The organism is Curtobacterium sp. AC272 (assembly GCF_979258155.1).
Genome location: NZ_OZ409838.1, coordinates 3,791,947 through 3,846,651, shown reverse-complemented (window position 1 = coordinate 3,846,651; position 54,705 = coordinate 3,791,947). Strand labels below are relative to the sequence as shown.

Below are 54,705 nucleotides of genomic sequence, written 5' to 3'. Positions count from 1 at the left end.
AGACGCGACCGGAACCGAAGGCCGCACGGAGACCGCCCTTGGCGTGCCCGTCTCCCCGCTCTTCGCGGCGCTCTCGGCAGCGAGCGTCGTCTCGAGCCAGACCTTCTCGTCCTCGTCGAGCCACTTCGCCTGCGACGGCTTGTCCTTGAGCACGAAGAGGCACAGGACGCCGACGATGATCGCCGGGATCGAGACGCACAGGAACATGAAGCGCCAGCCGGCCAGGCCGCCGAGCATGCCCTCGTGGGTCATCAGCCAGCCGGCGAGCGGGGAGCCGATGACGCTCGTCAGGGGCTGGGCCAGGTAGAACAGCGCGAGCATCTTGCCGCGGTGCCGGGCGGGCACCCACGTCGACAGGAACAGGATCGCGCCGGGGAAGAATCCGGCCTCCGCGATGCCGAGCAGGAAGCGCAGCCCGACGAGCTGCGGGTAGTTCTGCACCCACGTGAAGAGCAGCGAGACGATGCCCCACGTGATCATGATGCGCGCGAGCCAGATGCGCGCGCCGAACTTGTGCAGCGCCAGGTTGGAGGGCACCTCGAGCACGAGGTAGCCGATGAAGAACACGCCGGAGGCGAACCCGAACTGGGCGGCGGTCAGACCGAGGTCCGCCTCCATGCCGTTCGGGGCCGCGAAGGAGATCGCGGTGCGGTCGAGGAAGTTGATGAAGAACATCAGTGCCACGAACGGCACGATGCGGATCGCGATCTTGCGGATGGCCGTCTTCTCGACGACCGAGGTGGGGATGCCTCGCGTGGCGGGGATGTCCACGATGACTCCTGCTCGGTGGGGTGGTACGACTCCGACCCGTGCTGCTGCGCTCGGACGGAGCGGGCGCATCGGTGCGCCTGGTCCAGTGTGCGGATTCGAGGCCGACTTGTCAACCGGTTGACCAGACCATCCCGAGCACCTCGAAGCCCAACCGGTTGACCGAACGGTACGCTCACTGCATGCCCGCGTTCAGCCCGGACGATCCCCTCAACATCCGACTCGAACTCGAGTCCGTGCCCTCGGGGTCGCCCGCCTCCGAGGTCGCCCGACAGCTCGTGTCCCTGCTCACCGCGGGTGAGCTGGCCCCCGGTTCGCGACTGCCCTCCGAGCGGATCCTGGCCGAACGGCTCGGTGTCGGCCGCTCCGCCGTGCGCGAGGCGCTGGCGGCCCTCGAGATCCTGGGGATCGTGCAGATCCGGCCCGGCTCGGGCACGTACCTGCAGGGCGGCACCTCGGACCTGCTGCCGACGACGCTGTCGTGGGGCCTCATGCTCGCCTCGAACCGCACCCGCGAACTGCTCGAGGTCCGCTCGTCGCTCGAGCGCACGGTCGCGATCCTCGCCGCGCAGCGCGCCACGCCCGAGCAGGTCGCGGAGCTCGGCGAGTACCTCGTCCGGCAAGAGGCGACCCTCGACGACCCCGAGGCCTTCATCGACGCCGACGTCCGCTTCCACGTCCTGCTCGCCCGGGCCGCGGGGAACGACGTGCTCGGCGACCTGCTGCAGAGCCTGCGCTCGATGCTCAGCGTGTGGGTCGGCCGCCGCGTGCAGACCCGCCAGGCCACCGAGGCCGCCTACGACGAACACCGCGCGATCTACGAGGCGCTCCGGGCCGGCGACGTGCCCGCCGTGCAGCGGGCGATGGACGAGCACATGGCCACGGCGAGCGCCCGCATCGAGAACGCGGAGCCCATCCCTCCCGCCGAGTAGCGGGGCGCGGCGTGCGCGGGCGCGCCCGGCGCGTGCGCTTCGAGCAGAAATGGTCGGGTCCGTGACAGCGACCCGACATCTTCTGCTCACCATCGGGCGGCCGGGAGGCGCGGTGCGGGCCCGGCTCGCACCGTGCGATGTTGCCGGGGCGGCAACAGGGCTTGGGTCGGGCCCGGCAGGGGCGCTGGAGTGGGCAGATGCATGCACACGAGACCACCACCGACGGCGTCCGCTCTGCGCGCGACTGGTGGGAGCAGCGGTACGCCGAGCGGGACGGGATCTGGTCGGGCCGGGTGAACGCGGTGCTGGCCGACGTCGCCGGGGCGCTGCCGGTGGGGCGCGCGCTCGACCTCGGCTGCGGTGAGGGCGGCGACGTCGTCTGGCTCGCCGAGCAGGGTTGGGACGCACTCGGGGTCGACCTGTCGGTGACGGCGGTCGAGCGCGGTTCGCGGGCGTCCGTGTCGGCCGGGGTCGAGGAACGGACCGCGTTCGTCGCCGCCGACCTCGCCACGTGGGAGACGGCTGCGCGGTTCGACCTGGTGACGGCGTCGTTCCTGCAGTCGTGGCCGGTGGAGATCCCCCGCGCAGAGATCCTGCGGCGGGCGACCGGGTTCGTCGGCGTCGGCGGGCACCTGCTCGTGACCGCGCACGCTGCCCCACCGCACGACGACCTGCCGGCAGAGCTGCGGGAGTACCGGTTCCCGACGCCCGACGAGGACCTGGCGGCCCTGCAGCTCGACGGCTCGTGGGACGTCGTCGCCGCCGAACTCCGGCCGCGCACCGCGACGACGCCCGACGGCGACCCGCACGAGGTCCTCGACAGCGTGGTGCTGGTCCGCCGCGCACGCTGACGCCGATCTCAGCGCGGAGCGGCACCGCGGTGTCGAACGCCTGCACGACACGCGCCACCACCTGGGCGGGCGGGGTGTCCCAGATCGCCTGGTTGAAGAGCTCGACCTCGACGTCACCGGCGTAGCCGGCAGCGACCACCGCGTCCGTCACCGGCCCGAAGTCGACGTGGCCGTCCCCCGGGTAGCCCCGGGACAGCAGCGGGTCCGCCGCGATCGGGGTGGTCCAGTCGCACACCTGGTACGACGCGATCCGCCCGGCAGCCCCGGCGCGGGCGATCGACGCCCCGAGCGCCGGGTCCCACCACACGTGGAACGTGTCGACCACGACCCCCACGGCAGCCGCCGGGAACGGCGCCGCCAGGTCGATCGCCTGCGCGAGCGTCGACACCACGGCACGGTCCGCGGCGTACATCGGGTGCAGCGGCTCGACGGCGAGCTGGACACCGGCGTCGAGGGCGTGCGGCACCAGGTCGGCGAGCGCATCGGCCACCCGGCCCCGGGCGTCGGCCAGGTCGCGCGACCCTCGGGCAGTCCCCCGGCGACGAGCACGAGCACGGGCGCCGAACCGGGTGCTCCGGCCGCGGCGAGGGCGGCGGTCTCGTCGATCGCGCGGCGGTTGTCGTCGAGCGCCCGCTGCCGCGCGGTTCCTGGCGGGAGGGTGAAGAAGCCTCCGCGGCAGTGCGACGACACCCGGAGCCCGGAGTCCGCGACCATCCGGACGGCCTCGGCGAGACCGACCTCGGCCACGGGCTCCCGCCAGGTGCCGATGGCTCCGACGCCGGCCCCCGCCACGGTGTCGAGCGCCTGCCGGAGCGGCGCGTACTTGATCGTCGCCTGGTTGACCGACAGCCGCGGATGCGGCGCAGCGCCGGCGGACCGGACCGGCGTGACGGCGTCCGCCGCGGTCGTCACGCGACCACCTCGGCGACGGTGCGGTCGACGGTGGGTGATCCGGGCCTCCCGGTCGGCCGTGTCTCCACGCCGGCCACCGTGAGCAGCGCGTGCCAGCGCGAGGCGGCGAGGTCCGGGTGTTCGAGGGCGCCGCAGGCGTTCGCGAGCCGGACGGTCTCGGACAGGTGCGGCAGGGAGCGGCCGGCGTGCTGGCCGCCGACCATCTGGAAGGCGGGCTGGTGGCCGTTCAGCCAGGCGAGGAACGCGATGCCGGTCTTGTAGTGCCAGGTGGGGGCGCTGAAGACGTGGCGGGAGAGCGCCTCGGTGGGGGCGAGGAGGGTGCGGTAGGCGGTCTCGTCGGGCAGGGCCTGGACGGCGGCGGAGGCGATGGGGGCGATGCCGGCGAAGGCTCCGAGGAGGGCGTCGGAGTGGGCTCGGCCGTCTCCCGCTCGGTCTCCGGCTCGGTCTCCGGCGATCAGGTCCACGTAGTGGAAGTCGTCGCCGGTGAACATCCGGGCGGTCGCGGGCAACTGGGAGCGGAGGGCGACCTCGGCGCGGGCGTTCAGCAGGCTCATCTTGATGCCGGACACCTTCGGCCCGGCGTCGCGCATGATGTCGAGCACGGTGTCGGGGCCTTGCTGCCCGCCGAAGTAGCCGGCGAGGGCGGGGTCGAAGGCCTCCCCCAGCCAGTGCAGGACGACGGGGGCGCTCGCGCGCTCGATGACCCGGCCGTAGACGCGGCGGTAGGTGGCTGGATCGTGCTGCGCGAGTCGGGCCAGGTGGCGGCTCGCCATGAGGACGATGCCGGCGCCGGCGTCCTCGGCGTGGTGGAGCTGGGCGACGTAGGCGTCGACGACCTGCTGCTCGGACACCGGCTCGTCCGGCAGGTCGTCGGTGTTCACGCCGACGACGATGCGGCCGCCGACGGAGTGCGCCTCGCGGGCGCTGCGGGTGATCAGCTCACGCGTCGCGGCCGGGTCGAGGCCCGTGTTCCGCTGCGCGGTGTCCATCGCGTCGGCGACGCCGAGCCCCCACGACCACAGGTGGTGGCGGAACGCGAGGGTGGCGTCCCAGTCGAGGTCGGCCGGGGCGCCGGGGGTGTTGTCGGCGGCGGCGCGCGGGACGACGTGGGCGGCCGCGTAGACGAGGCGCTCGGTCAGGGGCGCGGTCGGCTTGGCGGCGGCCGTGACCGCCGGCTCGTGCAGGGCCGTCCGACTGGTCGTGCCGTCGGGGGCGAGGAGGGTGAGGTCGGTCATGCGCGTGCGCCGACCGTTTCGGTGTGCTGGGCGACCTCCGGTGTCTCGACCTGGAGGCGCGGCTCGGCCCCCGTGGGCAGGCAGAGCTCCGGCAGGTCCACGCGTCGACCCTCGGTGCTGGACCGCAGGCCGGCCTCCGCCAGCGCCACGCCGCGGGCACCGGAGAGCAGGTCGTAGGGGTGCGGGCGGCCGGCGACCAGGTCCTGCAGGAAGTCCTCCCACTGGGCGCGGAACCCGTTGCCGAACGCCTCGTTGTCGGGGACCTCGAGCCACTGCGCCTTGTAGTCGCGGTCGTCCTTCAGGTCGGGGTTCCACACCGGCTTCGGCGTCGCCGTCCGGGGCTGGATGCGGCAGCCGAACAGCCCCGCGACGGCGCTGCCGTGGGTGCCGTCGACCTGGAACTCGACGAGCTCGTCACGGTCGACCCGGACCGCCCAGCTCGAGTTGATCTGCGCCGTGATGCCGCCGGCCAGGTCGAAGACCCCGTAGGCGGCGTCGTCCGCGGTCGCCGGGTACTCGTGGCCCTGCTCGTCGGTGCGCTGCTCGATGTGGGTGACGGCGCGGGCGTACACGGACTCGACGCGGCCGAACAGCTGCTCGAGCACGTAGTTCCAGTGCGGGAACATGTCGACGACGATCCCGCCGCCGTCCTGCTGCCGGTAGTTCCAGCTCGGGCGCTGGGCACTCTGCCAGTCCCCTCGAACACCCAGTAGCCGAACTCGCCGCGGACGCTGAGGACCTTCCCGAAGAACCCGGAGTCGATCAGGCGGCGGAGCTTCCGGAGGCCGGGCAGGTAGAGCTTGTCGTGCACGACGCCGTTCGGGACCCCGGCCTCGTCGGCCAGCCGGGCGAGTTCGAGCGCTTCCGAGGAGGTCTCGGCAGTCGGCTTCTCGGTGTAGATCGCCTTGCCGGCGGCGATCGCCGTGCGCAGCGCATCGGCGCGGGCGCTCGTGACGGCGAAGTCGGCGAAGACGTCCCAGCGCGGGTCGGCGAGGGCGGCGTCGAGGTCGGTCGTCCAGTGCTCGAGGCCGTGGCGGGTGGCGATCTCCTCGAGCTTCGCGGCGTTGCGGCCGACCAGGATCGGTTCGAGCTGCACGCGGGAGCCGTCCGGCAGCCGGAGTCCGCCGTCCTCGCGGATGGCCAGGATCGACCGGACGAGGTGCTGGCGGTAGCCCATGCGTCCGGTGACGCCGTTCATGATGATGCCGATGGTGCGCGTGGTGGTCAACGCGTGCTCCCTTGCTCGCTGTGGCCTGCTCTCCGCGTGGTGGAAAGCGCTTGCCCGGAACCGTACACCACGGTCGGCGCGCCGCAGTAGTACCCGAACACGAACGCACACGCGCGGCCGGGGTCCGACTGCGGGTGCGGCTGCGGCTCCGGCTCCGGCTCCGGCGGCCCGCGCCCGAGGTTCCGAAATCTTGGAGTCTCGCGGCGCTGAGCGGCATTCCCTGGAACCTCGGCGTCGAACCCGCGGCATGTTGTGGAACCTCGAGGTCCGGGCGTCGGCGTGTCGTGCGACGCTCCGCATGCGCCGCTGGCCGATGGGGACCGCTGGGACGCTCCCGACCGCGCCATCCGAGGTTCCGAGATCTCGGAACCTCGGCGCGCCAGAGGGCACGCTGCGGAACCTCGGCGCCGAACCCCCGGCATGTTGTGGAACCTCGAGGTCCGGGCGTCGGCATGTCGCGCGCCCTCGAGCCCGACCGGCCGCCGGCGCCGCACTCCGTGAGCAGAAAAGGTCGGGTAGCGGGGCCGGACCCGACCTTTTCTGCTCACCAAACCCGAGCGCCCGCCCGCCCGAGCGCCCGCCCGCCCGCGCCGCGCTACCGCGCCGTGCTCGCCCGCAGCACGACCTCGCCGTCGATGGCGCCGTCGGCCTCGAGCCCCAGTGCCCGCCGCACCGCCCGCTCCCCGATCTCCTCGAGCGGGAGCCGCACCGTGCTGAGCGCCGGCACGACGTCGGCGAGCATCTGCACGTCGTCGAACCCCGCGACGCCGACGTCCACCCCGGGGACGAGCCCGCGCTCCCGGATCGCCGCGACCGCCCCCACTGCCATCAGGTCGGTGACCGCGAACACGCACCGCGGCAACGCCCACGAGCCTCCCGCCGCCCGGTCGAGCAGGGTCACCATCGCCTGGTACCCGCCGTCGCGCGTGAATGCCGACGGCACCACTGAGTCATCGGGCACCCGGATGCCGTGCGCGGCGAGCCCGGCGACGAAGCCCTCGACCCGCGCGTGCGCCGTCGCCAGGTCCGGGTCGCCGGACAGGACGGCGAAGGAGTCGTGGCCCTGCTCGACGAGCGCTCCTGCCAGGGCCGCCGCACCACTGAGGTTCCGGATGACGACCCCGTGCACGCCGGGGACCCCGGCCGCGGCGCCGTCGAGGTCGGACACGAGCGCGGACACCCCGGCACCGGCGGCGACGAGTGCGCCGACGGCAGCTGCGGAGTCCGACGCTCCTGACGTCTGCGCGGCACCGAGTCGACGACTCACGGCGAGCACCACGGCCCGCGGCCGGAGTCCGGCGACGACGCCGAGCACCGCGGCCTCGCGCGCAGGGTCCCCGCCAGTCGAGGTGATCGTCACCACGAGCCCGGCGTCGTCGGCAGCCCGGATCGCCCCCGCGGCGATCGCGGCGAAGTAGGGGTCGGCGATGTCGCCGACGACGAGCGCCAGGGTCGTAGTGGTCCCGCGAGCGACGGCCTGCGCCTGCACGTTGGCGGTGTACCGGAGCTCGTGGGCGGCGGCCTGCACCCGGTCCACCGACTCCGGTCGGACCTTCCGCGTGCTGCCGTTCAGCGCCCGCGAGGCGGTCGCGAGCGACACGCCTGCGAGCTCGGCCACGTCGGCCAGGGTGACGGTGCCTCGCTCGGGCATGTCGTGCCTCCAGTCCGGTCCGCGCCGTGCGCGGTCTGTGGTGAGGATAGCGATTTCCCGGGAGGCCCGACCAGCGTCCGCGCCGTCGGCGCGACCTTCCGAGACGGCTGGTCACATTGTCAGAACATCGCGCAGGAAAGCGCTTGCCATGAGCGCTCACGTCGTGTAGACCTGGGGTCCTCGGCCGAGACACCCCGAACGCTCGCCCACGGCAGACGCCAGTGGTCCCGAACGAAAGCAGTGACGATGAAGTCATCCAAGAGAATGCTCGCGCTCGTCGGCGGCATCGCCGCACTGGCCCTGTTGAGCGGCTGTGCCTCCGGCAGCTCCGGCGACGGCGGCAAGGTGGATCAGCTGACCTTGTGGCTCTCCACCTCCACCGCGCAGGAGAAGGGTTACCAGGACCTGGCCACCGCGTACGAGGAGAAGACCGGCGTCGCGGTCAAGATCGTGAACCTGCCCTACGACGGGCTGCAGACCAAGCTCCGCGAGTCCGCCCAGGCGAACTCGCTGCCCGACGTGGTGCGCGCCGCCGGCATCGACCCGCTCTGGACCGGCAAGACCGTCGACCTGGCCTCGATCGTCGACGACGACGCCAACAAGATCGATCAGGACATCATCGCGAAGGACGACGACGGCAAGGTCACCTCGATCCCGTCCGACGTCACCGCTGCCGGCCTGTTCGTGAACAAGTCGCTGTTCGAGAAGGCCGGCATCGACTACCCGACCGACCCCGCGAAGGCGTGGACCTGGGACGAGTTCCTGAAAGCCGCCGACCAGGTGAGGGCGAAGACCGGCGCGAAGTACGACCTGGTGTTCGACTCGTCGCCGTCGCGTCTGCGCGCCTACATGTTCACCAAGGGCACCGACTTCATGCAGCAGGAGAAGGACGGCTCCTTCCCCACCGACGCGAAGACGGTCGACGCGCTGCAGGACTTCGCCGACATGAACGACGACTCGGTCATGCCGAAGTCGGTGTGGACGAGCAGCCAGGACCCGAACGCCCTGTTCAAGAGCGGCCAGGTCGTCGCGTACTTCTCCGGTGTGTGGCAGTCGTCGGACTTCGCGTCGAACATCACCGACTTCGACTGGGCGAGCGCCGCCACCCCGGCCGACCCGACCCACGCCACCGAGATCAACTACGGCGGGAACATCGTCGGCTTCGAGAACTCGGACGCCCGCGGTGCCGCCGCGAAGAAGTTCATCGACTACATGTACGACCCGACGAACTACGCGAAGCTCGTGACGACGAACGGCTTCCTGCCGGTCGAGACCGGTCTGGACATCCAGTACCCGTTCGAGTCCCAGGCGGCCAAGGACTCCTTCGCGCTGTACCAGAAGGAGATCGACGCAGCCGACCCGATCTCGAGTTCCTACGCCAAGGAGAGCGCGAAGTGGGCGGTCGAGGGCAAGGAGCTCGGCACCGATCCCACCACCGCCGAGGTCGGCAAGCTCATCAACGGGCAGCAGTCAGCGAAGAAGACCCTCGAGACGATCACGAAGTACTACGAGGAGCACGTCGGCTGACGGAACCGGGCCGGGCGCACGCGCCCGGCCCGGTCCGGCGTCCCGCGCCTTGTCCGCTCCCCCGCAAGCGACGAACGAAGAGGATCATCGTGAGCATCCCCACCGCAGCCGGTGACGTGCAGACCGCCGTCCCCACCCCGGTGCCGCCCCGCCGGCCCGGAGCCGCGAAGACGACGAAGCGCCGCCGCTCCGGCGTCAGCAAGCCCGTCCTCGCCCCGATCCTGTTCGTGAGCGTCAACGCCGTCCTGTTCGTCGTGTTCTTCGTGTGGCCCGCCGTCATCGGCCTCGGCTACTCGTTCACCGACTACAACGGCGTCGTCGACCCGAAGTTCATCGGCCTGGCGAACTACTTCGAGCTGTTCGCCGACGACACCTTCTACGCAGCGCTCGGGCGCACCTTCCTCTACGCGATCGTCGCCGTCCCGCTCGGTTTCGTGCTCGCACTGTCGATGGCGTTGATGCTGACGAGCCCGGCGGCGAAGGGCCGGAGCGTCGCCCGCATCGTGTTCTTCGTGCCGTGGCTCATCTCCCCGATCGTCACCGGCGTCATCTGGCGGTGGATGTTCGGCGAGAACTTCGGCCTGGCGAACTTCGTCATCGAGTCCCTCGGTGGCAAGGCCGTGCCGTGGCAGTCGAACGCCGACCTGTCGCTGCTCGTGGTGGTGTTCGCCACCGCGTGGGCCGGAGCCGCCTTCAACATGCTGCTGTTCGTCGCCGCGATCCGGAACGTGCCGCAGTCGTACTACGAGGCAGCGTCCCTCGACGGGGCCGGCGCCTGGCACCAGTTCCGGTACATCACGCTGCCGAGCATCGCACCGACATCGTTCATCGTGATCCTGCTGTCGTCGCTCGGGGCGTTCAAGGAGTTCGCCACCATCCAGGCACTCAACGGCGGCGGACCCGGCACCGACAACAACCTGCTCGTGCAGTACATCTACACGAACGGGTTCCAGAACGCCCACATCGGCTACGCGAGCGCGGCGTCGATGGTCCTCATGCTCATCCTCATGGCCATCGCGCTCATCCAGTTGGCCGTGAACCGTCGGACGGAGGCCCGTCGATGACCGCCACCCTGCCCAGCGCCCCCGGCGCAACCGACAACACGACCAAGAGCAAGAGCAAGAGCACGAGCACGAGCACGACCAAGACCAAGCGCCTCGACGGCCCGCCCCGTCCGAAGGCCATCGCCGCCACGGCCCTGCTCTGGGTCTTCATCATCGCCTTCGGCTTCCCGGTCCTCTGGTTCGTCCTGAGCGCCTTCAAGCCCGGCGGCGAACTGTTCTCGTACCCGCTGACCCTGCTGCCGAAGAACTGGTCGGTCAGCGGCTTCAGCGAGGCGTGGGCGAGCTACGACTTCGCCCGCTACTTCGGCAACACCGTCATCGTCGCGCTGGTCACGACCGTGCTCACCGTGCTGGCGAGCGCCGCCACCGGGTACGCCCTGGCGAAGTACGACAACAAGTGGCTCAAGGTCTTCTTCGTCTGCATCCTGGCGACGACGATGCTGCCGACCGAGGTCATCCTCGCGCCGACCTTCATCGTCATCCGCGACCTCGGCATGTACGACTCGTTGGCCGGCATCATCGTGCCGTCGGTCATCACCGCGACCGGCATCTTCATGTTCCGGCAGTTCTTCATCACGGTGCCCGACGACCTGGTCGAGGCCGCGCGCATCGACGGTGCGAGCGAGTTCGGGATCTTCTGGCGGATCATGCTGCCGATCTCCCGTCCGATCATGCTGACGCTCGCGATCTTCTCGTTCCAGTGGCGGTGGAACGACTACATCTGGCCGCTGCTGGTGCTCAACGACCCGCACCAGTTCACGATCCAGATCGCGCTGCAGAGCATCGTCGGGGCCGAGAACGTCAACTGGACCGTCCTGCTCGGCGCCTCGGTGACCTCGATCATCCCGCTCGTGCTCATCTACCTGGTGTTCCAGAAGTACGTGAACGGCGCGGACCTCAACGCGGGACTCAAGGACTGATGGGCTTCCTCGACGCGGTCGGGCCGGCCGCGGACGCCGCCGTCGCGCGCCTCCGGCTCGCCGACGACGATCCGGCTGCGCTGCAGCACCGGGAACTGATGGCGCGTGCCCTCACCCTGGTCGGGGCGTGGGTCCGGAACGAGCGGACGGGAGGCCCCGATCGCCTTCCCGACGACGACCTCGCCACCGCGCACGGCTGGGTCCGGCACCTCGCGGCCCGGCAGTCCCCCGGCGGCACGTTCGTCGGCGGCGACAACGTGCTCTCCCCGCCGGACTCGGCGTTCACGGTGAACGACGTCTGCGACGCCCTCGAACTACTCGCGCCGTACCGGGCGTCGGTCCCGGCGGCCGCGGTGCTCGCCGATGACCTCGACCGGATCGTGCACCGTGCAACGCCGGCGCTGCTCACCGGTGGCGTGCACACGCCGAACCACCGGTGGGAGGTGTCGGCCGCCCTCGCCCGGATCCACCGACTGCACCCGGCACCACCACTGGTCGAGCGGATCGACCAGTGGCTCGCCGAGCGTGCTGACCTCGACGACGACGGGCTGTGGTCCGAGCGCAGCCCGAACTACGCGGCTGCCGTCTCGTGCCCGTCGTTCCTCGTCCTCGCCTCGGTGCTCGACCGGCCGGAGCTGCTCGACCCCGTGCGCCGGTCCCTCGACGCCACCCTCGCGCTGCTGCTGCCCGACGACACCGTCGAGACCGTCCAGTCCCGCCGCCAGGACCAGTCGCAGGCGTTCGGCATCGGCGCGTTCGCTCCCCTGCTCTGGCACCTGGCCGTGCTCGACGACCGCGCCGACCTCGCCGAAGTCGCTGCCCGGGCCGCCGACGCCGAGACGTGGCAGCCCGGTGCGGTCGCCGCACGCGCGATGACGGATCCGCTGCTCGCCCGTCCGTTGCCCGTCGGTGCGCCGCTCGAACCGGCCGTGCACACCTTCGCCGACGCCAGGCTCGTGCACGTCCGAGAACAGGACCGCAGCGTCGTCCTGTTCGCCGGGTCGGACGTGCCGTCACAGGGCCACGTCCGATCGGGCCTGGCGAACAGCCCCACGTTCCTGCGGGTGTTCGCGGGCTCGGTCGCGCTGACAGACGTCCGGCTGTCGCGGGAGTTCTTCGGGCTCGGACCGTTCCGTCCGACGTCGCTGGAGTCCCTCGGCGACGGGCGGTACCGACTCACCGAGACCGTGTCCGCCGGCTACCACCAGCCCCTGCCCGCCGCGGCTCGACGGACCGACGGCGCCTACGCGCTCGGTGACGAGGGCCGGTTCTCGGCGTCGATGTCCTTCGGTGCGCGCGCGGCGGACACCGTCTCCCTCACCACGACGGTCGACGTCACCGTCACGCCGGACGCGGTCTCGCTCGACGTGACGACCGAGGGCGCCGACGTGCCGTGGTCGCTCCAGCTGACGTTCCGCGGCGGGGGTACGTTCACGGGTGTGAGCACCGACGCTGCGACCGGGGAGACCGTCCTCGCCGACGGGACCGGCACCTACCGTGTCGGCGACGACGCCGTGTCCTTCGGGGCAGGCAACGGCAGCGGTCCGACCCAGCCGGCGTTCTACGCGCCCGGACAGGACTACGCGTTCCTCGGCGGCACCGACCGACCGGACGGCGAACACGTCCACGTGACCGGTCGCTCCCCCGGCACGACGCGCATCACGATCGGCACCGTTCGATGACCCTGCCCGGCGTGGTGCTCGTCGGTGCGCGTGGCTACGGCCTGCACCACCGCGCGAACATCGACCGGCTCGTCGCCGCGGGGGTCTGCACGCTGACCGCCGTGGTCGACCCGACGCTCGACACCACCACCGACGCCGGTGTGGTCGTCGTGGCCGACGTCCTGGCGGCTCGCGACCACGGCCCGGTCGACGTCGTGGTCATCGCCGCCCCGATCGCCGCGCACCTGCCGTTGGCGCTCGCTGCCCTCGAAGCCGGTGCCGACGTCCTGCTCGAGAAACCCCGGTGACCACCCGCGGTGCCCTCGCCACCCTGCTCGACGCCGAGCGGCGCACCGGCCGGGTCGTCCAGGTCGGGTTCCAGAGCCTCGGGTCCGACGCCCTGCCGGCCTTCCGTGACGGGTCGCTCGTCGGTCCGGTCCGCTCCGCTGCTGCCGTCGGCACGTGGACGAGGAACCAGGCGTACTGGGACCGCTCCACGTGGGCCGGCCGACGCCGGATCGGCGGGGTCGACGTCCTCGACGGCGTCGTGACGAACCCGCTCGCCCACGCGGTCGCGACGGCCCTGGCGCTCGTCGGCTGCCGTCGGGCGTCCGACGTCAGGCGCGTCGAGGTCGAGCTGTTCCGGGCGAACGACATCGAGGGCGACGACACCTCGGCCGTCCGGGTCACGACCAGCGCCGGGCTCGAAGCCACCGCGGCCCTGACCCTCTGCGCTCCGTCCGAGGTCCTGCCGACCGTGCGGGTCCGCGGCGCCGCCGGGAGCGCCGTGCTGCACTACACGGCCGACGAGGTCACCGTCAACGACACCACCCGGACCCTCGGCCGGACGGACCTGCTCGAGAACCTGCTCGCCCACCGGTCCCGCGGCGACGAACTGCTCGTCCCCCTGGTCTCCACGGGTGCGTTCGTCGAGGTGCTCGAGGCCGTTCGTGCCGCCGAGCCCGTCCGCATCGACCACCCCTGGGTGACGTGGGAGGGCGAGGGCCCGCCCGTCGTCCGCTCGTCGCCGACGTCGAGGCGATCGTCGACCGCGCCGCCGACGCACGAGCGCTGTTCTCCGAGGTCGGTGCGCCCTGGGCCCACACCGCGCGCGACGAGGTGCTGCAGGCCCTGCGCGTCGAGGGAGGCTCGGTGGCGACGGAACTCGACGGCTCCGGGACCATCGCGACGTCGTCGCCGCGTCCGTACCTGCACCCGGTGCGGACCCTCGGCGGCACCGTCCTGAGCGCCCACCACCCGGCCGACCACGACTGGCACTGCGGCGTCGGGGTCGCGATCCCGGACGTCGACGGCGTGAACTGCTGGGGCGGCCGCACCTACGTGCACGGCCCGGGCTACGTGTGGCGCGACGACCACGGCCGCGTCGACGTCGTGCGCGCCGAGCAGCACCCCGCTCCGCACGGCGGCGGCACGGTCCAGGAACTCGTCTGGCGCGGCCCCGACCACACGGTCGTCCTGCACGAGGACCGTACCCTCACCTGGCGCGCCGTCGACTCCGGGTGGGAACTGACCTGGTCGTCCTCGTTCCGAACCCCCGGCGACGCCGTGGTGCACCTCGGCGGTCCGGGCAGCAACGGCCGGGTCGGCGCCGGGTACGGCGGGTTCTTCTGGCGCTTCGCCGACTGCACCGACGTGGTCGTCCGGACCGCTGACGCGCAGGGCGAGGCGGCGGTGCACGGCTCGGTCGCGCCCTGGGTGGAGTGGTCCGCGGTGTTCGAGGGAGCGCCGGCCACGATCCGACTCGAAGCGCTCGACCACCGCGATCCCTGGTTCGTCCGGGCCGCCGAGTACCCGGCGATCGGTTCGGCCCTCGCCTGGCGTGCGCCGGCGCTCGTTCGCCCCGGCGTCCCGCTCGTCCGGTCCTTCCGCGCGACAGTCACCGACGGTGCGACAGTCGCCGACGGTGCGACGGTCGCCGACGGTGCGACGCCGAGCGGCAATACGCTGGACCGATGAGCACCGCAGAACTGGGAAGCCCGCGTCGCCGCACTCTGGGCCGACGACACGATCGACGACCAGCAGCGCATCGACCGCATGCGCGAACTCGCCGACGCTGCGCCGCACCCGGCCCTCGGCGCGTTCGAGCTCGGCGGCGCGAACGACTCCGGCGGCCACGAGGCCGAGGCCGACGTCCACTACGCAGCCGCCACCGCCGCGGGACTCGCCGACGTCGATCCCGCCCGTGCAGCGCAGATGGTCGTGCAGCACGCCTCGACCCTGCGGAACCTCGACCGCGTCGACGAAGCCATCGCGATGCTCCGCGACGCCCCGGAACACCCGTCCACCGGTGCCGCGCCGAAGGTGTTCCTCGCGCTCGCCCTGCACAGTGCCGGCCGTCACGACGAGGCGCTCCGCGTCGCGATCGAGGCCGTCGAACCGACGCTCCCCCGCTACCACCGGTCGGTCCGCGCCTACGCGGCTGTCCTCACCGAGTGAGTTGCACGAGCCGGGCGACGGTGAGGGCCCGGCTCGCGGGGACGCGCACGTCCCTCCCGTCCGGTCGCGACACCCGAATCGCGGCGGGACGAGCTCCGGAACAGGACAGGAAGGAAGCGTCGACGCTCGACTGACGTCCAGTGAGGCGCTCCCTCCCCACGGGCCGAGCGTGCTTCGGCCACTTGCGGATTCGGGTTCCGGTTACCTCGCACAGCATGCGCCTGCGCCGCCTGAACCGATAGGGGCAGTGCCCGACCAGCCGGGATCGGCGGTCAGGCGTTCCGTCTCTGCAGCGCTTCCGCAGCTCTGCCGAGCAGCCAGTTGACGGCCCAGCCCAGCACGCCGATGACCGGCAGCGCCAGGATCACGAGCGCCCAGACGACCTTGACCAAGAACGTGCGCCGACGGTCACGCCAGACCTGCACGAGCGCGAGGACCTCGAGGGCCAGCATCAGCAGGAGCACGAACACGTGCGACCCGGACAGATCCATGAACACAGTGCGATCCCTCCGTGGCGGCCGGTGCCGCGCAACGAACCGACAGTAGGGCCGACGCCGCAGCCCACGCCACCTCCCGTGCAGGTGCCACCGCGCCGCCGTTCCCGCGCCGGCGACGCCCTCCACTCCGGCGAGCGGGCGAAATACCCCGGCCCGCCGACTCCCAACCCCGGCATTTCGCCCGCTCGCGCGTGCGGGTACTCGTATTCCAGCGGATGCATGCGAGTCGCGGCATGTGCCCGCGAGCGGGCGAAATGTCCGGGTCGCGGGGCGCGCAACCCGGGCATTTCGCCCGCTCGGCGTCCAGCGCGCGCCGACCGAGCGGGCACGCGGGCGCGCGCAGGTGCGCAGGTGCGCAGGCACGCGACCGGACCGACGCACGAGACGCGACCGCGGGAGGACGGGAGGCGCGGGGCGGGCCCGCACCGGGCCTCCCGTCCGCCAGCGGCAACCGTCTAGGGCCGCGCGCCCTCCTGCTGCCCCGTCACCTGAGCGACCGGCAGGGAGTCGCTCGTCGTGCGGAGCGACTCCTGCCGGATCTCGAGCTGTGTGACGGCGAGCGCGGCCAGGTCGTGCAGGTTGGCGAGGTCGGCCTCGGTCGCCTGCCGCGGCTTCGTGTCGAGCACCGCGAGGGTCCCGATCGGGACACCGTCGTGGCGGACGAGCGGCACGCTCACGTAGAACCGGATGCCGAGCGCGCCGGTGACGAGCGGGCTGTGCTGCATGTCCGGGTGGATCGACCCGTCCGGGATGACGACGGGGACCGCGACGGGCGCGAAGCCGTTGCCGAAGTTGATGTTGCGCGCTGCTTCGTCGACGCCCTCAGCGATGTACGACTGCGACCAGGCGCGGTCCTCGTCGAGCACCTCGACCAGGGCGATGGGCGCGTCGAACAGGCGGGCGGCCATCGCGGTGGTGCGGTGCAGGGCCTCGTCGGGCAGGGTGTCGAGCGTCGCTGGGCGGGCCGTGTCGACGTCGGCTCGCGGTGCTCCGGCAGACGCGGCCGGAGCCGCCGCCGTGGTGTCGACGACGTGGTCGGTGCCGGCGGTCTCGGTGATGACGACGTCGCGCAGCAGCGTCACGAGCTCGGCACCGGCGGGGCGTGCGGCCGGATCCTGCGCGGTCATCGCACGGAGCAGCTGCTTCCAGTGCTCGGGCAGCGGCTCGGGCACGACCGGGTCGCGGGACAGCCGGGCGACCGCGGACTCGACGAGCGAACCGGGGAACTCGCGACGGCGGGTGAAGCACTGCAGCAGCACGAGGCCGAGCGAGTAGACGTCGCTCGGGCTCCCGACGTCGCCGCCGCGGGCCTGCTCGGGGCTCAGGTAGGCGGCCGTGCCGGTGGTGACGCCGTCGGCGGTCATGCGTTCGACGCCCGCGGCGAGCGCGATGCCGAAGTCGGTGAGCCGCGCGCGGGCGCGGTCGGAGTCGTTGCCGTAGTCGACGAGCAGGATGTTCGACGGCTTGATGTCGCGGTGCACGACGCCGTGGCTGTGGATGTAGTGCAGCGCCTCGGCCATGTCGTAGCCGATCTCGGCGATGTGGCGGGAGGCGAGCGGGCCGACGGCGAGGCGTTCCTCGAGGTCCTGGCCGACGACCAGCGCCATCACGAGGTACCGCTGGTGGGTGCCGTCGTGGCCGGTGACGACGCCGGTGTCGAGCAGGCTGACGAGGTTGTGGTGCTCGAGCGAGGCGAGCACGCCGAGTTCGGCCTCTTGCCGGGCGATGTCGACGGTGCCGGCGTGGAACACCTTGACCGCGACGGGGCGGTGCAGGCTCTCGTCGATGCCGCGGTACACGACGGACATGCCGCCCTGGCCGATGGCGTGTTCGAGTCGGTAGCGCCCGTCGAGTAGTGGGGCCGCGGACTGGGGGTCCTCGGTCGGACTCATCGAACCTCGTTCTCGGTGCGGGCAGGCGTCGGTGCATCCTCCCATCCCGACGGGGATCGTGGTGGCCTGCGGCGTTCTCCGGATGGACGGCGCCGCGGCACGGCGTGCGCGACGGCACGGCGTGCGCGGGGCAGGGGCGCCGACGCGTCAGCCCGTCGGCCCGCTCTCGAACAGCACCCGCATCGCGTCGGCCCGGATCCAGCGCTCGCTCACCAGGAGCGGCCGCCCGGTGCCGGCGTCGACGGTGCAGCTCTCGATGAACCACCCGAGGGTGACCTCGTCGAGATCCAGGTGCCGGGCGACCTCGTCGGTGACCACGTCCGCACCGGCGCGCACCCACCGGCGGACGGGCTCGGCGCCGTCGGCCTCGCGCAGCACGTCGTAGAGCGAGTTCCGCACCCGCAGCGCCTGCCCGAGTTCGGGGACGACCGAGCGGGGCACCCACTCGACGCCCCACGCGGCGGGCAGGCCGTCGACGAGTGAGCGCCGGGTCAGCCGGTGGCACGGCGCCCCGGGTTCGAGCCCGAGGTGCGGGGCGACGGATGCGGGTACCGGGGCGAGGGCGCAGGAGAGCGTGACGCTCGAGGGTTCTCCCCCGGCGTCGCGCACGGTGCGACTCCACGACGTGCGCTGAACGCGACCACGGAGCGGACGGAAGGCACGGTGCCAGCTGGCACCGTGCCTCCCGTCCTCCTTCGGTCACCCACTCGAGCCGCGCCCGCGTTGCGCACGCGACCACGCGTCCGTCACCGCCGGTGCGTCACCACCGTGCTCACCCGCAGGTCCTCGAACGTGCTCGTGAACCCGGCGCCGCCGAGCGAGATGAGCCCGATCCTCGGGGCGCTCCCGAGGTCCGCCGTCCAGGTCCCGCCACGGACGAAGTGCCGCCCGTCGACGCTCGTCCAGGCGGTGTACCGGTGCTCCCCGCCGACGGCCCGGTGCACGATCCGGAGCGTGGTAGTGTCCCCGACCGGCCCGACGACCGTGTTGCCGTAGCTCGGCGCGCCGGCCGGTTGCCCGGACACCTGCTTGCCGAACTCCGTCTGCCGGGTGTTGAAGATCGAGTTCGACGTCAGCCGGACGTAGTCGCCGTCGTCGCCCCACACGATCAGTCCGCCCTGCACGTAGTTCACGCCGTCGCCGGTGGCGGGGGTGTCCACCGCGACGGTCGTCTGCAGCACGTAGTCGCCCTGCGGCGCCGGTTCGGACAGGACCGAGGCGAGTGGCGTCGCCGGCGGGTGGATGTCGGCGTCCTGCGTCTGCCAGCGGAACGTGCCGCCGCCGACGGTCCAGGTCGAGCGGTCGGGTTCACGGGTCCAGCGGAGCGCCGTGGGGAGGGTGGTGCCGTCGAACGAGGTCGACAGCGCGCGGATGGTCCGTCCGGGCACGTCGACGGGTGCGGTGGTCGCCCGGTAGGTCGCACGCTGTCCCGGCTGTGCGACCGGCCCCGGCTGCACCGTGTCGGACGGTCCCGCCCCACCCCGCACGACGGGCCAGCCGTGCCGCCAGTCGAGCGGGTCGATGAGCGCCGGCCGCTTCGTGTACGTCGGCTGCCCGGCGTAGTACGGGTCGCCGCGGTCGACCGCGTGGTAGATGATCCAGTCCTGGCCGGCGAGGTCGGTGACCACCGTGTTGTGCCCGGTGCCGACCCAGCGGTTGCCGTTCTGCGCGAGGAGGGTGTCCCGCCGACCCGGGTGCTCGTGATCGCGACACCGTCCTGGTCGGTGAACGGTCCGAGGGGCTGCGCGACCGGGCGACGAAGACGCCGTAGCCGGTCAGGGCGCCGTTGCAGCAGTTCGTGGCGGAGCCCATGAAGTACCACCAGCCGTCGTGGCGCGTCAGGTAGGCGCCCTCGTACCGGTTGTCGATCGCGATCTGCCGCTCGCTCGCGGGGTCGGAGCGGAGTCCGTCGGCGCTGAGCGTGCGGACGTTGACGCCGCCGAAGTAGCTGCCGAAGTACAGGTACGTGGTGCCCTTGTCGGTGATGACCTCGGGGTCGAACGCCCAGCGCGCCCCGGTGCCGTTCGCGGCGGTCTGCGGTGCCACGACCGGGCCGCCGGAGTCCGTCCACGGACCGGTCGGGCTCGAGCTCGTCGCGACGCCGATCGCGGATCCCCCGCCGGTCGGTGCCGATGCCGAGGGCGTGTCCGACGCGGCGTAGTACAGGTACCAGGTGCCCGCACGACCGCGGTCGCCCGCGCGGTACACGACGTCCGGTGCCCAGATACCGTTGGCGGACCCCACCCAGGCCGGTCGCGTCGGGAACGCGTCGTTCACGTACGTCCAGTGCGTCAGGTCGGTCGACCGGTAGGTCGGCACACCGTGCTGCACGAGCGACCCGTCGGCGTTCTGCTCCGTCGCCGTCAACGCGTCGGTCGTGCAGTACAGGTACCAGTTGCGGTCGCGCCCGACGCCGCGGATCGCGGTCGGGTCGGCGCAGCTCGCCGCCGTCTCGCCGTCGGGCAGGCTGAGCGCGACCGGGTTCCGGTGGGTCGGCGCGGCCGCGCCGTGTCCCGAGCCGCTGTGTCCGGTGGTCCGGTCCGCCACGGGCGTGGACGCTGCGGCGGGGCCGACCGCGAGGCCCGTGGCCGCGACCGCCGTGAGCGTCGCGACGGCGAGGATGGTTGCGACTGTTCGGCGCACGGGTGCTCGCTCTCATCGTCGAGGAAGGGCTGCGTGCGCGAGCGTACGCTCGCGCGCAGCGGACCGGGCCGGTTCCGTCCGGTTCCGCGCGACGAAGGAGTCAGCGATGCCCGCGAGGTTCGTGTACTGGATGAACGTGTCGATCGACGGCTTCGTCGAGCGCGACGAGGGTGAACTCGGCGACGTCGAGGGACCCGAGTGGATGCGGATCGACGAGCCGCTGCACCGCGAGTTCAACGCCCGCGCCGCGGCGATGACCCTGTCCGTCGAGGGGCGGGTCGTCCGCGACATGATGGACCCGTTCTGGCCGGACGCCCGCGCCGACGAGTCGATGCCGGCGTTCATGCGCGAGTACGGCGAGGTCTGGACCGACCAGCCGAAGGTCCTGGTCTCGCGCACCCGGACCAGCGCCGACCACAACACCCGGGTCGTCGGGGGCGACGACGCCATCGAGCAGCTCGCCGTCCTGCGCGAGGAGTCCGAGGGCGACATCGGTGTCGGCGGTCCGAACCTCGCGACGCAGTTGCTCGACGCGGGGCTGCTCGACGAGCTGTTGCTCTACACGCACCCCGCGGTGCTCGGCGCCGGTCGGCCGCTGTTCGACCCGCCGGTGACGGGCGTGCGACCGCCGGTGCTGCTGGACCTGCTCGAGCAGCGGGAGTACCACAACGGGGTCACGCTGCACCGCTACCAGGTGCTGCGGTAGTCACTCCCCGAGGGGCCCGGACCGACGATGACGAGTCGCCAGGCGCTCGGCCGGTCACTGTCGAAGTCGTTGAACGCGACGCTGTCGACGGCCTTGCTCGATGACAGCTCGATCTGGTGCGGGCTGTCGCGGCAGTCCATCGGATCGAGTTCGATGCTCTGCGGTCCGCCAGGCAGCACCGTCCGCACGATGCCGCGCATGTGCCCGTTGCCGTAGCAGGAGAACTCGAGGTGGTCGATCGTCCGCGAGTCCGGGAACTGCACGCGGACGCCGGGCTCGAGATGGGCCGGGTCCTCGTCGCCGGGGCTCGTGTCGGCGCTCAGCACCCCGAGGACCGCGTCCTCGGTCTCGGTCCTCGCCTCCTGCTGCGTCTTCCACTTGCCGAGGGCCTGTTCGTCGACGGGCGGCGCCGATGAACAGCCGGCGAGCAGGGCCACGACGGCGAGCGCCGGCAGGACCAGGGCGGGGAGGTGTCGCACGCCGTGAGCCTAGCGAGGCCAGGGGCCAGTCGATGCAGGCACAACGAACGACGTCCCACCTGTCGATCGACAGGTGGGACGTCGCGGAACGCTGTGCGGTCGGTCGGGTCAGACGTCGCGTCGACGTGCGACCGTCAGCGCGAGTGCACCCACGACGAGCACCTCGGCGGCCAGGACGCCGAAGCCACCCCAGCCGTTCAGGACCACGCCGCTCGTCGGGCCCGCTTCCTGCCCGGTGTACGGGTACATGAACAGCTGACTGCCGGCCTGGTCGGGCAGGAACTTCAGGACGTCAGCGATCCACTCGGCGTTCAGCAGCCCCGCCACGAGCGACAGGATCACCGGCAGGACGAGCAGGATGCCGAGCGTGATGGCGATGCCACCGGCACTGGACCGGACCAGCAGCCCGATGCCGTAGGCGAGCAGCGCGAGGAGCGTCACGTACACCGAGGAGCCGAGGATCGGCATGAACACCGACGGGTCGCCGATCTGCGGGCTCGTGCTGTCGGACGCCAGCAGCAGCGCCGACAGGACCACGCCGATCCACGTCGCCACGACGCTCACGACGAAGGTGGTGAGCGCGAGGACAGTGGCCTTCGCGAGGATCACACCGGTGCGTCGAGGGTCGGCGGTGAAGGTCGAGCGGACCTGACCGGTGCCGTACTCGCCGGTGATGATGAGCACGCCGAGCACGCCGACGACGAGCGCGCTGAGGGAGACGCCGGTGGTGTTGATGCTCACGAAGCTGCCGTTCGCGACGTCCTGCGGCGCGTTGTCCGGCGAGACGACGAACGCGCCGAGCAGTCCGGCCATGCCGATCGTCAGGACGGCCAGGATCGCGAAGCACCAGATCGTCGACCGGATGCTGCGCAGCTTGATCCACTCGCTGCGGACCAGGCGTGGGAACGACAGGCGGACGCTGTCCGGCACGGATGCCGAGTGTGCCCGGGTGACGGGCGGGGTGGTGGCGCTCATCGGGTGCCCTCCGATCGGTACTCGACGTCGTCGCGGGTGAGGGCCATGTAGGCCTCCTCCAGGCTCGCGCCGGTCGGGGTGAGTTCGTGCAGTGCGACGCCGGCCTGGGCGGCGATGTTGCCGACCGTCGGTGCGTCGGGACCGACGACCAGGAAGGTGCCGTCCTCGCGCGGCGTGACGGTCGCGTTCGGGCCGATGGCCTGGAACAACTGCTCGGGCGACGGCGTCCGGACGATGACCCGGCTGCCACCGCCGGCGGCGCCCGGTGCGGCGCCCCCACCGGCGACGAACTCGGCGATCGGGGCGTCGGCCAGGACCTTCCCGCGGCCGAGCACGACCACGCGGTCGGCAGTCTGCGCCATCTCGCTCATCAGGTGGCTGGACAGGAACACGGTGCGACCGTCGGCGGCCATCCGGCGGGCGAGCTGCCGGACCCACAGCACGCCGTCGGGGTCGAGGCCGTTGACGGGCTCGTCGAGGATCAGGGTCTTCGGGTCGCCGAGCAGTGCGGCAGCGATTCCCAGGCGCTGCCCCATGCCGAGCGAGAACCCGCCGACGCGCTTCTTCGCCACGGACTCGAGGCCCGTCATGTCGATGACCTCGTGCACGCGGGCCTTCGGGATACCGTGGGTCGCCGCGAGCGAGAGCAGGTGGTTGTAGGCGCTGCGGCCCGAGTGGACCGCCTTCGCCTCGAGCAGGGCACCGACCTGTCGGAGCGGGTCGCGGAACGTCGTGTACGGCTGGCCGTTCACCGTCGCGCTCCCCGCGGTGGGCCGGTCGAGGCCCATGATCATGCGCATCGTGGTGGACTTCCCGGCGCCGTTCGGCCCCAGGAAGCCGGTCACACTGCCGGGTCGGACGACGAACGAGACGTCGTCCACGGCGGTCTTCGGACCGTACTGTTTGGTGAGGTGGCTGACTTCGATCACGGCGGCCACGCTATTGCAGGGGTGTCCGGCGGCGCGTCCGTCGGAAGGGGGATGTGTCAGGTGCGCGGGGGCCGGACCCGTTCGGCGTAGCCTGACGCCGTGGAGCAGGCACAGGACGACGGACCGTTCTTCCACGGCACGAAGGCCGACCTCGTGCCGGGCGACCTGCTCACCGCGGGCTTCCGGTCGAACTACCGCCCCGAGGTGGTCATGAACCACGTCTACTTCACGGCGGTCTCCGATGGCGCCGGGCTCGCGGCCGAACTCGCCGCCGGAGACGCCGAACCGCGGGTCTACGAGGTCGCGCCGACCGGCCCCTGGGAGGACGACCCCAACGTCACCGACAAGAAGTTCCCCGGCAACCCGACCCGGTCTTACCGCAGCAGCGAACCCGTGCGGATCGTCCGCGAGGTCACCGACTGGCCCCGACTCACCCCGGAGACGCTGCGCCTCTGGCGCGAGCGACTGGCCGCACTGCGCGCGGACGAGCGCGGCGAGATCATCAACTGAGCCGGCTGGCGGACGGGAGGCGCGGGGCGGGGCCGCCACGGGCCTCCCGTCCGCTTCGCCCTGGTCTCAGTGCCCCGAACGCGCCCTGCGGACGTCAGCGGCTGAGCGCGTCGCTCGTCGTGACGGTCGCGAAGCTGCCGTCGAGCGCCGCCATGAAGGCGGCGTGGACGCTCGCGCCCGGGACGGTGACGCCCCCGAGCGTCAGGTCCGGCGCGGCGCACGCGTCGGCGACGACGGTCGCGGTGAAGCCGAGCTCGTGCGCGGCCCGGGTCGTCGAGTCGATGCACATGCTGCTCATCATCCCGACGATGGTGACCTCGTCGACTCCGGCGTCGGTCAGCAGTTCCTGGAGTCCGGTGCCGATGAAGCTGTTCGGTGCGTGCTTCTCGAGGATCGGCTCGCCGTCGACGGGCGCGACCGACGGGTGGAAGTCGAGGCCCGGTGTGCCCGGCACGAAGAACGTGGCGTCGGTGTCGGTGGACACGTGGAAGACGTGCACCACCAGGTCGCCGGCGGCGCGGAAGGAGTCGAGCACGGCGCGGGCGGCGGTGGCAGCGGCCTCGGGTTCGACGAGGGGGAACACCCCACCCGGGAAGTAGTCCAGCTGGATGTCGACGAGGAGCAGCGCGCGGGTCATCGGTTCAGTATGGCGGGCGGCGGGTCACGGTTTCGCGCCGTTGCCGAACGAACCGTGCAGGGTCGTGTCCGCGAAGGCCGTCGTGTCGATCACGGCGCGGACGCGGTCGAGGACGCCCTGGTCCTCCGAGTCCACGCCGATGATGAGCGAACCGTAGTCAACGCGCATCGTGTACGGGATCGAGGCCTCGAGCCCGGTCACGTGCGGGGTCGCGGCGAGGGTCGCCAGTCCCTGCGCCACCGCAGTGGACGTGGACGTCGGGATCTGCTGGTCGAACGTGCCGTCGTAGTGGACGGTGCTGGCGATGTGCCCCTCGTCCGCCGGCACGGTCAGCGTCAGGGAGACGCCGGTCCACGCCAGTTCGGTGGCCATCGTCGTCGGGACGGCTCCGGCCTCGGGCGAGGTCGCGTCGGGGTCCATCGTGACCGTGAACCGCGACGCAAAGTGGTTCGACGTGACCCACCGGGTCGAGCAGCTCGGGTCCGGGGCGGAACTGGGGGTGTTCGTGGTCGTCTGCGTCGCCTCAGCGACGGCCGGGAGCGCACGGACCTGTCGGAGGGCGGTGCGCACCTGGCTCGCGACGGCGGGGTCGAGCGTCGGCGCCGGGGTCGGTGTCGGGTCCGGGTTCGCTGCCCCCGGTGCCGGCGCTTCGCCGCTCGGACACACCGCCGTCTCGGAGCCGCCCGATCCACCGGACCGCAGCGCGTCGCGTGCCAGTCCTTCGGCCGCCGAGCACGCGGTGAGCGGCACGGTGCAGGCGAGGGCGACGAGGAGTCCGATGACGAGACGAGAGCGCACCGACCCAGCCTCGCTGCCGCGGGCTGCACGCCGGAGCGGGATCGGCGCGCTGTGTCCCGGTGCTACCCGGTCGCCCTCCTCAGTTCGACTGGTCGTCCAGGTCGAGCGACGTGGTCAGTTCCGGGAACGCCCGCGCCTGCTCGATGAGCTGCTGCGCCTTCCGCACGACCCCCTCGACGCTGTCCGCACCGGCGACGAGGCGCACCGGTGGTGCGGACATCTCGGTCAAGGCGAGGAGCGTCCGGGCGAGCTTCGCCGGATCGCCGCTCTGCTTGCCCTCCATGTCGCGGAAGAACTCCTTGGTCTGGTCCGACGCGGACCGGTAGTCGTCGAGGTGGACGTCGCCCCAGAACGTGGAGCTGCCCTCCGCGAGCAGGTCGGTCCGGAAGAAGCCGGGCTCGACGACCGTGGTGTGGATGCCGAACGGCAGGACCTCGTCGTGCAGCGCTTCCATCCACCCCTCGAGCGCGAACTTCGACGCGGCGTACGCGCTCCCACCGGCACCGGCGACGATGCCGGCGGTCGAGCTGATGCTGATGACCCGACCGGAGCCCTGCGCCCGCATGACGGGGAGCACCGCGCGGGTGACGTTCATCGCACCGGAGAAGTTCGTCTCCATCTGCGCGCGGAACTGCTCCGGGGAGACTTCTTCGAAGAACCCGCCCTGGAAGCTCCCGGCGTTGTTCACGAGGACGTCGATGCGGCCGAACCGCTCGATCGCTGCCTCGACCGCGCTCCGGACGGTGCGCTCGTCCGTGACGTCCAGCGCGACGGCGAGCAGCTCGTCGTGCTGGCCGACCGCTGCGACGACACGTTCCGGGTCCCGCCCGGTCGCGACGACGTGGTGTCCGGCGTCCAGGGCGGCGCGCGCGAACTCGGCGCCCATACCGCGGCTGGTCCCGGTGATGAAGAAGGTCTGGGGTTCGGTCATGCCCCCAGCGAAGACCACTTCCGCGCAACGAGTGAGGCTCTGCCGAAACGGGGTCGAGCAGAACCTCCCTCCCGCCGCTCGAGCCGCCCTAGCGTCAGGGACATGGACCCCCTCGTGACCACGACCCCGTCGGCTCCGTCGACCACTCCGGTTGCCGACGACCGGCTGCCGTGGTTCCCGCTCGCACTGCTCGCGGCGATCGGGTTCGTGCTCGTCGCCATGGAGACCATGCCCGCGGGCCTCCTGCCGGTCATCGCGGACGGCATGGGGACGTCCGAGGGCACGGTCGGACTGTTCGTCAGCGCCTACGCGATCGGCACGGTCATCGTCACGGTGCCGGCGATCGCACTCACGCGGGGCTTGCGCCGCAAGCCGTTGATCACGACGGCCATCGCCGTGCTGATCATCGCGAACACCCTCACCGCGTTCGCCCCGAACGTGACCATCGCGCTCGTCACGCGGTTCGTCGCCGGCGCGGCTTCCGGGATCATCTGGGGCATGTTCGCCACCTACGCGCGGCGCATCAGTCCCGCGCGGTTCGCAGGCGTCTCGCTCGCCATCGTCTCCACGGGCGCCCCCGTCGGCTTCGCGCTCGGCACGCCGCTCGGGTCGTTCATCGGCACCGCCCTGGACTGGCGCTGGTCGTTCATCGGACTCAGCCTCGTCGGGGTCGTCATCCTCGCGCTGATCGCGGCGTTCGTGCCGGACGCACCCGGGCAGACCGGCACTGCGAAGCTCTCCGTGGTCAAGGTGTTCCGCATCCGTGGGATCGCGATCATCCTCGCCGTCATCGCCACGTGGATGGTCGCGCACAACACGATCTACACCTACATCTCCCCGTACCTGCGGGTGACCGGCACCGACCTCAGCGCCGGACTCGTCCTCCTCGTCTACGGCATCGCGGCGATCCTCGGCGTCGTGATCACCGGAGCACTGCTCGATCGGCACCCCCGCCCCTTGCTCCACCTGAGCGTCGGACTGTTCGTCGTCACCGGCGTCGTCCTGCTCGTCGGCCACGCATCGCCGGTCGCCGTCCTGGTCGCCGCCGTCCTGTGGGGAGTCAGCTTCGGTGGTGCCTCGACGCAGCTGCAGGCGGCGCTCACCACAGCCGGTGGGGAGAACGCCGACGTCGCCAGCGCGTTCCTGCCCGTCGCGTTCAACATCGCGATCTTCGTCGCCGGGGTCTTCGGAGCCGCGCTGTTGACCGTGTTCGACGGACTGGTCCTGGCCGTGGTGATGATCGTGTTCGGGGCGGTCGCGGCGCTGCTCACGCTGGTCGGCCGACGATCGGCGTTCCCCGCTCGGCTCTAGTCGACAGGCGGCGGACGAGGCCGCCGACACCGCCACGGTTCAACCGTTGACCAGGTCGCCGTCCCACGTCAGGTCGCTGTCCTCGTCGACCGGGAAGGCCTCGAACCGGTCGTCGGCCAGGACCGCGTCGACCAGGGCACGCGACCCGGCGACGATCGTCGAGTCCCAGTCGATCTCCGACGCGAGCACCCAGGAGTGGTCTTCCGGCCAGAGCATCTGCGGGGTGTGGCGCAGGTCCGCGACCGTCCCGATCCGGGCACGGTCCAGCCATGTCGGGTCGGCGAGCTGCGGCAGGGTCATCGAGAGGAGGAAGCACTCGCGGTGCGGCCAGTCGAAGCGTTCGACCGCGAGGGCAGCACGGATCGCCGCCTGTTCTCCGTCGTGCACTGCTCGCTGCTCGACGACGTACCGCTGCATCGCCTCGATCTCCTCCGTAGTCGCCTGATCGGCGCCCTGCCAACCGACGGCGAGCGTCGAACCGCCGCTCAGATCACCCCACCCGCCCCAGACCGCTGCGACCAGATCGTCCGGCGTCGAAGTGGCCTCGGCCAGGTGCTCGGTGAGCGCAGCGAGCAGGATCGGCTCGAACCAGCCTTCCTCGGGCGGGTGGACGCGCCATCCGTCCTCGAGCACCAGGTCGGACTCGTCGGTCCGGCCGGTCAGGCTCCGCCACTGCACCAGCGGATGCAACGTCTTCCCGGTGCGAGCCGCGACCTCCGCCCACGGCCACACCGCCGACTCGACGTTCGGGTGGTCGCCCCACTCGTCCACGATCGAACGGTCCTCGCGATCCGCCGACACCGGGTGGAGGATGCGCGCGGAGGCCTCGAACCCGGTTCCGACCGTCCCGCCCACGGTGCCGAACGCCGCCGCGCGGGCGAGCAGCCAGGCGCCGCGGGACACGTCGGTGATCAGTTCCACGTGCCGCGCCGCGTGTCAGCTGCCGGTGGACGGTCGCTGCGGACGGGACGCGCGCAGTCCCGGGAACTGCTCGTCGCGCCACTCGCCGTCGACGGGCACCCCGCTCGCGGCCGCGCGCTCTTCGCGCTCCCGCAGCTCCACGCGCCGGATCTTGCCCGAGATGGTCTTCGGCAGCTCCGCGAACTCGACCCGACGCACGCGTGCGTACGCCGGGAGCGCGGTCCGCGCGTACGCGAGTACCTGTTCGGCGGTGTCCGCCGTCGCCTCGAAGCCGGCGGCGAGCGTCACGTACGCCTTGACGACGTTGAGCCGGGCGTCATCGGGGGCGGCCACGACGGCACTCTCGGCCACGGCGGGGTGCTGCAGCAGGGCACTCTCGACCTCGAACGGTGACACCTTGTAGTCGGACGACTTGAACACGTCGTCGGTCCGACCGATGAAGGTCAGCTCCCCGTCGGCGTCCCGCACCGCGATGTCGCCGGTGTGGAAGAAGCCGTCGCGCATCGATGCCGCGGTCCGTTCGGGGTCGCCGAGGTACTCGGCCATCAGGTTGACCGGTCGCTCGTCGAGGTCCAGGCAGACCTCGCCCTCGTCGCCGGGCTGCCCGGTGACGGGGTCCAGCAGCGTCACGGTGACGCCGGGCAACGCGCGGCCCATCGCGCCCGGGGTGACGGTGCTGCCCGGGGCGTTGCCGATGATCGCGGTGGTCTCGGTCTGCCCGTAGCCGTCGCGGATGGTCAGACCCCACGCGCGTTCGACCCGGTCGATGACCTCGGGGTTCAGTGGTTCTCCGGCCGACACGACCTCGCGCAGTGCCCGAGGGCGCGCACCGAGATCGGACTGGAGCATCATCCGCCAGGCGGTGGGCGGCGCGCAGAACGTGCTCACCTCGGCGGACTCCAGCTGGGCGAGGAGCGCGGCCGGATCGAACCGCGGGGTGTCGTGGACGAAGACGGTCGCCTCGGCGATCCACGGCGCGAAGAAGCAGCTCCAGGCGTGCTTGCCCCAGCCGGGCGAGCTGATCGCCAGGTGCACGTCTCCGGGCCGCAGACCGAGCCAGTGCATCGTGCTGAGGTGTCCGACGGGGTAGGACGTCTGGGTGTGCACGACCATCTTCGGCTTCGAGGTCGTGCCCGACGTGAAGTAGACGAGGCAGGGATCGGAGGTCTTGGTGACCACGATCGGTCGCGACTCCCCGCGGGCGCTGGTTCTCCGAGGTCCGACGGGTAGTCCGTCCAGCCGTCCGCCGTGCCGCCGATGACCACACGCGAGAAGTCCCCGCGGACGTGGTCGTACTTCGCGGTCTCGCTGCGGTTCGTGACGACGTGTGCGACGGCTCCGCGATCGACGCGGTCCTGCAGGTCGGCGGTGTCGAGCATCGTCGACGTCGGCAGGATCACGGCCCCGAGCTTGATCACCGCGAGCATCGTCTCCCACAGCTCGAGCTGGTTGCCGAGCATGACCAGCACGTGGTCGCCCTTCCGGACGCCGTGCTCGTGCAGGCGCACGGCCAAGCGGTCGGACCGGGCGGCCATCTCCGCGTAGCTGAGCCGCTGTTCCGAGCCGGCCGCGTCGACGATCCAGAGCGCGATGCGGTCGTTCCCGGCCGCGATGACGTCGAACCAGTCGTCCGCCCAGTTGAAGGTGTCGCCGAGGTCCGGCCACCGGAAGGCGGCGCGGGCGGCATCGGCGGACTCTGCGGAGAGCAACTGGTCACGGGCAGCGCGGTACGCGGCGGTCACGTTCGGGGTGGGCACGGACCGATCATGCCGCATCCGTCTGGTCGCCGATCCCGAACAGCCGACGTGCGTTCCCCGACGTGAACGCGTCGCGGGCCGCCTCCGAGGGGAACTGCTGCAGGAACGTGTCGATCTCGGCGGCGGAGGGTCGCTGGAACGGGTGGTCGGTGGAGAACAGCAGCCGGTCGGGCGTCGTGACGTCCAGCGCGTGCCGGAGCAGCGTGGGGCTGAGCATCCCCGAGCTGGTGATGTGGAGGTTGGAGCGGACGGTGTCGGACACCGTCCGCTCGAGTCCGGCGACCCGCGACAGGCTGTCCGCACGGTCGAGCCAGAAGAGCAGCAGTTCGCCCCAGTGGCCGAGCACGACCTGCAGGTCCGGGTGCCGGTCGAAGGTACCCCCGACGATGAGGCGCAGTGCCGCACGCGCCGCCTCGAGGTGCCAGCCCCACCCGAAGGTCGCCAACCCGAGCTCGACCATCGGGTCGAACCCCTCGTACGCCGCCTGGCGCAGGCGCTTCGACGGGATCTGCGGGTGGATGAAGACCGGCTGCCCGAGCGACGCCGCGACGGCGAAGAGGTCGTCGTACCGGCGGTCGTCGAGCGGCACCTCGCCGGTCCGCCCGTAGACCATCGCCCCCACGCAGCCGAGGCCGGCGGTGCGCTCCAGTTCGGCGACGGCGGCGGCCGGGTCGGCCATCGGCAGGGTCGCGAACGCGCGGAACCGGTCCGGGTGGTCCGCGACCGCGGCGATCGCGATGTCGTTCGCCTGCCGACTCAGTGGGATCGCGTCCGCGGCATCGAGCGGCTGCGCTCCGGGCGGCGCGAGGGACAGCACCTGGACGTCGATCCCCTGCGCGTCCATCGCTGCGAGCCGGGTGTCACCGAGGTCACGGAGCAGCTCGCCGTTGTCGCCGAGTTCGTCCAGCGCCGTGCTGGGGTCGCGGCGGTCCTCGGGCAGGGCGTTGACGGCGTCGGTCAGGGCCGGGTGGTTCCAGTGCTCTTCGATCGCGATCAGGGTCATCGGGTTCCTCCGTCAGGTCGTGCACCGACGTTCTCGCTCATCGGCGTTGAGTGAACCGTACACCTCGCTCAACGCCGTAGAGTCAGACGCATGGCCGAGACCTCACGCGACGCGAAGCGCGCACAGACCGCCGAGCGCATCCGCGCAGCCGCTCGACAGCAGTTCGGTGCGAACGGGTACGAGGGCACGACGATCCGGAGCATCGCCGCAGCAGCGGGCATCGATCCGTCGCTCGTGATGCAGCACTTCGGGTCGAAGGCAGCGCTGTTCGCGACCGCCGTGCAGCTGCCGGCCACGTCGGACGGTGGGAGCGAGCGCGCGGCGGCCGACCACCTGCTCGACGTCCTGGGCATCCGGTTCGACGCGCTCCCCGCCGAGACGGCCGCGCTCGTCCGGTCGATGCTGACGGTGCCCGAGGCGGCGGACACCATGCGTGGCTACCTCGACGAGCGGGTCGAGAACCTGGCGCGCTCGCTGGACGGCGACGACGCCCGGCTGCGGGCGTTGCTGACCGTGAGCGGCATCCTCGGCATCACGATCACGCAGCACTTCCTGCGCCTCAGCGCGTTCGAGGGCGCGTCACGTGACGACCTCCTCCGCGCGGCGCGGGGCTGGGTGGCGTCGCTCACCACCGGGTCGCACCCCACCGAATCCAGCGCTCCGCAGTAGCGGCGCTCACGCTCCTCCGCTCACGGCCGCACGGATCGCCGCGATCGTGTCCGCGGTCTCCTCGTGCAGGTGCACCCGGATCCCCATCGCCCGCGCAGCCTCGATGTTCTCCGGCACGTCGTCGACGAAGAGGACGTCCTCGGGCGCGGCAGCGAGCTGGTCGAGTGCGATCCGGAAGGCCTCTGGTTCCGGCTTCGTGACGCCGATCTCGTGGCTGTAACAGATCGGGTCGAACACGGCCGCGAACCCGAATCGTCGCTCCTCTTCCTGACGGGCGCCGTCACCAGAATTGGACAGGATCGCGAGCCCGACCGTCCCGCGCAGACCGGCGACGAACTCGAAGAGCGGCTCGTTCAAGGAGCCGCAGTACGCGTCCCAGAAGTCGGCTCGCATCGACGCGAGCACCTCGGCCGAGGCGCGAAGGGCGGCGCCGATCTTCCCCCAGTACTCGTCGTCGACCCCGGTCCGTCGCGCGGCATCGGGCAGGTCGGCCTCCGACAACCGCGAGGAGAACTCCTCGTCCGTCATGCCGAACGCAGCCGCCCACCGCGTGCGGAACTGCGCGGGCCATGCCGCGTCGTCGACCATCTCGAGCACGCCACCGACGTCGAGCAGCAGCCACCGCACCCCAGCGCCGGTCATGAGGAGACCCCGTCGAGTCGACGGATCATCTCGAGCTCCCGCTCGTCGGGCGCGAGGACGTACGGCTCGGTCGCCCCGGTCAGCTCGTACCCGCGTCGGGCGTAGAAGGCCTGAGCCCGCAGGTTGCGCTCGTGCACGTGGAGACGGAGCGTGGTGCCGTGGCCGGAAGCCCACGCCTCGATCGCGTCGAGCAGCGCATCGGTCACGCCGGCCGCACGGCCTCGGTGCGACGGCGCGACGTACACCCCGACCAGCAACGGTCCGGTGGCGGTGTCCGGGATGAACGCCCCCATCGCACCGACCCAGCGGCCGTCGGCGTCGATCGCCACGAGCGAGGTCCCCCCGACGTCCTGACCTCGGCGACCCCGCGCACGCCATTCCGTCTCGTCGTGCTGCTCGGCGTCCGCCAGGTGCTCCGCGTAGGCCATCGGGGTGTCCTGGATCATCTCCAGGCGGAGCGCTCGGACGGCTTCCCAATCAGCCTCGGTCGTCGGTCGGATCGTGATCCCCTGCATGGACCGAGCGTAGGACAGACAGCCGTCGGCGAAACTCGTCCGAACGGATTCCAATCGACTTGGGGCAGGGCGCCGAATCACCTGCACAGACCGGGAACCACCCGGAGCGCTCACCAGCCGCACATTGCTGGTTCTCCACCCTGCACCAGGGTGTGTTCGGCGCGCACACAGCAGCCGCGCCGAGCGCGACACCTCAGCAAAGGACAGATCACCATGCGCAAGAGCCTGAAGACCTCCATCACCCTCGCCACGACCGGCGCCCTCGTGCTCGGCGGTGCCGCGTTCGGCATCTCCTCCGCCCAGGCCTCGACCCCCCAGGTCCACACGGTCTCGTCGTCGTCGTCGAAGATCCCCGCACCCGTCGCCTCGGTCCCCGAGGTCCTCGGTGGTTCCACCGCCGTGAAGCTCGACTCCGGCTTCACCGACGCCCTCACCGCCCTCAAGCTCACCCCCGGCGTCTCCGGAGACGCGACCCTGGCCGACGGGTCGGTGTCGTTCCCGATCACCGCCGGGTCGGTCACGTACTGGTCGCCGGACGGCAACTACAAGCCCTACGTGCAGGGCCTGCTCAACCACGACGACTCCGGCCTGACCCTGAAGGCCGGCGACACCACCGTCACGCTCGAGAACTTCGTCGTGAACCCGGGCTCCTCCAAGCTCTACGGTGACGTCCTGGTCAACGGCAAGGTCGCCGCGTCCAACGCGTACCTGTTCGAGCTCTGGGGCGGCTCCCTCAAGCCCCTCCAGCTCGAGGGCGACAACGCCATCCTGACCGGCACCACCGTCCACGTCTCCGAAGACGCCGCCGGCCTGCTGAACAAGACCTTCGGCACCGACGCCGTCAAGCGCGGCCTCCTCGTCGGCACCGCCACCATCACCGCACAGATCAAGTAACACCCCACGTACTCCGGCTGTGCATGGCAGACCGGAACGGCCAACGCCCCGTCGCTCGCGACGGGGCGTTGCTCGTGCGTGGAGGCGCCGGGTCAGCGAGCCCGCGCTCGGTACGCACCTGGCGCAGTTCCACAGGCGCGGGTGAAGTGCACGTAGAAACTCGACTGCGACCCGAATCCTGCGGCGTGCGCGATCTCCGACGTCGTCATGGACGTCGTCGCGAGCAACCGCTGCGCCTCGGCCACCCGGCACCGTGTCAGGTACTCGACGATCGTGGTGCCGACGTCCTGTCGGAACACCGACATCGCGTAGTGCGGGTGCAGGTGCGCGGCCGCTGCGACGTCAGCGACGTCGATCGGTTCCCGGAACCGGTCGACCACGAACCGCACCATGTCGATCACCCGGTGCATGGCATCCGCGGTGCCGTGCCCGCCGCCAGGCCGCAGGTCAACGGCGTCGCGGTGGTGCCGGAGCAGGCGACGCACGAGCGCCTGCGCCTCGAGGTTGGCGATGATCTCCGCACCGTCGTCCTCGAAGTCCCGCTGCCACGACCCGAGCATCGACTCGACGTCACGCCCGGCAGCTGCGGTCGGTACGACGACCGGGCGGTTCAGGAGCATCGCTCCGAGGTCGTGGTCGGGCAGTCCCCACGCGAGCACCTCGGCCAGCGGGATGTGCACCCAGCGGAACTCGCCCGTGCCGGTGCCGTCACCCACGAGCTGGTGCGGGGTCCAGCCCCAGAACAGTGCGATCTCGCCCGCGTGCACGCTGACCGGGGCTCCGCCGAACCGGTAGTCCAGGTGCCCGTCGAGCACCAGGTTCATCTCGAGGTCGTCGTGCCGGTGGGACGACGCCATGAGCGGGGCCGGGCCGCGGTGGCTCCAGTACGCCGCTTCCATCGTCTCCACGTCGAGCACGATGTCGAGACTACGTCAGAGCCCCTCGGTACTCGGGCGGCGATGCGAGCCCAGCGCCTCCTTGTCCCACGCCGTCACGGACGCGAGACCTCGGGCGGCACGTTCCTCATCGAGGAGCTGTTGCACCACCTGGCTCTTCGCGGCCGTGTAGGCACGACCGTCCGACGATCGCGCTGCTCGGGTCTTGACCTCCCGGTACCGCGCAACGGCGGTCGGGTCGCTGAGCAGTTTGTCCCGGAAGAGCCGTTGGTTGCATTCGTCCCACTGGTCCGAGGCGAAGGCGTGGAGGATGTGGGTCCTCGCCCCGTCCCGCTCTCGGGTGTACACCCCGTGGTTCTTCGGACCGGAACGGTGCTGCGTGTAGCCCGTCGCCGCGAGCAACGGGCCGAGCGCCGACGGATCCGTGTCGACTGCGACCTGGACCGCGATGTCGATGACCGGCTTCGCTTCGAGGCCCGGGATGGCCGTGCTGCCGATGTGTTCGATCGCGAGCACGCGTTCTCCGAGCGCGGCGACGAGCCGCGACGCCTCACGCTGGTAGTCCGCCTCCCAGGAGTCGCGGTGTGCTTCCAGCTGCACCGCGGGATGCTCTCCCACGGACCGGATCGTGGCCATCGCCGCTGGCCACAGCGCGTCCAACCGCGGTCCCCACGGATCCGCCATCACGCCGCTCTGACGGAGTTCGACCACCTCGGACGCGGGGAGCCACTTCCAGGCCATGACCTCGGCCGGAGCTGGCCGCACGGTCGAGCCGGCAGGTTCCCCAACGGTGAAGAGGTCCACCAGCGCAGAGTCCTCGGTGAAGCGCCCGACCCATTGCAGCGCGTCGGGTGCGACCTCGAGGGCGGTCTCCTCGCGCAGTTCACGGCAGGCCGCCGCTGTCCCCGACTCGCCGGCGAGCGCGCTCCTCCGGGGAACTCCCACCCGTACGCGAACTCCTTCGTCGGAGCTCGTTGCGTGACGAGGACGGTCCCGTCGGCGCGGTGGACGCAGACCGTGACCACGAGGTGGAAGGACCCGGCGGGCCAACCGCTGTCGCCTCGCCGGAACGTCGTGCCCGTCGCTCCACCGCCTGCATCGACCACGTCCCACCACTCGTCCACGACCGCCAGCGTACGACGACCGTCGCGACCCGGGTCGTGCCAGCGGGTGACTCAAGATCGCCGAGACCCCGTAGCGACGACGGCGACCAGACCGCTCCAGTCGGCGTGGTAGTCCTCGTCGACGGCCGCACGGCTCTCCGCGTAGACAGAGGCGACTCGCAACGCCAGGGAAGGGCTCAGCGCTCCGGACAGTGCCGTCTGGCTCTCGGCCGCGGCGAGGTCCGTCGCGGTGCCGAACCGGTGGTGCACGGTCCCCTCCCGCTGGTCTGCGAGGAGCATGCTGTGCACGAGCGCCTCGCGGACCACCCCGAGCACGAGGTGCAGCCCGATGACGTCCGCTCCGCGTCCGAACCGTGTGGCGGCCAGTACGAGGTCGAACCGCTGACTGTTGTCCGGAGGCTCCGGAGGAAGCTCGAGCGTCGCGCCTCGCGTCGCGAGGTCCACGCGGCGGCCGTCCGCGAGCACGATTCGAACGTGCTGCACTCCGTCGTCGAGGGTGCTCTGCCACGCCCACGGTTCACCGCCGAGGAGTGTCCGCGCGTCGACGTCCGCAACGAGATCGAGCTCGACGGCGAGGTCGCTCCACCGGTCCAGCTCGTCGGGCGTGAGGACGGAGCCGTACGGACGGACCGCGCCGACTGCCGGCGCCGCTTCGATCCGCGCCAGGAGTGACTGCTGCCAGTGCATCACCGAACCCTACGAGCTCCGGCCGAGTCAGGAACGCCACAAGCCGGACCGATCCGAGGATCCTGGAACCCCACCGTCCGAAGCCGGAGGACCGCACACCCCCGCGCTTCCTACCGTCGACACATGACCAAGATCACCATCATCGGCGCCGGCGGCTTCGTCTTCCCCTTCCGGCTCATCGGCGACCTCGTCTCCTTCCCCGCCCTGCAGGACGCGACGTTGCACCTCATGGACCTCGACGCGGGTCGGGTCGCCCGCACCGCGACGGCCGCCCGCGAGCTCGTCGCCCACCACGGCCTCGGCGTGGAGGTCCTCGACACCACGGACCGGCGTGCGGCCCTGGCGGGTGCGGACGTCGTCATCATCACGTTCCAGGTCGGCGGCGTCGAGTCGTACAAGTGGGACGTCGAGATCCCGCGCAAGTACGGCATCGACCAGGCGGTCGGCGACACCGTCGGCCCGGGTGGCGTCTTCCGGTTCCTGCGGTCGGTGCGCGCGTACGAGGACATCGCCCGCGACGCCCTCGAGCTCTGCCCGGACGCCCAGTTCATCAACTACGCGAACCCGATGGCGATGGCCACGGCGTTCCTCAACGCGAAGGGGCTCCGGACGGTGGGGCTCTGCCACAGCGTGCAGGGCACGACCCGCATGCTGGCGCGCACGCTCGGCGTGCCGTACGACGAGGTCGAGTTCGTCAGCGCCGGCATCAACCACCAGGCGTGGATCCTCGAGTTCACGCGACGCAACGGCGAGGACCTGTACCCGCGTCTGCGCGAGGTGATGACGGCGAAGCACCAGCGCGGCGTCGCGGCGTCCGACCTGCACGACGACGACGGCGACCACAGCGAGGCGGCTGCCGCGGCGAGCAACTACGAGGGCGGCAACGAGCAGGTCCGCACCCAGCTGATGCGCTCGTTCGGGTACTTCGAGACCGAGTCGAGCCACCACGCCAGCGAGTACGTGCCGTACTTCCGCAAGGACCCGGAGACGGTGCTCGAGTACATCCCGGAGCGCTGGGACTACTACGAGATCTGCCTGGCGCACGACGAGCAGGGCGACGTGGACACCCAGCTCGAGAAGCTCAAGGCCGACCTGACGCCGAGCGTCGAGTACGGCGCGAGCATCGTGAACGCGATCGTGACGGGCGTCCCCGCGGTGGTCTACGGCAACGTCCCGAACGCCACGGGAGTCATCCAGAACCTGCCGTCCGACGCCTGCGTCGAGGTCGCGTGCCTGGTCGACGGCAAGGGGTGCAGCCGACGTCGTTCGGTGAGCTCCCGCCGCAGCTCGCCGCGATCAACCGCACGAACACGAACGTGCAGACCCTGGCGGTGCGCGCTGCGCTGACGGGCAACGTCGAGCACGTCCACCACGCGGTGGCTCTGGACCCGCTGACGGCGGCGCACCTGACGCTCGACCGCATCGCCGAGATGACCGACGAGCTCCTGCACGCCCACGCGGCGCTGCTCCCCGAGTCGTTGCGTCCGGCGGACGCGGTCACCGCGGCACCGGTGGCCGGCCGGGAGGCCCGCCCCGCGCTCGTCTGAACCGTCGCGCCCGACGTGGGGTCGGGTCCAGGACGCGACCCCACGTCGGACGCGCGGCGTCCCGTGTGCGCACCCCGCGCCTCCCGGCCGACCTGAACGGCACCACGACCTCAAAGGAGAGGACCATGCCGACCCGACCATCCCCCAGCTCGCCAGACGGGGTTCCTCGCCCTCGCCGGCATCTCGCTGACCGGCGCGCTGGCAGCGTGCGCCGGTGGCGGCACGACCGGCCGCGGCGGGACGAAGCACATCCGCCTGTCCACCTGGAACATCCCGACGGACATCACGAGCTACCAGGCGATCGCCGACGAGTTCGTCGCGGCGCACCCTGGCACGAGCGTCGCCGTCGAGGTGACCACCGGGCAGTTCCACCAGTGGTTCATCACCCGGCTCGCCGCCGACCTGGCGCCGGACGTCATCCGGATCACCCCGCAGCAGATCGGTCGGTACGCCGCGAACGGCAGCTTGGTCGACATCTCGGGGTCCGTCCCGGCGGACTACCGGCAGGACTACAGCGACCCGTTCTGGGCGATCGGCGCGCGGGACGACGGCGTGTACGGCGTCTTCCAGCACACCGACAACTTCATCACCTACTACAACCGCGACGTCATGGAGCAGATCGGCGTCACGCCACCGCAGGCACTGGCCGACGCGTGGACGTGGGACGAGTTCCTCGACGTCGCGCAGGAGGTCAAGCAGGTCACCGGCAAGTACGCGTTCGGGTACGGGTGGTCGTCGCCCGAAACGGCGTACCGGTGGCTGCCGCTGGTCCACCAGAACGGCGGCGCGTTCCTCGGCGAGGACGGTGCCACCCCGTCGATGGACACCCCGGAGGCGATCGACGCCCTGGCCTTCGGCCGGAAGTGGTACGCCGAGGGACTCGCGACGACGGGCAACCTCAGCAAGAGCGGCGGCGGCGACGTCTCGCGGAACCTGTTCCTGACGGGGCAGATCGGCATGATGCTCAACAACCCGGAGTCGATCGCGCAACTCGACACCGACATGCCGGACAACTGGGGCACGGCCCCGATGATCCGGAACGTCGGGGAGGCGAGCGACCTGGGCGGCAACGCCCTGGCCGTCACGAAGTCGAGCAAGCACCCGGAGCTCGCGGCCGAGCTCGTGGCGATGATCACGTCGCGGTCGAAGATGCAGCAGTTCTGCCACGACGGCAACTGGCTGCCGGCCCGGAAGTCCCTCGACGCGAAGGACATCGGGTACGCCGCGAACACCGACACGATGCAGCGGTTCATCGACCAGGGGACGACGATCCCGCTCTCGATGGTGAAGGCCGAGAGCGGCGAGTACTTCAGCTCGCTCAACGCGGTGTTCGCCGACTACCTCGACCTCTGCCTGCTCGGGCAGCTGAGCCCGAAAGAGGCCTCGAACCAGATGATGGAGGCGATGCGCAGTGTCACTGCGAACTGAGACCGCGCCGGTCCGCACGACGGCGTCCACCGCCCCACCGACCGGTGGGCTCCCCGCTGGCGGCGGCGCCCGCCGGAGCCGGGGCCGCTTCGTCCCGTACGTGTTCATCGGCCCCGCGGCGCTGCTGTTCCTCGGCTTCTCGCTCATCCCGATCATCACGGCGATCGCGCTGAGCTTCCAGGACTCCAGCACCTCGCTCGGCGACGGCACCTGGGTCGGCGGGAAGAACTTCGTCGACATGGGCTCCGACCCGCTCATCGGCACGGCGCTGCGGAACACGCTCGTGTTCACGCTCGGCACCGTGCCCACCTCGATGGCGATCGGGCTCGCCCTGGCGGTCGCCCTGAACCGGCCGCTGCCCGGCCGCTCGGTGTTCCGCGCCCTGTTCTTCGTGCCGATGGTCGCGGCCGGCGTCGTGGTGGGCGTCATCATGTCGTGGATCTTCAACGGCGACTACGGCGTCGTGAACAACCTGCTCGAAGCGCTCGGCATGGGGCGCGTGCCCTGGCTGACCGCTCCGGGCTGGGCGATGGCGACCCTGGTGGTCGTCGTGGTCTGGACCCGGATCGGCTTCTGCATGGTGATCTACCTCGGCGCGCTGCAGTCCGTGCCGGCCGAGCTCAAGGAGGCCGCGGCGATCGACGGCGCCTCGCGCTGGGTGCGGTTCCGGACCATCACGTGGCCGCTGCTCCGCCCGACGACGTCGATCCTGCTCATCCTGAACGTCGTGTTCTCGTTGCAGGCCTTCGACGTCATCTACGTGATGACCGGCGGTGGCCCCGGGTTCTCGACGACCGTGCTGATCCAGTACGTGTTCCGGTCCGCGTTCATCGATGCCCGGATGGGCTACGCCGCGGCACTCGGACTGGTGCTCGTCGCGATCCTGCTCGTGTTCACGCTGCTCCGGCAGCGCGCCAACCGCAAGGCGGAGGAGATGCTCTGATGGCCGTACTCGAATCGCGTGTCGGTCCCGGGCGGGCCCGCCCCCGTCGCGCCGGCGTCCCTCGCCGTCGTCCCGGCCGGTGGCTGCTCGTCGCGGGGCTCACCGCCCTGGCGATCCTGATGGTGTTCCCGCTGTACTGGATGGTCGTCTCGGCGCTCACCCCCGGCGGGCAGTCGCAGAGCGGCACGTTCTCGCTGTTCCCGACGCGGCCGACGTTCGAGAACTACACGCAGGTGTTCAGCACGCAGCCGGTCTGGCGGTGGCTCGGCAACTCGGCGCTCATCACCAGCGTCGGCACCGCGTTGAGCGTCGTCGTGTCGCTGATGGCCGGGTACGCCCTCGCCAAGTTCCGGTTCGTGGGCCGGGGGCTGCTGTACTCGGCGTTCCTCGTCACGATCATGATCCCGATCCAGGTCACCCTGGTGCCGAGCTTCCTGGTCGTCGCGAAGATCGGCCTGGTCGACTCCCCTGGGCGGTGATCCTGCCGACCGTGTTCGACGTCGTCGGGATCTTCATCGCCCGGCAGTTCATGCTCGGGGTGCCGGACGCCCTGATGGAGGCCGCTCGGCTCGACGGCGCCGGCGAGTTCCAGACGTTCTTCCGGGTGGTGCTGCCCTCGTGCGGCCCCCTGGTCGGGGTGCTCGTGATCCTCGGCTTCATGACCCGGTGGAACGACTTCCTCTGGCCGCTCGTCGTGCTGCAGGGCAACGAGAACCTGACCGTGCCGGTGGCCCTGTCGACGCTGACGAACAACCCGGCGTTCAGTTCACCGTGGGGTGCCGTGATGGCCATCGCGACCGTGACCGTGCTGCCGCTGCTCGTGGTGTTCCTGGCGTTCCAGCGCCAGTTCGTGCAGGGCATCGCCTCGACCGGCATCAAGTAGCCCGCCGGCGCGGCGCGGCGCGCGCCGCGGCGCGGCGCGCGGCGTACCTGGCGGAATCGGGCGTACCTGCCCATTTCTTTCGACCAGGTACGCCCGATTCCGCACACCAGCGCAGTGGACATGGGAAAGAAACGACGGGAGGCACGGTGCCAGCTGGCACCGTGCCTCCCGTCCGTCGTCCGCGTCAGCGGATGATCGAGATGTTGTCCGCCTGCGGGCCCTTCTTGCCGGGGCCCACGTCGTACTGCACGTGGTCGTTCTCCTCGAGCGACCGGTAACCGGTCGTCGCGATGATGCTGGAGAAGTGGGCGAACAGGTCCTCGGACCCGTCGTCGGGGTGGATGAAGCCGTACCCCTTGGCGTGGTCGAACCACTTCACGGTGCCGGTCGGCATGGTCGACAGCACGGCGTCAGTGGATGCGCAGTTGCGCGACCATCGGGCAGGCGAACGGGTCACGGGCAGCGAGCCCGACCCGGTTCAGGTACCGGACGACGATGCCGTAGGAGCGCAGCAGGGTGGTCTCGGTGTAGGGCACGTCGAGCGTGTCGCAGTGGTCGCGGACGAGCAGGCGAGCCTGCTTCAGCGCCGGGCGGGGCATCGACGGGAACAGGTGGTGCTCGACCTGGTAGTTCAGGCCGCCCATCAGGAACGAGACCCACCAGCCGCCGCGGATGTTGCGCGACGTGCGGACCTGGCGCGAGAAGAAGTCGACCTTGGCGTCGTGCGCGATGGTCGGCATGCCCTTGTGGTTCGGGGCGAACGATGCGCCCATCATCACGCCGAACACGGCGAGCTGCACACCGAGGAACGCGCAGGCCATGCCGAACGGCAGGAACCAGAACACGACCGTCAGGTAGATGCCGAAGCGCGCGACGAGCAGGGCGGCCTCGAGCCAGCGGTGCTTGACGTCGGCCTTGGTGCCGTTGCCGGTGACGATGCTCTGCACCGCGTACCGGTGGAGGTTCAGGCCCTCGAGCGTCAGCAGCGGGAAGAACAGCCAGCCCTGGAACCGCATGAACGTCGTCATGAGCGGACCCTTGACCGCCGCGGCGTCCTCCGGCAGGAACCGGATGCCGTCGGGTGCGATGTCGGGGTCCTTGCCGACGGTGTTCGGGTTGCCGTGGTGGCGGGTGTGCTTGTTCATCCACCACGAGTAGCTGAGGCCGACCAGGAAGGTGCCGAGCCAGCGGCCGGCGTGGTCGTTCCACTTCTGCGAGGCGAAGACCTGGCGGTGCGCGGCCTCGTGCGACAGGAACGCGAACTGCGTGAAGATCACGCCGAGTGCGCCGGCGACGATCAGCTGGAACCAGGAGTCACCGAGGAACGCGAACGCGACCCATGCGAGCGCGAAGGTGACGATGAGTGTGCCGAACAGCGACCAGTAGAACCCGGTGCGGCGGCGGAGGAGTCCGTTCTCCTTGACCTGCGCGAGCAGAGCGGAGTAGGTCGAGGTGCCCTTGGGGCTTCCTGTTCCTGGACGAGTACGTGTGTAGCCCGGAGCGAGCGGAGTGGTGGTCAAGTGGACCAACCTTCCGGTGCGGACCGGCCCTTCGACCGGTTCGTGGTAGTTCACGCGATTGCGCTTGGTGCGACCCTAGGGCCTGAAGGTGCGATTCCACCTGACAATCAGCCTGCCCACTACGGTGATCGGATGGGCAAGGTCACGCTGCAGGACGTCGCCGTGCACGCCGGCGTCTCGATGAAGACCGTGTCCAACGTCGTGCGCGGCTACCAGCACGTCAGTCCGCCGATGCGCGACCGGGTGCAGGCCGCGATCGACGAGCTCGGGTACCGCCCGAACGTCTCCGGACGGTCGCTCGCCACCGGCCGGTCGAACATGCTCGCGTTCGCGTTCCCCGACCTCCGGCGGCCGTACTTCGCCGAGCTCGCGCACGTGTTCTCCCGCGTCTGCGCGCAACGCGGGTACCAACTGCTGCTCGAGGAGACCCTCGGCGAGGCCGACGGCGAGCGCTCCGCTGTGCGCGGTCGCGAGGCCGGGGTGGTCGACGGCGTCGTCATCCACCCCCAGGTCCTGACCCCCGAGGCGATCGACCGGATCCGCGGGGACACCGCCGTGGTGTTCCTCGGCGAGGACGTCCGCCCTCAGTACTCCGACCAGGTGGTCATCGACAACGCGGCCGCGGCGGCGCAGGCCGTCGCGCACCTCGTCGCGCTCGGTCGCCGACGCATCGGCTTCTTCGGGCACGAGACCGGCCCGGAGTCCAGCACCTCTGGCGTGCGGCTCCACGGCTACCGGGCCGGGCTGGCAGCCGCCGGTCTGCCGGTCGACGACGCGCTCCTGGTCCCCCGCGAGGTCGGTGACGCCGCAGGTGCCGAGACCGCGTTCGGTCGGGCGCTCGATGCCGGGCTCCGGGTCGACGCACTGCTCTGCCGCGACGACCTCGCCGCCCTCGGGGTCCTGCGCGCGATGCGGTTGCGTGGACTCGACGCTCCGCGGGACATCGCGGTGGTCGGGTGGGACGCGATGGGACTCGGGTCGAGCCTGGTGCCGAGCCTGACGTCGGTCGCGCCGGACACCGTCGCGCTGGCGGACACCGCCCTCGACCTGCTGCTCGAGCGGATGGACGGCTCGGAGGTACCGGGCCGGCTGGTCACGGTCGGGCACCGGCTGCTGGTGGGCGAGAGCGCGCCGTTCCCCGACGGCTCGGTCGACCGCGGGCAGGCGCAGGGCCAGGGCCGAGTCTCGGCCTGAGCGACACTCCTCGTGGCGATCCGCCCGAGGAGTGTCGCCCAGCGCGAGCCTCGGGGCCGCTCCTCCGAGACTCGGCGCAGCATCAGCGCTCGCCCGGGTGCACGCTCCCCAGCAGCTCGACGACGACGGCACGCAGCGCCTCGGGCAGGTCGACGGTGCCCAGTTCGACGATCCGGTCGGCGCGCGGCAGGTCCTTCGACACGATGTCCCACGCGGTGAGCTTCTCGGCGTTGCCGGCCTGTGCGCGTTCGAGGGCGCGCCGGACCGCTTCGCGGGCGTCGACGCCGACCACCGGCGACCCGGTCAACGTGACCGCTCCGCCCGCAGTCGACTCCACGGTCAGGTTGACCGAGAACCGGTCCTCGTCACGAGCGGACACGACCTGCCCGTCCGCGGGGGCGGCGAGGAACGTGATCCGCCAGTCGCGACGGGCCGGGACGACGTCGACCGCGCCCGTGGTGGCGTGCACGCGGAACTCGGCGAGCGCCGCGTCCCACGTCAGACGGGTCTCGGCACTGCGGCCGGTGTCGCCGGCGGGGTCCTCCTGGTCCTCGACCAGGGTGAACGACCCGGAGGCACCGGGGGCGACGAGGACCTCGAAGGCGGTCGGGTTCGCGGTGGCGTCGAGTTGGTCCTCGGCGGCGAGGGCAGCAACCCGCCCGCGCGCAGCAGCACCGGCACGCTGTCGAGGGTGCGGTGCAGGTCGACGAACCGGTCGCCGGCGTACACGGTGCCGGTGAACACGTCGGTCCAGGTCCCCGGCGGCAACCAGGCCCGTGCGGTCCCGTGCAGGGTGACGGGGTCACGCGGTTCGACGATCGGGGCGACGAGCAGTTCGGACCCGAAGGCGTACGTGTTCGGCACCCGGTACGCCTCGTCGCGCCGTGGTTCCAGGTGGTACAGCGGGCGGACGAGCGCGGTGCCCTCGGCGGTCCGGTGGTTCATGGTGTGCAGGTACGGCACCAGGCGGTGACGGACGCGCAGGGCCTCCCCCATCGCGGTGCGCGGCTCGGCGGGGAACACCCACGGTTCCTTGCGGATGAACGGGTTGTTGGCGGAGTGCAGCCGCATGATCGGCGAGAACACCCCGAACTGCACCCAGCGCGTGGCGAGCTCGTCGTCGCGGACCCCGCGGGTGTGGCCGCCGATGTCGTGACTCCACCAGGGGTAGCCGATGTTCGCGGCCGTGGCGGTGAACTCGGGCTGAAACGCCAGCGACGCCCAGGACACGACGGCGTCGCCGGAGAACCCGACGGCGTACCGCTGGCTGCCGGGGCCGGCGTAGCGCGAGAAGGTCATCCCCTGGTCCGCCGAGCGCGCCGAGTCGAGCAGGTGGAAGTGGTTGAGCAGCCAGAGCGGGTCGACGCCGGGCAGACCGCTCTCACTGCCCTGCTGCCAGTCGATCCACCAGAAGTCGACGCCCTGCGCCTCGAGCGGTCGGTGCAGCTGGTCGAAGTACGCCTGCAGGAACCGTCGGTCGGTCGGGTCGAACGGGATCGGCTGCTCGGTCGCCGGGTCGATCCCCATCGCCTCGGCCATCGCGGGGTAGGCGTCCTCGAACGCCCGGACGCCGTCGGCGGGGTGCAGGTTGAGCGTCGTGCGCATCCCCCGCCGGTGCAGTTCCGCCAGGAAGGCCCGCGGGTCGGGGAAGAGCGACGGCTCCCACGAGTAGCCGGTCCAGCCGTCACCGAACTGCGGCGGTACGGAGTCGACGCGGTGCCAGTCCATGTCGATGACCGCGACCGAGAACGGCAGGCGTTCCTCGGCGAACCGGTCCACGAGCTCCAGGTACGAGGTGTCGCTGTACGGGTGGTAGCGGCTCCACCAGTTGCCGAGCGCCCACCGGGGCAGGCGCGTGGGGGCGCCGGACACCTGGTGGAAGGCCCGGAGGGCGCCGTCGAAGTCGCGACCGAACGCGAACACCGTGACGTCCCGGCGACCGGGCACACGCGTGCCGATCCAGCCGTCGTCCTCGAACAGGAACGACTCGCTGTCGTCCAGCGCGGTGATGCCGTCGCGGGCCAGGATGCCGGGTTCGAGCGGCATCCGGCCGTCGACGTCGTCGAGGGTGCGGCCGGTGCCGCCGAGGTCACGGGGTTCCTGCCCCCAACGCCAGCGGTTCGCGTCCGGGCCGATGGTCTCGACGACCAGGCCGCTCGGGCTGAACGGACGGCCGTCGTAGCGGAGCCGGGCACGGTCGGTGGTGACGACGACGCCACCTTCGCCGTCGCGCTCCACGGTGAACGCCGGCACCGGCAACCGCCGCCGGATCGCGAACGTCGACGCGCGGTCCTCGAACCCGCCGTCGTCGCTCCACTCGATGCGGAACGTGCCGGCGTCCAGCACGGTGATCCGCCAGTGTTCGCCCGTGACGGCGGCCGCGGGGTCGGCGATCGGGTCGGATCCGGGGAACGGGCGGATCGTCGGGAGTGCGGTGGTGGTCATGGTCACGTCGTACCCCTCAGCTCTTGACCGCGCCCTGTGTCACGCCGCTGATGACCCAGCGCTGCGCGAACAGGTAGACGATGATCGTCGGCGCCATGGCCATCAGGTACGAGGCGAAGGCGACGTTGTAGTTCGTGCCGAACTGGCTCTGGAAGATGTTCTGCACCACGGGCAGGGTCTGCAGGGTCGGGTCGGCGGTGATGAGCGACGGCATCATGAAGTCGTTCCACGACGCCAGGAACGCGAAGATCCCGACGGTGGCGTTCATCGGTCCGAGCAGCGGCAGGATGATCCGCCAGAAGATCTGCCACGTCGAGGCGCCGTCGATGCGGGCGCTCTCCTCGAGCTCGACCGGGATCGACCGCAGGTACGCCGAGTAGAGCAGCACGCTGAACGACAGTTGGAACATGGCGTGCAGGATGCCGACGCCGACCGGGTTGTCGAGGCCCATCTGCGCGGTCAGCTTGATCTGCGGCAGTGCGACGACCGGGAACGGCAGGAACATCGCCGCCAGCAGGTAGACGAACGACCACCGGAAGAACCGCTTGTGCCAGTTCCGGACGATCGCGTACGAGGCGAACGAGCTGAGCAGCAGGGTCGCGACGACGGTGAGCGCTGCGACGCCGAGCGACACCGAGAACGAGACGGGGAAGCGCGTGAGCTCCCAGGCCGACGCGAACGAGCCGGGGTTGAACGGGAACGGCAGCGACAGGGCGTTGCCGTCGACGGACTGTTCGCTCGTCTTGAACGCCATGGCGACGGTGACGTACAGCGGGATGAGGACCGTCAGCGCCGCGAGTCCGAGCACGACGGTCAGGGTCCAGTTCGTGCCGCCGAGGCGTCGCCGGTGCCCTCGGCCCGGTCGTCGCGCGTCGCCGGTGGTCACCGCGCGGGTGTCGGTGGGTGGGCGGGTGTCGATGGCGGTCATGCGAGTCGCAGGTTCCTTCCGCGGGTCGCCGCGAGCTGCAGCACGGAGATGAGGACGGTGATGATGAAGAACACGGTCGCGTTCGCCATCTGGTAGGCGTAGTCGCCGCCGGTGAAGCCGCCGAAGATGGTCATCGCGACACTGCTCGTCGCGCTGCCCGGGCCGCCGTTCGTCAGGCCGACGATGACGTCGTAGGCGCCGAGGTAGCCCTTCACGCCGAGCACGGTGTTGATGACGATGAAGCCGCCGAGCAGCGGGAGCGTGATCGCGCGCAGCTGCTTCCAGCCGGTCGCGCCGTCCAGCGAGCTCGCTTCGTACAGCTCCTCGGGGATCGAGGTGAGCCCGGCGGTGTAGATGAGGAGGGCACCGGGCACGGTCTGCCAGGCGGACACGATCACGATCGCGACCCAGGCCAGGTTCGGGTCGCCGAGGATGCTCTGCTCCAGCGGTCCGAACCCGACGCTCGTGGCCAGCGCCGGCACGGTGTTCGAGAACAGGAAGTTGAACACGTAGGCGACGATGATCCCGGAGATCACCATCGGGATCACGAAGATCGACCGGAGGCCCGCGGCGAACCGGATCTTCTTCGCCAGCGCGATCGCCAGTGTCAGCGCGATGACCTGCGTGACGATCACGGTGACGACGGCGAACCCGAGGGTGAAGCCGTACGACGCGAGGATCGCCGGGTCGGACACGAGCGCCCGGTAGTTCTCGAGCCCGAGGAAGTTCCACTGCCCGAAGCCGAGGTAGTCGGTGAAGCTGTAGAAGATGCCGACGCAGGCGGGTGCGACGACGAAGGCGGTGAACGCGATGAGGGCGGGCACGAGGAACAGGTAGTACATGCCCTCCGTCCGGCGGAGGGAGCCCGGGCGACGCGAACCGGCAGCGCGGTGCGTGCGGGCGGCCGCGGTGGCCGGCCCGGACGTCGCCGGGTCGGTGTCGCGGGAGAGCGGGGTCTGCATGGTCATGGTGGCTCCTGGAGTCCTGGTCCGGCTCAGACCGTCGCCGAACGGCCGGCGAGACGCCGCCAGTCCGAGTCGAGCCGCTGCAGCATCGAGGTGAAGTCCCCGCTCCGGATCGCCGACTGCAGGTAGTTGCCGAGCGGGATCGAGGTGGGGATGAAGGTGCCGGCGCCCTGGTAGAACGCGGCGTCGTCGACGTACTGCTGCAGGCCGGCGAGTCGCTCGTCCTGCTGCGGCGGCGCGTCCTTCGTCGGCGAGTAGGCCAGGTTGTCGCGGTTGTAGGCGTCGATGACCTCGGGCTGCATGAGGAACTCGACGAGCTCCTTCGCTTCGTCCGGGTGCCGCGACGCGGTCGGGATCCACAGGCCGAGGTCGATGTTCACCCGCGCCTGTCGGTCGCCGGGGTCGTTCGAGACCGGCAGTGCGAACGTGCCGACCTCGAGGTCCTTGTCGACCAGCGCGATCTGTCCGAGCGCCCACGGCCCCTGCAGGTACATCGCGGCCTCGCCCTTGCCGAACGCCAGGTTGCCGTCGGCGTAGGCACGCGTGGCGTGGTCGGGGTTGAAGAACGTCGAGATGGTCTTCGCACGCTCCATCGGCACCGCGAAGTCCTTCTCGAACGACACCGAGGAGTCCGGGCCGACGTCGGTGCCGAGTGCCTTCATCTTCGTGAAGAACGACCCGGTGTCGACCAGGCTGCCCACCGAGTAGTCGAACAGCCCCTGCCACAGCGTCCAGGTGTCGCGGTCCGTCGCGTAGATCGGGGTGACGTCGGCCTTCTGGAGCGTCCGGCACACCTCGACGAACTCGTCCCACGTCGTCGGCACGGGCAGGTCGTGGTCGGCGAAGATCCGCTTGTTGTAGATGACCCCGGCGGCGGCGAGCGAGTACGGCAGCACGCTCGTGCGGTCCTCGAACGTCGCGTACTGGTTCGTCAGGGTGGCGATGTCCGGTCGGACCCGTGCCGCCGACGGCAGGTCTCCGAGGTCGCTCAGCACGCCGCGGGAGATGTAGCGCGCGAGTTCGAGGTTGTCGTTGAAGCAGCCGACGTCGGCTGGCTCGCCGCGGACGAACTGTGGCGCGATGGCCGTCGTGCTGTCGTGCACCACGGACAGCCCGGAGTGCCCCTCTCGAAGCGCCGCAGGAGCGCATCGAAGTAGGCGATGACCTCCTGCTTCTGCTCGTAGAACCGCAGCGTCGTCGCACCCTGCCGCCGCGCGCGGTGCTGCGCACCCCGCGAGCGCCATCGTGCCGAGCGCGATCCCGCCGGCTGCTCCGGCGAGGAACCCCCGCCGACTCACGGCCGCGCTGATCGTTCCGGTCCTGCTTCCCACCATCGGGCAACTCCTCGTGCGCGTCGTCGCGCAGGTCCTGTTTACAGCGCTGTAAAACGGAAGTCAACGTTGTAATCGCACCTGACGGGGTGTGCGCGCCCACAAGCGGACGGGAGGCGCGGGTCGCTCCCGCCCCGCGCCTCCCGTCCGCCACGCCTCCGAGACCAGGACCGCGCTCCCGCTTCGTGAGCAGAAATGGTCGGGTCCGTGCGTCCGACCCGACCATTCCTGTTCACGAAGTGCGACGTCAGGTCGCGATCCGAGTCCCTGAGCGGTGCGACTCCGTCGCGGCGTCGGCGAGCAGGAGGGCTCGCCGGCCGTCCTCGAGCGTCGCGCGCGGGCGCTCGTCGCCGCGCGTCACCGCGACGAGGTGGGCGACCTCGGCCGCGTAGGCCTCGCGGTACCGGTCGCCGTAGTGGCTGATGGCGAGGTCGCCCGCACCGACGCCGGCGGCGGTCGACGCGCTGACCGAGGTCGCGGTCCGGTTGCCGACCGCGAGCGTGCCCGCCGGCCCGGACGCCTCGAGCCGCTGGTCGTACCCGGAGGCGTTGCTCCGCGCGTCGACGATCGTGACGAGTGCCCCGCCAGCCGTGGTCAGGGTGACCATCGCACCGGAGACGTCGTCGAGTGCGGCGACCTCGGGGTCGCTCACCTGGCCGACGGCGTGCACCGAGGTGACCTCGCCGCCGAGCCACCGGGCCATGTCGAGGTCGTGGATGGTCATGTCGCGGAACAGTCCGCCCGACACCGGGACGTAGGCGATGGGCGGTGGTGCAGGGTCGCGGCTGACGATGACGAGCTGCTCGAGGGGGCCGATCTCACCGGCCGCCAACCGGTCGTGCAGGGCCGCGAACGACGGGTCGAACCGACGGTTGAAGGCCACGACGACCCGGTCGGCGGCGGCACCGACCGCCGCGATGCAGGCGTCGACCCGGGCGATGTCGAGGTCGACGGGCTTCTCGACCAGGACGGCCTTGTTACCGGCGACCGCCTGCGTGATGTGCGCGGCGTGCAGCGGGTTCGGCGACGCGATGACGACGGCGTCGATCGCCGGGTCGGCGAACGCGGCGTCGACCTCGAGCGCGGCCGCTCCGTGACGAGCGGCGAGCGCCGGTGCTCCGGACCCACCGGCGACCGCGGACAGGACGGCGCCGTCGGTGCGGGCCACGTTGGCGGCGTGCACGGCTGCCATCTTGCCGGCACCGATGATCGCGATGCGGACGTCGGCGGTCACGAGGCGTCGACCCGGATCGCTTCGAGCCCCTCGACCACGAGCGCGTGGTCGTCGTGCATCTCGAGGCCACTGACCCCGACCGCACCGATCAGGCGGCCCTGGAGCAGGAGCGGGAACGCACCGCCGGCCGCCGCGTACTCGTTCGTGTCGAGGGCGCCGTCCCGCTCGAAGCTCCCGCCGGCGGCCAGGTAGGTCGCGCGGACGCGCAGCGACGACTGCCCGAAGTGCCGCACGACGCGGAACTTCCGCTCGAGCCAGGCGTCGTTCAACGCGGCGGCGCCCTCGGTCGCGGCGTGGAAGACACGCTGCTCGCCGAACACGACGGCGAACCCGATGGCGTGGCCGCGGTCGATCGCCGCCTGCCGGACCCAGGAGCCGAGGCGCCACGAGTCGTCGAGGTCGAAGGACGGGAACGTCAGGCGCTGCTCCTCGGCCGCGAGCGCATCGCGCAGGGCGGTCGGGTCGAGGTCGCGGTAGCGGGCACCGTCGGGGTGGGCCATGTTCTCTCCTTCGAGGTGGTCCGGAACGCGTTCTGGAACGTTCCAGAGCACTGAGCGTACCGCTCCCGACACGCCTGAGCGAACGCACAGAGCCGCCGCCAGGCACCATGGAATGCATGCCCAGCACCACCTCCGCTCCCCCGCCCGGCCCCGTCGAGACGACGTCGAAGGTTCGGCGGTGGGTGTTCTGGCCCGCCGCCGTCCTCGTGCTCGGGTTCGTGGCGTTCACGCTGGTGTCGCCGTCGAGCGCCGAGGCGATGTTCGTCGGCCTGCAGGACGGCATCGTCCGGAACTTCAGCTGGTACTACGTGCTCATCGCGGCGTTCTTCGTCGGCTTCTCGGTGTTCGTCGGCTTCAGCAAGTTCGGCGACATCAAGCTGGGCAAGGACCAGGACGAACCGGAGTTCACGACGGGCTCGTGGTTCTCGCTGCTCTTCGCCGCCGGCATGGGCATCGGCCTCGTCTTCTACGGTGTCTCCGAGCCCCTCAGCCACTTCGCCGCACCGCGCCCCGGCGTCACCGGCACCGAGAGCGAGCTCGCGCAGCAGGCCCTCACCCAGACCTTCCTGCACTGGGGACTCCACGCCTGGGCGATCTACGTGGTGCTCGGCCTCGCGCTCGCGTACGCCATCCACCGCCGAGGGCGTCCGGTCTCGATCCGCTGGGCCCTCGAGCCGCTGCTCGGCAACCGTGTGCGGGGCGGCTGGGGCAACCTCATCGACGTCCTCGCCCTGGTCGGCACCGTCTTCGGCGTCGCGACCTCGCTCGGCCTCGGGGTGATCCAGATCGGTGCCGGCCTCGAGAACGCGGGGATCGCCGACAGCGGCATCGTCAGCCAGATCGTCATCATCGCCGCGATCACCGCCGTCACCATCGTCTCGCTCGTCACCGGGGTGGCGAAGGGCATGAAGATCCTGTCGAACTTCAACCTGCTGCTCGCCGCCGCGCTGCTGCTGTTCGTGCTCATCGTCGGTCCGACCCAGTTCCTGCTGCGCGACTTCGTGCAGTCGATCGGCTCCTACCTGCAGAACGTCGTCGGTCTGTCCTTCAACGTCACCGCGCAGCAGGGCGCCGAGGGCGAGGCCTGGCAGGGCGCGTGGACCACCTTCTACTGGGGCTGGTGGATGTCGTGGGCGCCGTTCGTCGGCGTGTTCATCGCGCGCATCTCGAAGGGCCGCACGGTCCGCCAGTTCGTCTTCGGCGTGCTGCTCGTGCCGACCGTGCTCACGTTCCTGTGGTTCGCGGTCCTCGGCGGTGCGGCGATCCACCGCGAGACCGACGGCTCCGGCGGCCTGGTCGGCGCCGACGGCTCGGTCGACGTCGAGGGGTCGCTCTTCACGCTGCTCGGCGACCTGCCCGCCGGTACCGTCCTGGTGTTCGGCGCGATCCTGCTCATCGGCGTGTTCTTCGTGACCTCGTCGGACTCCGGCGCCCTGGTCATGGCGATGATCGCGTCCGGCGGTGACATCGAGCCGAAGAACTGGCTGCGGGTGTTCTTCGCCTTCGTCTCCGCCCTGCTCGCCGTCGCACTGCTGCTGAGCGGCGGACTGGACGCCCTGAAGACCGCGGCGATCACGACGGCGTTGCCCTTCAGCGTCGTGCTGCTGCTCACCTGTTGGTCGACGATCATCGCCTTCACCCGCGAGCGGCGGGCGTACGACAAGGCCGAACGCGAGGTCCTGCTCGAACACGTCGGCGCGTACTACGGGCTCGAGGTCGAGGGGCCGTCAGAGCGCGCGCCGCGGTCCGCGTTCGGTCGGCCGTGGGCAGCCGTGAAGAAGCGCGTGCGCGGCGGGTCCGTGGCGCACCCGGCCGCCACCGCTCTCGACGACTTCCCGATCCGGACGCAGACGGTGTCACCCGACCCGGCGGTCGACGCGAGCCTGGACGACGGGCCGGCCACGGAGAGCGCGCCGCGCCCGACGGACGGATGACGACCGGCTCAGAGGCGCTTCTCCATGCAGTAGCTCGTCGGGTCGTCGGTGTACGGCCCGAACCGCGGGACCTGGCGGTACCCGAGCTTCTCGTACAGGGCGATCGCCGCGACCTGCGGCAAGCCCGTCTCCAGTTGCATCGTCGAGATGCCCTCGGCCAGCGCATGCGCTTCGAGCGCCTGGAGCAGGGCTCGGCCGACCCCGAGTCCTCGAGCGTGGTCGGTGACGAACATCCGCTTGACCTCGCCGGATCCGTCGCGCCGATCAACCAGTGCCGCGGTGCCGACGGCCACGTCACCCTCGCGAGCGACGAACAGCGAGACCCCGTCGGCTTCCAGGGCGTCGACGTCGAGGCCGTAGTAGTTCTCGGCCGGGTACAGGGCGAGGGCGAAGGCATCTCCCTGGCGGAGCAGGCTGAGGACGTCGTCGCTGCGAGGGCTCTCGATCTGGATGGAAGGCACGGCCGATTGTACGAGTTCAGCCGGCCGCTGGGCGTCGTCCCGCCGAGGACTGGAACCGCACCAGGTACCCGTCCGGGTCCTGCACGAGGAACTGGTCCACGCCGGCCTGCTCGCTCCCGACGGCGTACCACTTCGTCTCGGGCTGCATGAAAAGTTCGGTGCCGGCACGGATCAGGGTAGCGGCCAGCGCGCGGCTGTCGGGCACGGTGATCTGGAAGTTCACGCCTCGGCCGAGCGGGCGATCGAGCGGGCCGGTGATCCAGTTCCGACCGACGCCGGCCTGTTCGAGCATGAGGTGGGCAGTGCCGAGGGCGATGTACGCGAAGCGCTCCTCGGGCCGCGAGTAGCGGACCTCGAAGCCGCACAGGTCGCGCCAGAACGCGAGGCTCCGGTCCAGGTCGGCGACGAGGAGTTCGGGGACGAGTGCGGGCTCGGGGGGCATGCTCATCGGAATAGGTCGAGGTGCGGTGTCGCGCCGGGATCGGCCATCTGCGCTTCGGTCTCGCGCACCAGCTCGTCGACGCGGGCTCCCCACTTGCGCATGAAGACCACGCGGACGATACCGATGACAGCCCACAGCACGGCGATGACCCCGCGCCCGATGCCCGCGGGGTCTCCCTGCAGAAAGTCCGGCACGGCGAGCGCGGCCCACAGGATGCCCAGGCTGATCCAGACCCACCCGGTGACCGCGCCCTGCGAGGTCTGGCGGCGCAGGAAGCGCATCCGGATAGCTACCGGGACACCGGTCGGGTCGGCCCCACCGCGCAGCC

At 71.1% G+C, this 54,705-nt stretch carries 53 protein-coding genes and 6 pseudogenes (2 of these 59 cut by a window edge); 22 read left to right on the top strand and 37 right to left on the bottom strand.

Annotated features, from left to right (window positions below; all coding sequences use genetic code 11):
- Positions 1-771, bottom strand: partial view of an MFS transporter gene (locus tag ACZZ0J_RS19810; RefSeq protein ID WP_463438095.1) — the 5' portion only. Its footprint begins 51 nt before the window's first position; only the first 771 of its 822 coding nucleotides appear in the window; its start codon is at positions 769-771; its stop codon lies off the left edge, out of view.
- A gap of 179 nt (positions 772-950) precedes the next feature.
- Here ACZZ0J_RS19810 and ACZZ0J_RS19805 point away from each other — a divergent pair, with 179 nt between their 5' ends.
- Positions 951-1,700 carry a FadR/GntR family transcriptional regulator gene (locus ACZZ0J_RS19805; RefSeq protein ID WP_463438094.1) on the top strand — a complete coding sequence of 250 codons (750 nt, stop codon included), beginning with the start codon at positions 951-953 and terminating at the stop codon, positions 1,698-1,700.
- 197 nt (positions 1,701-1,897) lie between these two features.
- The gene (locus ACZZ0J_RS19800) at positions 1,898-2,551 is read left to right on the top strand and encodes a class I SAM-dependent methyltransferase (RefSeq protein WP_463438093.1); all 654 of its coding nucleotides are present in this window, start codon (positions 1,898-1,900) and stop codon (positions 2,549-2,551) included.
- 22 nt (positions 2,552-2,573) lie between these two features.
- Here the strand turns inward: ACZZ0J_RS19800 and ACZZ0J_RS19795 are convergent.
- The 4 genes and pseudogenes from ACZZ0J_RS19795 to ACZZ0J_RS19780 form a co-directional block, all read right to left on the bottom strand.
- Positions 2,574-3,463: pseudogene (locus ACZZ0J_RS19795) on the bottom strand (sugar phosphate isomerase/epimerase family protein); the annotation flags it as partial.
- Positions 3,460-4,698: a DUF993 family protein gene (locus ACZZ0J_RS19790; protein ID WP_463438092.1), complete on the bottom strand. Its 1,239-nt coding sequence runs from the start codon at positions 4,696-4,698 to the stop codon at positions 3,460-3,462. The gene ACZZ0J_RS19790 and the pseudogene ACZZ0J_RS19795, both read right to left, overlap by 4 nt.
- Positions 4,695-5,896 (bottom strand): annotated as a pseudogene (locus ACZZ0J_RS19785) (Gfo/Idh/MocA family protein). The gene ACZZ0J_RS19790 and the pseudogene ACZZ0J_RS19785 overlap by 4 nt, the downstream one beginning before the upstream one ends.
- A gap of 625 nt (positions 5,897-6,521) precedes the next feature.
- Positions 6,522-7,577 (bottom strand): LacI family DNA-binding transcriptional regulator, encoded by a 1,056-nt coding sequence (locus ACZZ0J_RS19780; protein WP_463438091.1) that lies wholly within the window; start codon positions 7,575-7,577, stop codon positions 6,522-6,524.
- A gap of 246 nt (positions 7,578-7,823) precedes the next feature.
- Here ACZZ0J_RS19780 and ACZZ0J_RS19775 point away from each other — a divergent pair, with 246 nt between their 5' ends.
- The 8 genes from ACZZ0J_RS19775 (at position 7,824) to ACZZ0J_RS19740 (ending at position 15,206) form a co-directional block, all read left to right on the top strand.
- Positions 7,824-9,104 carry an ABC transporter substrate-binding protein gene (locus ACZZ0J_RS19775; RefSeq protein WP_463438090.1) on the top strand — a complete coding sequence of 427 codons (1,281 nt, stop codon included), beginning with the start codon at positions 7,824-7,826 and terminating at the stop codon, positions 9,102-9,104.
- 89 nt (positions 9,105-9,193) lie between these two features.
- Positions 9,194-10,168: a carbohydrate ABC transporter permease gene (locus ACZZ0J_RS19770; RefSeq protein ID WP_207895555.1), complete on the top strand. Its 975-nt coding sequence runs from the start codon at positions 9,194-9,196 to the stop codon at positions 10,166-10,168.
- On the top strand, positions 10,165-11,088 hold the full coding sequence (locus tag ACZZ0J_RS19765) for a carbohydrate ABC transporter permease (protein WP_463438089.1): 924 nt from the start codon (positions 10,165-10,167) through the stop codon (positions 11,086-11,088). Before ACZZ0J_RS19770 ends, ACZZ0J_RS19765 begins: the two co-directional genes overlap by 4 nt.
- Positions 11,088-12,770 carry a hypothetical protein gene (locus ACZZ0J_RS19760; RefSeq protein WP_463438088.1) on the top strand — a complete coding sequence of 561 codons (1,683 nt, stop codon included), beginning with the start codon at positions 11,088-11,090 and terminating at the stop codon, positions 12,768-12,770. The genes ACZZ0J_RS19765 and ACZZ0J_RS19760 overlap by 1 nt, the downstream gene beginning before the upstream one ends.
- The gene (locus tag ACZZ0J_RS19755; protein ID WP_463438087.1) at positions 12,767-13,057 is read left to right on the top strand and encodes a Gfo/Idh/MocA family oxidoreductase; all 291 of its coding nucleotides are present in this window, start codon (positions 12,767-12,769) and stop codon (positions 13,055-13,057) included. The genes ACZZ0J_RS19760 and ACZZ0J_RS19755 overlap by 4 nt, the downstream gene beginning before the upstream one ends.
- Complete coding sequence (locus tag ACZZ0J_RS19750; protein WP_463438086.1) at positions 13,054-13,995, top strand: Gfo/Idh/MocA family oxidoreductase; 942 nt, start codon at positions 13,054-13,056, stop codon at positions 13,993-13,995. Before ACZZ0J_RS19755 ends, ACZZ0J_RS19750 begins: the two co-directional genes overlap by 4 nt.
- A complete protein-coding gene (locus tag ACZZ0J_RS19745; protein ID WP_463438085.1) occupies positions 13,902-14,726 on the top strand; it encodes a DUF6807 domain-containing protein in 825 nt (274 codons plus the stop codon). The genes ACZZ0J_RS19750 and ACZZ0J_RS19745 overlap by 94 nt, the downstream gene beginning before the upstream one ends.
- Positions 14,727-14,804: 78 nt before the next feature.
- Positions 14,805-15,206, top strand: coding sequence for a tetratricopeptide repeat protein (locus tag ACZZ0J_RS19740; protein WP_463438084.1), 402 nt, complete (start codon positions 14,805-14,807; stop codon positions 15,204-15,206).
- A gap of 272 nt (positions 15,207-15,478) precedes the next feature.
- Here the strand turns inward: ACZZ0J_RS19740 and ACZZ0J_RS19735 are convergent, their stop codons facing one another.
- The 6 genes and pseudogenes from ACZZ0J_RS19735 to ACZZ0J_RS19710 all read right to left on the bottom strand — a co-directional run.
- On the bottom strand, positions 15,479-15,697 hold the full coding sequence (locus tag ACZZ0J_RS19735; protein WP_463438083.1) for a PLDc N-terminal domain-containing protein: 219 nt from the start codon (positions 15,695-15,697) through the stop codon (positions 15,479-15,481).
- Between the two features lie 461 nt (positions 15,698-16,158).
- Positions 16,159-17,595, bottom strand: coding sequence for a protein kinase domain-containing protein (locus ACZZ0J_RS19730; protein WP_214548024.1), 1,437 nt, complete (start codon positions 17,593-17,595; stop codon positions 16,159-16,161).
- Between the two features lie 147 nt (positions 17,596-17,742).
- Positions 17,743-18,204 (bottom strand): GntR family transcriptional regulator, encoded by a 462-nt coding sequence (locus tag ACZZ0J_RS19725; RefSeq protein WP_463438082.1) that lies wholly within the window; start codon positions 18,202-18,204, stop codon positions 17,743-17,745.
- Positions 18,205-18,341: 137 nt separating this feature from the next.
- Positions 18,342-18,983 carry a DUF1349 domain-containing protein gene (locus ACZZ0J_RS19720; protein ID WP_463438259.1) on the bottom strand — a complete coding sequence of 214 codons (642 nt, stop codon included), beginning with the start codon at positions 18,981-18,983 and terminating at the stop codon, positions 18,342-18,344.
- 162 nt (positions 18,984-19,145) lie between these two features.
- Positions 19,146-19,223, bottom strand: a pseudogene (locus ACZZ0J_RS19715) (hypothetical protein); the annotation flags it as partial.
- A gap of 112 nt (positions 19,224-19,335) precedes the next feature.
- A pseudogene (locus ACZZ0J_RS19710) lies at positions 19,336-20,142 on the bottom strand (family 43 glycosylhydrolase); the annotation flags it as partial.
- A 202-nt stretch (positions 20,143-20,344) separates the two neighbouring features.
- Here ACZZ0J_RS19710 and ACZZ0J_RS19705 point away from each other — a divergent pair.
- A complete protein-coding gene (locus ACZZ0J_RS19705) occupies positions 20,345-20,944 on the top strand; it encodes a dihydrofolate reductase family protein (protein WP_463438081.1) in 600 nt (199 codons plus the stop codon).
- On the opposite strand, the gene ACZZ0J_RS19700 is transcribed toward ACZZ0J_RS19705, so the two are convergent.
- From ACZZ0J_RS19700 to ACZZ0J_RS19690, 3 genes are all read right to left on the bottom strand, one after another.
- Positions 20,926-21,423, bottom strand: coding sequence for a hypothetical protein (locus tag ACZZ0J_RS19700; protein ID WP_463438080.1), 498 nt, complete (start codon positions 21,421-21,423; stop codon positions 20,926-20,928). The genes ACZZ0J_RS19705 and ACZZ0J_RS19700 overlap by 19 nt on opposite strands.
- A gap of 108 nt (positions 21,424-21,531) precedes the next feature.
- The gene (locus tag ACZZ0J_RS19695) at positions 21,532-22,398 is read right to left on the bottom strand and encodes an ABC transporter permease (protein WP_194649027.1); all 867 of its coding nucleotides are present in this window, start codon (positions 22,396-22,398) and stop codon (positions 21,532-21,534) included.
- A complete protein-coding gene (locus ACZZ0J_RS19690; RefSeq protein ID WP_111086544.1) occupies positions 22,395-23,327 on the bottom strand; it encodes an ABC transporter ATP-binding protein in 933 nt (310 codons plus the stop codon). Before ACZZ0J_RS19690 ends, ACZZ0J_RS19695 begins: the two co-directional genes overlap by 4 nt.
- A gap of 99 nt (positions 23,328-23,426) precedes the next feature.
- On the opposite strand from ACZZ0J_RS19690, the gene arr reads away from it, so the two are divergent.
- The gene (gene arr, locus ACZZ0J_RS19685) at positions 23,427-23,837 is read left to right on the top strand and encodes an NAD(+)--rifampin ADP-ribosyltransferase (RefSeq protein ID WP_463438079.1); all 411 of its coding nucleotides are present in this window, start codon (positions 23,427-23,429) and stop codon (positions 23,835-23,837) included.
- 94 nt (positions 23,838-23,931) lie between these two features.
- On the opposite strand, the gene ACZZ0J_RS19680 is transcribed toward arr, so the two are convergent.
- From ACZZ0J_RS19680 to ACZZ0J_RS19670, 3 genes are all read right to left on the bottom strand, one after another.
- On the bottom strand, positions 23,932-24,474 hold the full coding sequence (locus tag ACZZ0J_RS19680; protein WP_463438078.1) for a cysteine hydrolase family protein: 543 nt from the start codon (positions 24,472-24,474) through the stop codon (positions 23,932-23,934).
- Positions 24,475-24,498: 24 nt separating this feature from the next.
- Complete coding sequence (locus ACZZ0J_RS19675) at positions 24,499-25,272, bottom strand: hypothetical protein (RefSeq protein WP_463438077.1); 774 nt, start codon at positions 25,270-25,272, stop codon at positions 24,499-24,501.
- A 79-nt stretch (positions 25,273-25,351) separates the two neighbouring features.
- A complete protein-coding gene (locus ACZZ0J_RS19670; RefSeq protein WP_463438076.1) occupies positions 25,352-26,203 on the bottom strand; it encodes an SDR family NAD(P)-dependent oxidoreductase in 852 nt (283 codons plus the stop codon).
- Positions 26,204-26,305: 102 nt separating this feature from the next.
- On the opposite strand from ACZZ0J_RS19670, the gene ACZZ0J_RS19665 reads away from it, so the two are divergent.
- A complete protein-coding gene (locus ACZZ0J_RS19665) occupies positions 26,306-27,514 on the top strand; it encodes an MFS transporter (protein WP_463438075.1) in 1,209 nt (402 codons plus the stop codon).
- Between the two features lie 39 nt (positions 27,515-27,553).
- On the opposite strand, the gene ACZZ0J_RS19660 is transcribed toward ACZZ0J_RS19665, so the two are convergent.
- From ACZZ0J_RS19660 to ACZZ0J_RS19650, 3 genes and pseudogenes are all read right to left on the bottom strand, one after another.
- Positions 27,554-28,435, bottom strand: coding sequence for a hypothetical protein (locus ACZZ0J_RS19660; RefSeq protein ID WP_463438074.1), 882 nt, complete (start codon positions 28,433-28,435; stop codon positions 27,554-27,556).
- Positions 28,436-28,450: 15 nt separating this feature from the next.
- Positions 28,451-30,210, bottom strand: a pseudogene (locus ACZZ0J_RS19655) (AMP-binding protein).
- Positions 30,200-31,195 carry an amidohydrolase family protein gene (locus ACZZ0J_RS19650; protein ID WP_463438073.1) on the bottom strand — a complete coding sequence of 332 codons (996 nt, stop codon included), beginning with the start codon at positions 31,193-31,195 and terminating at the stop codon, positions 30,200-30,202. The pseudogene ACZZ0J_RS19655 and the gene ACZZ0J_RS19650 overlap by 11 nt, the downstream one beginning before the upstream one ends.
- A gap of 90 nt (positions 31,196-31,285) precedes the next feature.
- Between ACZZ0J_RS19650 and ACZZ0J_RS19645 the strand changes: the two genes are divergently transcribed.
- On the top strand, positions 31,286-31,864 hold the full coding sequence (locus ACZZ0J_RS19645; RefSeq protein ID WP_463438072.1) for a TetR/AcrR family transcriptional regulator: 579 nt from the start codon (positions 31,286-31,288) through the stop codon (positions 31,862-31,864).
- A gap of 6 nt (positions 31,865-31,870) precedes the next feature.
- Here the strand turns inward: ACZZ0J_RS19645 and ACZZ0J_RS19640 are convergent, their stop codons facing one another.
- Positions 31,871-32,506: an HAD-IA family hydrolase gene (locus tag ACZZ0J_RS19640; RefSeq protein WP_463438071.1), complete on the bottom strand. Its 636-nt coding sequence runs from the start codon at positions 32,504-32,506 to the stop codon at positions 31,871-31,873.
- Entirely contained in the window at positions 32,503-33,021 is a 519-nt protein-coding gene (locus tag ACZZ0J_RS19635; RefSeq protein WP_463438070.1) for an N-acetyltransferase family protein, read from the bottom strand. Before ACZZ0J_RS19635 ends, ACZZ0J_RS19640 begins: the two co-directional genes overlap by 4 nt.
- A 213-nt stretch (positions 33,022-33,234) precedes the next feature.
- Here ACZZ0J_RS19635 and ACZZ0J_RS19630 point away from each other — a divergent pair, with 213 nt between their 5' ends.
- Positions 33,235-33,915: a hypothetical protein gene (locus ACZZ0J_RS19630; protein WP_131844795.1), complete on the top strand. Its 681-nt coding sequence runs from the start codon at positions 33,235-33,237 to the stop codon at positions 33,913-33,915.
- A gap of 92 nt (positions 33,916-34,007) precedes the next feature.
- Here ACZZ0J_RS19630 and ACZZ0J_RS19625 read toward each other — a convergent pair whose 3' ends face one another.
- From ACZZ0J_RS19625 to ACZZ0J_RS19615, 3 genes are all read right to left on the bottom strand, one after another.
- Positions 34,008-34,832 carry a helix-turn-helix domain-containing protein gene (locus tag ACZZ0J_RS19625; protein WP_463438069.1) on the bottom strand — a complete coding sequence of 275 codons (825 nt, stop codon included), beginning with the start codon at positions 34,830-34,832 and terminating at the stop codon, positions 34,008-34,010.
- 15 nt (positions 34,833-34,847) lie between these two features.
- On the bottom strand, positions 34,848-35,756 hold the full coding sequence (locus ACZZ0J_RS19620) for a GrpB family protein (RefSeq protein WP_463438068.1): 909 nt from the start codon (positions 35,754-35,756) through the stop codon (positions 34,848-34,850).
- 230 nt (positions 35,757-35,986) lie between these two features.
- Positions 35,987-36,622 (bottom strand): hypothetical protein, encoded by a 636-nt coding sequence (locus ACZZ0J_RS19615; RefSeq protein ID WP_463438067.1) that lies wholly within the window; start codon positions 36,620-36,622, stop codon positions 35,987-35,989.
- Positions 36,623-36,745: 123 nt separating this feature from the next.
- Here ACZZ0J_RS19615 and melA point away from each other — a divergent pair.
- The 5 genes and pseudogenes from melA to ACZZ0J_RS19590 all read left to right on the top strand — a co-directional run bounded on the left by melA (position 36,746) and on the right by ACZZ0J_RS19590 (position 41,423).
- Positions 36,746-38,169: pseudogene (melA, locus tag ACZZ0J_RS19610) on the top strand (alpha-galactosidase).
- A gap of 180 nt (positions 38,170-38,349) precedes the next feature.
- Positions 38,350-39,597, top strand: coding sequence for an ABC transporter substrate-binding protein (locus ACZZ0J_RS19605; protein WP_463438235.1), 1,248 nt, complete (start codon positions 38,350-38,352; stop codon positions 39,595-39,597).
- Positions 39,581-40,540 carry a carbohydrate ABC transporter permease gene (locus ACZZ0J_RS19600; protein WP_131847670.1) on the top strand — a complete coding sequence of 320 codons (960 nt, stop codon included), beginning with the start codon at positions 39,581-39,583 and terminating at the stop codon, positions 40,538-40,540. Before ACZZ0J_RS19605 ends, ACZZ0J_RS19600 begins: the two co-directional genes overlap by 17 nt.
- Entirely contained in the window at positions 40,540-41,019 is a 480-nt protein-coding gene (locus tag ACZZ0J_RS19595) for a carbohydrate ABC transporter permease (RefSeq protein WP_463438066.1), read from the top strand. Before ACZZ0J_RS19600 ends, ACZZ0J_RS19595 begins: the two co-directional genes overlap by 1 nt.
- The gene (locus ACZZ0J_RS19590; RefSeq protein ID WP_333926390.1) at positions 41,016-41,423 is read left to right on the top strand and encodes a carbohydrate ABC transporter permease; all 408 of its coding nucleotides are present in this window, start codon (positions 41,016-41,018) and stop codon (positions 41,421-41,423) included. The genes ACZZ0J_RS19595 and ACZZ0J_RS19590 overlap by 4 nt, the downstream gene beginning before the upstream one ends.
- 184 nt (positions 41,424-41,607) lie before the next feature.
- Here ACZZ0J_RS19590 and ACZZ0J_RS19585 read toward each other — a convergent pair whose 3' ends face one another.
- Positions 41,608-41,817: a cold-shock protein gene (locus ACZZ0J_RS19585; RefSeq protein ID WP_111086735.1), complete on the bottom strand. Its 210-nt coding sequence runs from the start codon at positions 41,815-41,817 to the stop codon at positions 41,608-41,610.
- Positions 41,818-41,833: 16 nt separating this feature from the next.
- Positions 41,834-42,943 carry a fatty acid desaturase family protein gene (locus ACZZ0J_RS19580; protein ID WP_123313590.1) on the bottom strand — a complete coding sequence of 370 codons (1,110 nt, stop codon included), beginning with the start codon at positions 42,941-42,943 and terminating at the stop codon, positions 41,834-41,836.
- A gap of 132 nt (positions 42,944-43,075) precedes the next feature.
- On the opposite strand from ACZZ0J_RS19580, the gene ACZZ0J_RS19575 reads away from it, so the two are divergent.
- A complete protein-coding gene (locus ACZZ0J_RS19575) occupies positions 43,076-44,137 on the top strand; it encodes a LacI family DNA-binding transcriptional regulator (RefSeq protein ID WP_123673542.1) in 1,062 nt (353 codons plus the stop codon).
- An 82-nt stretch (positions 44,138-44,219) separates the two neighbouring features.
- Here ACZZ0J_RS19575 and ACZZ0J_RS19570 read toward each other — a convergent pair whose 3' ends face one another.
- The 7 genes from ACZZ0J_RS19570 to ACZZ0J_RS19540 form a co-directional block, all read right to left on the bottom strand.
- On the bottom strand, positions 44,220-44,606 hold the full coding sequence (locus ACZZ0J_RS19570; RefSeq protein ID WP_463438065.1) for a hypothetical protein: 387 nt from the start codon (positions 44,604-44,606) through the stop codon (positions 44,220-44,222).
- 29 nt (positions 44,607-44,635) lie between these two features.
- Complete coding sequence (locus ACZZ0J_RS19565) at positions 44,636-46,582, bottom strand: glycoside hydrolase family 31 protein (protein ID WP_463438064.1); 1,947 nt, start codon at positions 46,580-46,582, stop codon at positions 44,636-44,638.
- Between the two features lie 16 nt (positions 46,583-46,598).
- Positions 46,599-47,510, bottom strand: a complete 912-nt coding sequence (locus ACZZ0J_RS19560) for a carbohydrate ABC transporter permease (RefSeq protein ID WP_214546561.1) — start codon at positions 47,508-47,510, stop codon at positions 46,599-46,601.
- Complete coding sequence (locus ACZZ0J_RS19555) at positions 47,507-48,478, bottom strand: carbohydrate ABC transporter permease (protein ID WP_123673536.1); 972 nt, start codon at positions 48,476-48,478, stop codon at positions 47,507-47,509. The genes ACZZ0J_RS19560 and ACZZ0J_RS19555 overlap by 4 nt, the downstream gene beginning before the upstream one ends.
- A 26-nt stretch (positions 48,479-48,504) precedes the next feature.
- Positions 48,505-49,578, bottom strand: a complete 1,074-nt coding sequence (locus tag ACZZ0J_RS19550; protein WP_463438063.1) for an ABC transporter substrate-binding protein — start codon at positions 49,576-49,578, stop codon at positions 48,505-48,507.
- Between the two features lie 475 nt (positions 49,579-50,053).
- The gene (locus tag ACZZ0J_RS19545) at positions 50,054-51,040 is read right to left on the bottom strand and encodes a Gfo/Idh/MocA family protein (RefSeq protein WP_463438062.1); all 987 of its coding nucleotides are present in this window, start codon (positions 51,038-51,040) and stop codon (positions 50,054-50,056) included.
- Positions 51,037-51,540, bottom strand: a complete 504-nt coding sequence (locus tag ACZZ0J_RS19540) for a heme-degrading domain-containing protein (protein ID WP_463438061.1) — start codon at positions 51,538-51,540, stop codon at positions 51,037-51,039. The genes ACZZ0J_RS19545 and ACZZ0J_RS19540 overlap by 4 nt, the downstream gene beginning before the upstream one ends.
- Positions 51,541-51,647: 107 nt before the next feature.
- Here ACZZ0J_RS19540 and ACZZ0J_RS19535 point away from each other — a divergent pair, with 107 nt between their 5' ends.
- The gene (locus tag ACZZ0J_RS19535; RefSeq protein ID WP_463438060.1) at positions 51,648-53,474 is read left to right on the top strand and encodes a BCCT family transporter; all 1,827 of its coding nucleotides are present in this window, start codon (positions 51,648-51,650) and stop codon (positions 53,472-53,474) included.
- Between the two features lie 8 nt (positions 53,475-53,482).
- Here ACZZ0J_RS19535 and ACZZ0J_RS19530 read toward each other — a convergent pair whose 3' ends face one another.
- The 3 genes in view from ACZZ0J_RS19530 to ACZZ0J_RS19520 are tightly spaced (at most 16 nt apart) and all read right to left on the bottom strand, a layout consistent with a single transcriptional unit that may run on beyond the window.
- Positions 53,483-53,935 carry a GNAT family N-acetyltransferase gene (locus ACZZ0J_RS19530; protein ID WP_463438059.1) on the bottom strand — a complete coding sequence of 151 codons (453 nt, stop codon included), beginning with the start codon at positions 53,933-53,935 and terminating at the stop codon, positions 53,483-53,485.
- Positions 53,936-53,951: 16 nt separating this feature from the next.
- Positions 53,952-54,383, bottom strand: a complete 432-nt coding sequence (locus ACZZ0J_RS19525) for a bleomycin resistance protein (RefSeq protein ID WP_463438058.1) — start codon at positions 54,381-54,383, stop codon at positions 53,952-53,954.
- Positions 54,380-54,705, bottom strand: the 3' portion of a protein-coding gene (locus tag ACZZ0J_RS19520; protein ID WP_463438057.1) for a hypothetical protein. It continues 223 nt past the right edge of the window; the window shows 326 of its 549 coding nt (coding positions 224-549); its start codon lies off the right edge, out of view — the gene reads right to left on this strand; its stop codon occupies positions 54,380-54,382. The genes ACZZ0J_RS19525 and ACZZ0J_RS19520 overlap by 4 nt, the downstream gene beginning before the upstream one ends.

What these genes read in the sequence shown, in the direction of transcription:
- ACZZ0J_RS19805 (WP_463438094.1), top strand. Translation starts at nt 951, where the DNA reads ATGCCCGCGTTCAGCCCGGACGATCCCCTCAACATCCGACTCGAACTC.
- ACZZ0J_RS19800 (WP_463438093.1), top strand. Translation starts at nt 1,898, where the DNA reads ATGCATGCACACGAGACCACCACCGACGGCGTCCGCTCTGCGCGCGAC.
- ACZZ0J_RS19790 (WP_463438092.1), bottom strand. Translation starts at nt 4,698, where the DNA reads ATGACCGACCTCACCCTCCTCGCCCCCGACGGCACGACCAGTCGGACG.
- ACZZ0J_RS19780 (WP_463438091.1), bottom strand. Translation starts at nt 7,577, where the DNA reads ATGCCCGAGCGAGGCACCGTCACCCTGGCCGACGTGGCCGAGCTCGCA.
- ACZZ0J_RS19775 (WP_463438090.1), top strand. Translation starts at nt 7,824, where the DNA reads ATGAAGTCATCCAAGAGAATGCTCGCGCTCGTCGGCGGCATCGCCGCA.
- ACZZ0J_RS19765 (WP_463438089.1), top strand. Translation starts at nt 10,165, where the DNA reads ATGACCGCCACCCTGCCCAGCGCCCCCGGCGCAACCGACAACACGACC.
- ACZZ0J_RS19760 (WP_463438088.1), top strand. Translation starts at nt 11,088, where the DNA reads ATGGGCTTCCTCGACGCGGTCGGGCCGGCCGCGGACGCCGCCGTCGCG.
- ACZZ0J_RS19755 (WP_463438087.1), top strand. Translation starts at nt 12,767, where the DNA reads ATGACCCTGCCCGGCGTGGTGCTCGTCGGTGCGCGTGGCTACGGCCTG.
- ACZZ0J_RS19740 (WP_463438084.1), top strand. Translation starts at nt 14,805, where the DNA reads ATGCGCGAACTCGCCGACGCTGCGCCGCACCCGGCCCTCGGCGCGTTC.
- ACZZ0J_RS19735 (WP_463438083.1), bottom strand. Translation starts at nt 15,697, where the DNA reads ATGGATCTGTCCGGGTCGCACGTGTTCGTGCTCCTGCTGATGCTGGCC.
- ACZZ0J_RS19730 (WP_214548024.1), bottom strand. Translation starts at nt 17,595, where the DNA reads ATGAGTCCGACCGAGGACCCCCAGTCCGCGGCCCCACTACTCGACGGG.
- ACZZ0J_RS19705 (WP_463438081.1), top strand. Translation starts at nt 20,345, where the DNA reads ATGCCCGCGAGGTTCGTGTACTGGATGAACGTGTCGATCGACGGCTTC.
- ACZZ0J_RS19695 (WP_194649027.1), bottom strand. Translation starts at nt 22,398, where the DNA reads ATGAGCGCCACCACCCCGCCCGTCACCCGGGCACACTCGGCATCCGTG.
- ACZZ0J_RS19680 (WP_463438078.1), bottom strand. Translation starts at nt 24,474, where the DNA reads ATGACCCGCGCGCTGCTCCTCGTCGACATCCAGCTGGACTACTTCCCG.
- ACZZ0J_RS19670 (WP_463438076.1), bottom strand. Translation starts at nt 26,203, where the DNA reads ATGACCGAACCCCAGACCTTCTTCATCACCGGGACCAGCCGCGGTATG.
- ACZZ0J_RS19665 (WP_463438075.1), top strand. Translation starts at nt 26,306, where the DNA reads ATGGACCCCCTCGTGACCACGACCCCGTCGGCTCCGTCGACCACTCCG.
- ACZZ0J_RS19650 (WP_463438073.1), bottom strand. Translation starts at nt 31,195, where the DNA reads ATGACCCTGATCGCGATCGAAGAGCACTGGAACCACCCGGCCCTGACC.
- ACZZ0J_RS19645 (WP_463438072.1), top strand. Translation starts at nt 31,286, where the DNA reads ATGGCCGAGACCTCACGCGACGCGAAGCGCGCACAGACCGCCGAGCGC.
- ACZZ0J_RS19640 (WP_463438071.1), bottom strand. Translation starts at nt 32,506, where the DNA reads ATGACCGGCGCTGGGGTGCGGTGGCTGCTGCTCGACGTCGGTGGCGTG.
- ACZZ0J_RS19635 (WP_463438070.1), bottom strand. Translation starts at nt 33,021, where the DNA reads ATGCAGGGGATCACGATCCGACCGACGACCGAGGCTGATTGGGAAGCC.
- ACZZ0J_RS19630 (WP_131844795.1), top strand. Translation starts at nt 33,235, where the DNA reads ATGCGCAAGAGCCTGAAGACCTCCATCACCCTCGCCACGACCGGCGCC.
- ACZZ0J_RS19615 (WP_463438067.1), bottom strand. Translation starts at nt 36,622, where the DNA reads ATGCACTGGCAGCAGTCACTCCTGGCGCGGATCGAAGCGGCGCCGGCA.
- ACZZ0J_RS19595 (WP_463438066.1), top strand. Translation starts at nt 40,540, where the DNA reads ATGGCCGTACTCGAATCGCGTGTCGGTCCCGGGCGGGCCCGCCCCCGT.
- ACZZ0J_RS19585 (WP_111086735.1), bottom strand. Translation starts at nt 41,817, where the DNA reads ATGCCGACCGGCACCGTGAAGTGGTTCGACCACGCCAAGGGGTACGGC.
- ACZZ0J_RS19575 (WP_123673542.1), top strand. Translation starts at nt 43,076, where the DNA reads ATGGGCAAGGTCACGCTGCAGGACGTCGCCGTGCACGCCGGCGTCTCG.
- ACZZ0J_RS19565 (WP_463438064.1), bottom strand. Translation starts at nt 46,582, where the DNA reads ATGACCACCACCGCACTCCCGACGATCCGCCCGTTCCCCGGATCCGAC.
- ACZZ0J_RS19560 (WP_214546561.1), bottom strand. Translation starts at nt 47,510, where the DNA reads ATGACCGCCATCGACACCCGCCCACCCACCGACACCCGCGCGGTGACC.
- ACZZ0J_RS19555 (WP_123673536.1), bottom strand. Translation starts at nt 48,478, where the DNA reads ATGACCATGCAGACCCCGCTCTCCCGCGACACCGACCCGGCGACGTCC.
- ACZZ0J_RS19540 (WP_463438061.1), bottom strand. Translation starts at nt 51,540, where the DNA reads ATGGCCCACCCCGACGGTGCCCGCTACCGCGACCTCGACCCGACCGCC.
- ACZZ0J_RS19535 (WP_463438060.1), top strand. Translation starts at nt 51,648, where the DNA reads ATGGAATGCATGCCCAGCACCACCTCCGCTCCCCCGCCCGGCCCCGTC.
- ACZZ0J_RS19525 (WP_463438058.1), bottom strand. Translation starts at nt 54,383, where the DNA reads ATGAGCATGCCCCCCGAGCCCGCACTCGTCCCCGAACTCCTCGTCGCC.